The organism is Streptomyces sp. NPDC047525, from assembly GCF_040643025.1.
Classification (GTDB): domain Bacteria; phylum Actinomycetota; class Actinomycetes; order Streptomycetales; family Streptomycetaceae; genus Streptomyces; species Streptomyces durmitorensis.
Window position 1 is genome coordinate 1 of sequence record NZ_JBEYTL010000029.1, and the last position, 57,671, is coordinate 57,671.

Annotated in this window: 47 protein-coding genes; 19 read left to right on the forward strand and 28 right to left on the reverse strand. The window is 69.1% G+C overall.

Going from position 1 to position 57,671, the window contains the following annotated elements; all coding sequences use genetic code 11:
* Nucleotides 1-518 (forward strand): alpha-isopropylmalate synthase regulatory domain-containing protein (locus ABZ833_RS43145; RefSeq protein WP_361058959.1); only part of this gene is annotated, 518 nt, incomplete at its 5' end.
* Here the strand turns inward: ABZ833_RS43145 and ABZ833_RS43150 are convergent.
* From ABZ833_RS43150 to ABZ833_RS43170, 5 genes are all read right to left on the reverse strand, one after another.
* Nucleotides 500-1,726, reverse strand: a complete 1,227-nt coding sequence (locus ABZ833_RS43150; RefSeq protein WP_361058961.1) for an FAD-dependent monooxygenase — start codon at nt 1,724-1,726, stop codon at nt 500-502. The two genes, ABZ833_RS43145 and ABZ833_RS43150, sit on opposite strands and share 19 nt — an antisense overlap.
* Nucleotides 1,727-1,803: 77 nt before the next feature.
* The gene (locus ABZ833_RS43155; RefSeq protein WP_361058963.1) at nt 1,804-2,694 is read right to left on the reverse strand and encodes a hypothetical protein; all 891 of its coding nucleotides are present in this window, start codon (nt 2,692-2,694) and stop codon (nt 1,804-1,806) included.
* A 2-nt stretch (nt 2,695-2,696) separates the two neighbouring features.
* Nucleotides 2,697-2,966, reverse strand: a complete 270-nt coding sequence (locus tag ABZ833_RS43160; RefSeq protein WP_249592428.1) for a MoaD/ThiS family protein — start codon at nt 2,964-2,966, stop codon at nt 2,697-2,699.
* Nucleotides 2,963-4,171, reverse strand: a complete 1,209-nt coding sequence (locus ABZ833_RS43165; protein ID WP_361058965.1) for an acyl-CoA dehydrogenase family protein — start codon at nt 4,169-4,171, stop codon at nt 2,963-2,965. Before ABZ833_RS43165 ends, ABZ833_RS43160 begins: the two co-directional genes overlap by 4 nt.
* Before the next feature lie 258 nt (nt 4,172-4,429).
* Nucleotides 4,430-5,131, reverse strand: coding sequence for an HAD-IB family phosphatase (locus ABZ833_RS43170; RefSeq protein ID WP_361059069.1), 702 nt, complete (start codon nt 5,129-5,131; stop codon nt 4,430-4,432).
* A gap of 255 nt (nt 5,132-5,386) precedes the next feature.
* Here ABZ833_RS43170 and ABZ833_RS43175 point away from each other — a divergent pair, with 255 nt between their 5' ends.
* The gene (locus ABZ833_RS43175) at nt 5,387-6,733 is read left to right on the forward strand and encodes a hypothetical protein (protein WP_361058967.1); all 1,347 of its coding nucleotides are present in this window, start codon (nt 5,387-5,389) and stop codon (nt 6,731-6,733) included.
* Nucleotides 6,734-6,779: 46 nt separating this feature from the next.
* On the opposite strand, the gene ABZ833_RS43180 is transcribed toward ABZ833_RS43175, so the two are convergent.
* The 12 genes from ABZ833_RS43180 to ABZ833_RS43235 all read right to left on the reverse strand — a co-directional run bounded on the left by ABZ833_RS43180 (nt 6,780) and on the right by ABZ833_RS43235 (nt 21,462).
* Entirely contained in the window at nt 6,780-6,983 is a 204-nt protein-coding gene (locus tag ABZ833_RS43180; protein ID WP_249592432.1) for a cold shock domain-containing protein, read from the reverse strand.
* Between the two features lie 72 nt (nt 6,984-7,055).
* Complete coding sequence (locus tag ABZ833_RS43185) at nt 7,056-7,808, reverse strand: DUF4239 domain-containing protein (RefSeq protein ID WP_249592433.1); 753 nt, start codon at nt 7,806-7,808, stop codon at nt 7,056-7,058.
* 39 nt (nt 7,809-7,847) lie between these two features.
* Nucleotides 7,848-8,477: a hypothetical protein gene (locus ABZ833_RS43190; protein ID WP_361058970.1), complete on the reverse strand. Its 630-nt coding sequence runs from the start codon at nt 8,475-8,477 to the stop codon at nt 7,848-7,850.
* 152 nt (nt 8,478-8,629) lie between these two features.
* Nucleotides 8,630-10,333 carry a glutaminase A gene (glsA, locus tag ABZ833_RS43195; RefSeq protein ID WP_361058972.1) on the reverse strand — a complete coding sequence of 568 codons (1,704 nt, stop codon included), beginning with the start codon at nt 10,331-10,333 and terminating at the stop codon, nt 8,630-8,632.
* 238 nt (nt 10,334-10,571) lie between these two features.
* Nucleotides 10,572-11,465, reverse strand: coding sequence for an ion transporter (locus ABZ833_RS43200; protein WP_361058974.1), 894 nt, complete (start codon nt 11,463-11,465; stop codon nt 10,572-10,574).
* Nucleotides 11,466-11,794: 329 nt separating this feature from the next.
* On the reverse strand, nt 11,795-12,532 hold the full coding sequence (locus ABZ833_RS43205; RefSeq protein ID WP_361058976.1) for a GDSL-type esterase/lipase family protein: 738 nt from the start codon (nt 12,530-12,532) through the stop codon (nt 11,795-11,797).
* Nucleotides 12,529-13,203, reverse strand: a complete 675-nt coding sequence (locus ABZ833_RS43210; RefSeq protein WP_361058978.1) for a DapH/DapD/GlmU-related protein — start codon at nt 13,201-13,203, stop codon at nt 12,529-12,531. The genes ABZ833_RS43205 and ABZ833_RS43210 overlap by 4 nt, the downstream gene beginning before the upstream one ends.
* A gap of 135 nt (nt 13,204-13,338) precedes the next feature.
* Complete coding sequence (locus tag ABZ833_RS43215) at nt 13,339-14,712, reverse strand: hypothetical protein (protein WP_361058979.1); 1,374 nt, start codon at nt 14,710-14,712, stop codon at nt 13,339-13,341.
* A 439-nt stretch (nt 14,713-15,151) separates the two neighbouring features.
* Nucleotides 15,152-15,883, reverse strand: coding sequence for an alpha/beta fold hydrolase (locus tag ABZ833_RS43220; protein WP_361058981.1), 732 nt, complete (start codon nt 15,881-15,883; stop codon nt 15,152-15,154).
* Nucleotides 15,880-19,050, reverse strand: a complete 3,171-nt coding sequence (locus tag ABZ833_RS43225; protein ID WP_361058983.1) for an amino acid adenylation domain-containing protein — start codon at nt 19,048-19,050, stop codon at nt 15,880-15,882. The genes ABZ833_RS43220 and ABZ833_RS43225 overlap by 4 nt, the downstream gene beginning before the upstream one ends.
* Nucleotides 19,047-20,282: an aspartate aminotransferase family protein gene (locus ABZ833_RS43230; RefSeq protein ID WP_361058985.1), complete on the reverse strand. Its 1,236-nt coding sequence runs from the start codon at nt 20,280-20,282 to the stop codon at nt 19,047-19,049. Before ABZ833_RS43230 ends, ABZ833_RS43225 begins: the two co-directional genes overlap by 4 nt.
* A gap of 34 nt (nt 20,283-20,316) precedes the next feature.
* A complete protein-coding gene (locus tag ABZ833_RS43235) occupies nt 20,317-21,462 on the reverse strand; it encodes a SagB/ThcOx family dehydrogenase (protein WP_361058987.1) in 1,146 nt (381 codons plus the stop codon).
* 318 nt (nt 21,463-21,780) lie between these two features.
* Here ABZ833_RS43235 and ABZ833_RS43240 point away from each other — a divergent pair, with 318 nt between their 5' ends.
* The 7 genes from ABZ833_RS43240 to ABZ833_RS43270 all read left to right on the forward strand — a co-directional run bounded on the left by ABZ833_RS43240 (nt 21,781) and on the right by ABZ833_RS43270 (nt 30,159).
* Nucleotides 21,781-22,932, forward strand: coding sequence for a Glu/Leu/Phe/Val dehydrogenase dimerization domain-containing protein (locus ABZ833_RS43240; RefSeq protein WP_361058989.1), 1,152 nt, complete (start codon nt 21,781-21,783; stop codon nt 22,930-22,932).
* Nucleotides 22,933-22,971: 39 nt separating this feature from the next.
* Complete coding sequence (gene mdlC, locus ABZ833_RS43245; RefSeq protein WP_361058991.1) at nt 22,972-24,573, forward strand: benzoylformate decarboxylase; 1,602 nt, start codon at nt 22,972-22,974, stop codon at nt 24,571-24,573.
* A 99-nt stretch (nt 24,574-24,672) separates the two neighbouring features.
* On the forward strand, nt 24,673-25,917 hold the full coding sequence (locus ABZ833_RS43250) for an SDR family oxidoreductase (RefSeq protein WP_361058993.1): 1,245 nt from the start codon (nt 24,673-24,675) through the stop codon (nt 25,915-25,917).
* A gap of 248 nt (nt 25,918-26,165) precedes the next feature.
* Nucleotides 26,166-26,972 carry a GDSL-type esterase/lipase family protein gene (locus tag ABZ833_RS43255; RefSeq protein WP_361058995.1) on the forward strand — a complete coding sequence of 269 codons (807 nt, stop codon included), beginning with the start codon at nt 26,166-26,168 and terminating at the stop codon, nt 26,970-26,972.
* Nucleotides 26,959-28,251: a beta-ketoacyl-ACP synthase II gene (locus tag ABZ833_RS43260; RefSeq protein WP_361058997.1), complete on the forward strand. Its 1,293-nt coding sequence runs from the start codon at nt 26,959-26,961 to the stop codon at nt 28,249-28,251. Before ABZ833_RS43255 ends, ABZ833_RS43260 begins: the two co-directional genes overlap by 14 nt.
* Before the next feature lie 91 nt (nt 28,252-28,342).
* On the forward strand, nt 28,343-29,254 hold the full coding sequence (locus ABZ833_RS43265; RefSeq protein WP_361058999.1) for an acyl-ACP desaturase: 912 nt from the start codon (nt 28,343-28,345) through the stop codon (nt 29,252-29,254).
* Between the two features lie 29 nt (nt 29,255-29,283).
* Nucleotides 29,284-30,159 (forward strand): SGNH/GDSL hydrolase family protein, encoded by an 876-nt coding sequence (locus ABZ833_RS43270; RefSeq protein ID WP_361059001.1) that lies wholly within the window; start codon nt 29,284-29,286, stop codon nt 30,157-30,159.
* A gap of 726 nt (nt 30,160-30,885) precedes the next feature.
* Here ABZ833_RS43270 and ABZ833_RS43275 read toward each other — a convergent pair.
* A complete protein-coding gene (locus ABZ833_RS43275; protein ID WP_361059003.1) occupies nt 30,886-33,264 on the reverse strand; it encodes an MFS transporter in 2,379 nt (792 codons plus the stop codon).
* A 207-nt stretch (nt 33,265-33,471) separates the two neighbouring features.
* Nucleotides 33,472-33,981 (reverse strand): MarR family transcriptional regulator, encoded by a 510-nt coding sequence (locus ABZ833_RS43280; RefSeq protein ID WP_361059005.1) that lies wholly within the window; start codon nt 33,979-33,981, stop codon nt 33,472-33,474.
* Nucleotides 33,982-34,212: 231 nt separating this feature from the next.
* On the opposite strand from ABZ833_RS43280, the gene ABZ833_RS43285 reads away from it, so the two are divergent.
* The 3 genes from ABZ833_RS43285 to ABZ833_RS43295 all read left to right on the forward strand — a co-directional run bounded on the left by ABZ833_RS43285 (nt 34,213) and on the right by ABZ833_RS43295 (nt 37,582).
* The gene (locus ABZ833_RS43285) at nt 34,213-35,688 is read left to right on the forward strand and encodes an FG-GAP and VCBS repeat-containing protein (RefSeq protein ID WP_361059007.1); all 1,476 of its coding nucleotides are present in this window, start codon (nt 34,213-34,215) and stop codon (nt 35,686-35,688) included.
* A gap of 150 nt (nt 35,689-35,838) precedes the next feature.
* Nucleotides 35,839-37,077 (forward strand): MFS transporter, encoded by a 1,239-nt coding sequence (locus ABZ833_RS43290; protein ID WP_361059009.1) that lies wholly within the window; start codon nt 35,839-35,841, stop codon nt 37,075-37,077.
* A 13-nt stretch (nt 37,078-37,090) separates the two neighbouring features.
* Nucleotides 37,091-37,582, forward strand: a complete 492-nt coding sequence (locus ABZ833_RS43295) for an amino acid transporter (protein WP_361059011.1) — start codon at nt 37,091-37,093, stop codon at nt 37,580-37,582.
* Between the two features lie 21 nt (nt 37,583-37,603).
* Here the strand turns inward: ABZ833_RS43295 and ABZ833_RS43300 are convergent, their stop codons facing one another.
* The gene (locus tag ABZ833_RS43300; RefSeq protein WP_361059013.1) at nt 37,604-38,419 is read right to left on the reverse strand and encodes an SAM-dependent methyltransferase; all 816 of its coding nucleotides are present in this window, start codon (nt 38,417-38,419) and stop codon (nt 37,604-37,606) included.
* 142 nt (nt 38,420-38,561) lie between these two features.
* Nucleotides 38,562-39,155, reverse strand: coding sequence for a hypothetical protein (locus ABZ833_RS43305; RefSeq protein ID WP_361059015.1), 594 nt, complete (start codon nt 39,153-39,155; stop codon nt 38,562-38,564).
* A 175-nt stretch (nt 39,156-39,330) separates the two neighbouring features.
* Between ABZ833_RS43305 and ABZ833_RS43310 the strand changes: the two genes are divergently transcribed.
* From ABZ833_RS43310 to ABZ833_RS43320, 3 genes are all read left to right on the forward strand, one after another.
* Nucleotides 39,331-40,155, forward strand: a complete 825-nt coding sequence (locus ABZ833_RS43310; RefSeq protein WP_361059016.1) for a PP2C family protein-serine/threonine phosphatase — start codon at nt 39,331-39,333, stop codon at nt 40,153-40,155.
* Between the two features lie 119 nt (nt 40,156-40,274).
* Nucleotides 40,275-41,312, forward strand: coding sequence for an MASE1 domain-containing protein (locus ABZ833_RS43315; RefSeq protein ID WP_361059018.1), 1,038 nt, complete (start codon nt 40,275-40,277; stop codon nt 41,310-41,312).
* A gap of 74 nt (nt 41,313-41,386) precedes the next feature.
* The gene (locus tag ABZ833_RS43320; protein ID WP_361059020.1) at nt 41,387-42,280 is read left to right on the forward strand and encodes an NAD-dependent protein deacetylase; all 894 of its coding nucleotides are present in this window, start codon (nt 41,387-41,389) and stop codon (nt 42,278-42,280) included.
* Between the two features lie 12 nt (nt 42,281-42,292).
* Here the strand turns inward: ABZ833_RS43320 and pepE are convergent, their stop codons facing one another.
* The gene (gene pepE, locus ABZ833_RS43325; protein WP_361059022.1) at nt 42,293-43,036 is read right to left on the reverse strand and encodes a dipeptidase PepE; all 744 of its coding nucleotides are present in this window, start codon (nt 43,034-43,036) and stop codon (nt 42,293-42,295) included.
* Nucleotides 43,037-43,133: 97 nt separating this feature from the next.
* A complete protein-coding gene (locus ABZ833_RS43330) occupies nt 43,134-43,958 on the reverse strand; it encodes an IclR family transcriptional regulator (RefSeq protein WP_361059024.1) in 825 nt (274 codons plus the stop codon).
* A gap of 251 nt (nt 43,959-44,209) precedes the next feature.
* Here ABZ833_RS43330 and ABZ833_RS43335 point away from each other — a divergent pair, with 251 nt between their 5' ends.
* The 4 genes from ABZ833_RS43335 (at nt 44,210) to ABZ833_RS43350 (ending at nt 49,380) form a co-directional block, all read left to right on the forward strand.
* Nucleotides 44,210-45,163: a DUF1177 domain-containing protein gene (locus ABZ833_RS43335; RefSeq protein WP_361059026.1), complete on the forward strand. Its 954-nt coding sequence runs from the start codon at nt 44,210-44,212 to the stop codon at nt 45,161-45,163.
* Nucleotides 45,163-46,542, forward strand: coding sequence for a cytosine permease (locus tag ABZ833_RS43340; RefSeq protein WP_361059027.1), 1,380 nt, complete (start codon nt 45,163-45,165; stop codon nt 46,540-46,542). The genes ABZ833_RS43335 and ABZ833_RS43340 overlap by 1 nt, the downstream gene beginning before the upstream one ends.
* A complete protein-coding gene (locus ABZ833_RS43345; RefSeq protein ID WP_361059029.1) occupies nt 46,539-47,906 on the forward strand; it encodes a M20/M25/M40 family metallo-hydrolase in 1,368 nt (455 codons plus the stop codon). The genes ABZ833_RS43340 and ABZ833_RS43345 overlap by 4 nt, the downstream gene beginning before the upstream one ends.
* A 181-nt stretch (nt 47,907-48,087) precedes the next feature.
* Nucleotides 48,088-49,380, forward strand: coding sequence for a bifunctional GNAT family N-acetyltransferase/ATP-binding protein (locus ABZ833_RS43350; protein WP_361059031.1), 1,293 nt, complete (start codon nt 48,088-48,090; stop codon nt 49,378-49,380).
* A gap of 107 nt (nt 49,381-49,487) precedes the next feature.
* On the opposite strand, the gene ABZ833_RS43355 is transcribed toward ABZ833_RS43350, so the two are convergent.
* From ABZ833_RS43355 to ABZ833_RS43375, 5 genes are all read right to left on the reverse strand, one after another.
* Entirely contained in the window at nt 49,488-51,251 is a 1,764-nt protein-coding gene (locus ABZ833_RS43355) for a ThuA domain-containing protein (RefSeq protein WP_361059033.1), read from the reverse strand.
* 5 nt (nt 51,252-51,256) lie between these two features.
* Nucleotides 51,257-53,662, reverse strand: a complete 2,406-nt coding sequence (locus ABZ833_RS43360; protein ID WP_361059071.1) for a carbohydrate-binding protein — start codon at nt 53,660-53,662, stop codon at nt 51,257-51,259.
* A gap of 293 nt (nt 53,663-53,955) precedes the next feature.
* The gene (locus ABZ833_RS43365; RefSeq protein WP_361059035.1) at nt 53,956-54,144 is read right to left on the reverse strand and encodes a hypothetical protein; all 189 of its coding nucleotides are present in this window, start codon (nt 54,142-54,144) and stop codon (nt 53,956-53,958) included.
* A 209-nt stretch (nt 54,145-54,353) separates the two neighbouring features.
* Entirely contained in the window at nt 54,354-55,772 is a 1,419-nt protein-coding gene (locus ABZ833_RS43370; protein WP_361059037.1) for a beta-propeller fold lactonase family protein, read from the reverse strand.
* A gap of 346 nt (nt 55,773-56,118) precedes the next feature.
* Nucleotides 56,119-57,654 (reverse strand): alpha/beta fold hydrolase, encoded by a 1,536-nt coding sequence (locus tag ABZ833_RS43375; RefSeq protein ID WP_361059039.1) that lies wholly within the window; start codon nt 57,652-57,654, stop codon nt 56,119-56,121.
* Between the last annotated feature and the right edge of the window lie 17 nt (nt 57,655-57,671).

Here is a 57,671-nt window from a genome sequence, read left to right on the forward strand (position 1 = left end):
ACGACCACAAGCTGGACCTGCCGCGCCGCATGCAGGTCGAGTTCTCGAAGATCATCCAGACGAAGACCGACAGCGAGGGCGGCGAGGTCACGCCGAAGGCGATCTGGTCGGCCTTCCAGGACGAGTACCTGCCGAATCCGGACGGCCAGGAGGATGCCCGGTGGGGCCGTGTCCAGCTGCGGTCCGGGCAGACCACGACCGACAAGGACGGCCTGGACACGCTGACGGTCGACGCGGTCGTGGACGGCATCGAGACTGTCCTGACCGGCACCGGCAACGGCCCGATCTCGGCGTTCTTCGAAGCGCTGGCCGTGACCGGTGTCGATGCGAGGCTGCTGGACTACCAGGAGCACACGATGAGCGAAGGCGCGCGGGCGCAGGCGGCGTCGTACATCGAGTGCTCCATCGACGGCCAGGTGCTGTGGGGCGTGGGTATCGACGCGAATACGACACGCGCCTCGCTGAAAGCGGCCGTCTCAGCGGTCAACCGGGGCGCACGTCAGGGCGTTTCCGGCTGAGCTCTTCGCTCACTCACCGTCCGGGGCAGCTTGAGCCCGCCGAGTGCGCCGCCGCCGTCCGCCTGTTGACACCATGTGTCGAGGGCGGACTGATCCATCGCTCCCCAGTCCGGGGCTTCCTGTACCAGTGCCTGTCCCAGACTGCGGCCCAGGTCGACCATGGTGCGACCGGCGGTGCTGCGGTCGGCGTCGTACGTTCTCAGGGCGTCAGCCAGAGATCCTGGGTGCGTGGTGAGGGCGGACTCCAAGGCTGTGGCGTCTTGGAGCGCCTTGACGGTGCCGGCGCCGGTGTGAGGGCGGGCGACGGTGGCCGCGTCGCCCATCAGGAGGAGCCGGTCGGTGGTGTACTGCGGTGCGGTGAAGTCGTACAGCGGCTGGATGAAGAGTTCGTCGGGTGCCGTCAGGCCCACCAACTCACGCCAGTAGGGCGGCAGATGGGTGTCGGCGATCTCGGTCAGGTGCGTGTGCAGGGCCTCGGTGACGGTGCCGGGCGGGAGGCTGGTGGGGTCGTTCAGGGCCAGGTCGAGACGCGTGGGCGGGGTGGTGAAGAGAACCCAGTTCACCCGGTGGCCGCCGCCCGCGCCGTCCGGGATGCGGAAGACGGTGAGCTGGCCGCCTGGGAAGACGGCGAAGACGCAGTCCTCGTCGGCCCACGCGGCGGGATCGGTGAGTCGGTCGGCCGGAAAGGCGCCTCTCCAGGCGAGGTAACCGGCGTACTCCGGACGGAGGTCGGGGCAGACGGCTCTACGAACCACCGAACGATAGCCGTCCGCGCCGATGACGAGATCGAAGTGCTCGGCCCGGCCTTCGGATCCGGTGGTCAACTCCGCGCCCTCTGGGGTGATGTCGATGCCGGTGACCATGGTTCCGGGGCGAAACTGCGCCGATTCAGGAACGCGACGGCGCAGTTCGTGCCAGAGCGGCCCCCAGGTGTACGTACGGAAGGGGAAGGGGGTGACAGCAACCTCGCGGCCCAGCGACGAGAGCCCGTCGCGTACGTACCAGCGGCGCCGGGTCAGCTGGACCCAGGGCGTATCCGTACCCAGGTATCCCTGCGAACTGAGCTCCCCGTGGCGGGAATTGTGCATGACCAGGCCGACGCCGCGGTCCGTCGGGCGGTCGACGGCGCGTTCGTACACGACGATCTCGCCGACGCCCCCGCGATGGGCGGCGAGTGCCGCGGCGCACCCCGCGATGCTGCCGCCCACGACGGCGATTCTGATTCCACGTACTCCACGCATCCGGTCTTGCACTCTCTCCGGTCTCGCCTCCTCGCTGAGGGACGCTAGGTCGTGGCCCCCACGGTCTCCCACGCGGTGACACACGCACCGGGCCGGGCTGGATCGTCGACCGAGTGCTGGAAGATCACCGGCTCGCCCTCGCCTGCGCCTCCGTTTGTGCCGGTCAGGACGCGGGTGGTGATGCGGCACGTTTCGAAGGCGTACATCGCGCGACGGAAGACCGCGGTGACGCTGCGCACGGGACGGCCGACAGCGATTCGCGCCACCTCCGGCGGAGTGGTGTCCCGGAGGAAAAGCCGTTCCCTGGACTGGGTCAGGAGTTCCACGAGCTCGCTGTACAGCCACTGATCGGCGACCTCGCAGTGGCTGCGGCACAAGGGAGTCTGCCAACTGACGGGCTCTAGGAGCTCCTTGCCCTCGGGCGGCTTGGCGGCCAGGACCTGGGCTTTGCGATCCGGCCGGTAGATCTCCTCCGGCCGGAAGAGGGCGAACAGGCTCGCGGGCAGAGTGCCGGGGACTCCAGTGAGCGACTGGCTGTCCACGACGGTCAGCAGGCGCAGGTCGGTCCGGATGGTGGCGACCTGCAGCGCGGGGCCGGTGCCCGCCTGGAGACGTGCGTGGATGTCGACGCTCAAACGCAGGTACGTCGCCGAGTCGCTGGCCTCGACACGGGCGGTGACCATCAGCCAGTCGGCATCGCAGAAGCGCAGGTCCGGCAGGTGGGAGTCGAGGCGGACCATGCCGATGACGCACCCGGTGAGATGATCGTGCAGCATCCGGGAGTGGGGCACCAGGTACGCGGCGAACCACTGGGAGAGTGCGCTCATCGACAGGCCGAGCAGAAACCGGGGCCGGAGCTGATCAGGTCCGAACTGGGTCGGGTTGGTGGGGACTTCGAAGGTGATCTCACGGGGCGTGGCCGTCGGCATCGGCACGGTCAGCCTCCCGCGATGGCGGTGAGGAATTCGATGTCGTCGTCCTCGTGCAGGGGAGTGGTCAGGCCGGCGCCGCGGGACAGCTCGCCGTTGATGAAGACCCTGTGGGTGGCCCTCATCCGGCCCTCGCCGTCGCGCAGGATGGGGCGCAGGCGGGGAAACCGGTCTTCGACCTCGGCGATGGCGTCACCCAGGACGGGGGCGTGGCTGATGATGGTGCGCTCGTAGTCGACGAAGCGGAGAAGCAGGCCGGAGAAGCGGAGTGTCGTCATGCGGGGGTGTTGTCCTTTCGGGGTGCTCCGACGTGGCCGGGGCCGTCGGGGTCGGGCCGGGAGGTGGCGGCGAGAGCACCCAGGTTGACCTCGAGGAGGTTCTGGGTGCCCGCGGCTGCCACCAGTCCGGTGAAGTCGCGCAGGCAGATTCCGAAGTAGGGGTCGCCGTAGTAGAAGTGGCCGCCCAGGACCTGGAGCGACTCCTCCACCACGGAGCGGACACAGTCGGTGATGCGGTGTTTGGCCGCGGACACCAGCGGGTCGAAGAAGAGGTCGGCTTCGTCGTCGGTGGCTCGGCGCGCGGCCCGGTAGAGCATCGCCCGGGCGGTCTCCACTGCGATGTACATGCGGCCGAGGGCGGCTTGGACGTTGGGGAGATCGCTGAGCGGCTGGCCGTGCCGGACGGTCGTGCCGAGCCGGGCCGCGCTGAGTTCGACCAGAGCACGTGCCTGGCCGAGGGAAGCGCAGCAGACCGTCAGCCTGCGGGCGTTGAGCAGGTGCTGGGCGTGGCTGATGCCATCGCCGTCCGTCACGATCCGGTCTTGGCTCAGGGGCACGTCCCTCAGGTCGAGCGACGCGGGCCCTGAGGTGCGGTTGCCGACGGGGTCCAGGGTGTTGACGGTGACGCCGGGGTCTTCGCGGTGGACCAGGCAGGCGGCGATGTCCCCGGCCCCGTCGTTCGCGTAGACGAGGAAGACATCGGCAAGGAGGCCGCCGGTCGTGAACGCCTTGTGCCCGGAGAGCAGGTATCCGCTCTGTGAGCGGCGCAGGGTCGTGCGCATGGAGAACGCGTCAGCGTCCTCGCTGTAGGCCAGGGCGATGCCCAGCTCGCCGCGTGCGACGGGGATGACATAGCGGTCGGTCAGGTCCCTTCGGCCCGAGGCGAGCAGCGACTCGGCGATGATCGTGCGGGTGCCCAGGATCAGTGGGAATCCGTTCTCACGGCACAGGTATCCGATCCGTTCCATGGTGAGCGCCGAGGCCAGCGGGTCCATGGCTTCACCGCCGACCGCGCGGGGGAGGGAGAGGGCCTGCAGTCCCAGGGCGGCCGCCTCGGTGAAGTAGTGCTGCGGCACGGGCTCCCCCGCGGCATCACGGGCGTCGGCACCGCGGCTCATGTCTGCCAAGAGGGGGCCCCAGCGGGCGTCGACCTCCCGGGCGGCCTTCTGTTCGGCGGGGGTGGTCGACCACAGGCCCTCAGTCATCGCTCACACCGTTCCAGGTGTCGACGGGCCTGAGTTGTGCCTGAGCCGCTCTGACGGAGGCAGCTTCCGAAGCTCGCCCACATCGTGCTGTGTCTCTGCCGGAACCTCTCCGAGCACGTCCATTACCACCTTCCGCCGTACGCGGGTTTCTGTCTCCAGGCGAATCCCCGAACCACGCGATGCAGAACGGACAATCCGATGCGGAGGTGGTGAACGTGTTGAACACGTCCGCACTGCGTCGGTTCCGCCCGCCGCGTGCTACACCCGGGACTGCCACTGAAGTCGGCAACGATGGAGCACGTCGTGCCGGTCGGCCACGGCCCAGCTCCGCTTCTCGGCGGTCTGTCGCAGCTCGCCGTCGGGTTCGAAGGCGACCGCCCGGCCCACCTTGTCCAGTACGTCGATGTCCGAGGACGAATCTCCCATGGCGAATGAGCTCGCCCAGTCGACGGAGGTCGTCCGGGTGATGTGTTCCAGGATCTTGGACTTGGCGCCGCGCAGAGCGGGAGCACGTTCCACGCGTCCCGTCAGATGACCGCCGGCCTGCGCCAAGGTCATGCCCCAGTAGCGCTTGATGCCCAACTGCCGTGCGGCCGGTCGCAGTACGTTGTCGGGACTGCCCGACAGGAGGCATACGGTCATCTGTTGGGCCTGCAGCCAGGTGACCAAGGGCTTCGCATGGCCGAAGAGGTGGAGGCGCGACTTCTTCCACACCCGGTGAGCCAGCTCGTCCAGCGTCACGGCGCGCAGGCCGGTGACGGCTTGCCCATACGCTTCGTAGAAATCGCTCGCGCACTCGTCGTGGCTGATCACACCTGCCTGGTATCGATGGATCGCGTCGAGCGCGACTTCGGCAGAGGCGGTGTCGCACTCCGCCGTTCTGGCCAGAGCCTTGGCCATGTCCCCGGCGAGAAATCCGTTGAAGAGCGTGCCATCCATGTCCAGAACTGCCAGTTTCACCGTCAAGGAAATGCTCCCGAATCGTGGTGTCGATGTCAGGAGTTCGGTTTCCCGGGCGAATACACGGCATGGGCCGGTGGGGAGTTGAGGGTGTTGAACCTGTTGCGTATCCGATCGGCATCGGACGTGGACGCTCCCGTGCGCCCCGCACGCGTCCGTATGCCTGGATGGGACAGGGGAATATTCTTCCTGAAAACGCCAGGGGCGGCGTTCCAGGCCGGTCCTGCCGTCCGGCGGCAGGGCTTGAGGAGACCATTGGCGAGCAAACGCATTCCCAACGATCGGTTGCGGGCCTTGTTGGCCGAGGCGGAATGGACTTCTGCGAGTTTTGCGCGCGCCGTCAACAGAGCCGGTCGGGAGATCGGCCTGGCACTGTCGTACGACCGGACGTCGGTCGCCCACTGGCTTGCGGGGACGCGTCCACGTCGCCCGGTGCCCCAACTGGTGGCCGAGGTCTTCTCCCGAAGGCTCGGACGGACCATCACCGCTGTCGTGGCGGGCTTTCCCCATGACGGTGGGGAACGGGCCGGGCAGGCCGCTCCTCACAGCCGGGCAGGTGCCATCGCCAATCTGGCCGAGCTCACCAGCACGGACGCCGACGCCGTGCACTCGCGCCCCCTGCAGCAGTCCCCCTACCTGGCGGCTCCGAAAGCCGTGCCCCGCTGGCGCGAGGTGTCGCGGATGGCGGGGGCCGGTACGCGCCCGGCCGGGCCCCGGGCGGGGCAGACGGAAGTCGCCACGCTGAAAGCGGCGGTGCAGACATTCGCGAAGGGGCTGGACCGTCACGGCGGCGGTCATGCCCGCTCCGCTCTCTCGGCTTTCCTCGCCGATGACGTAGTTCCCTGGCTGAACAGACCGGCCAATGCCCAGGTTCATCAGCAACTGCTCACAGAGGCTGCCCATCTGGCCTTCGTACGGGCCCGCCTCTACAGCGACAGCGCATTCCACGGCGCGGCACAGCTCTTCTACGCCGCGGCCCTCCGGCTTGCCAACGAGGCCGGGGACCGCAGCACATGGGCAGTGATCCTGAGAGGGATGAGCAGTCAGTCCCTGGCCCTCAGACATCCCCGGGCCGCACTGGCCCACGCCGAGAACGCCTACGCCGCGCTGCCGGCGAAGACGTCACCCGCGTCCCGGTCGTTCGTTGCGGCTCAGCTCGCCGTCGCGCGCGCAGTCGCGGGCAGGCGCCGCGACGCGCTGTCCGCGCTGGACGAAGCGGGCAGGAGCTGGGAGGAGAACGGTTCGGCCGCCGGGCCGTTCGATGCGTATCCGCGGGCCGCGCTGGAGTTCCAGCGTGCGCAGACGCTGCGCGGGCTCGGCGACGTCAGAGGCGCGATCGAGGCGCTTTCCGTCTCCTCCGAGCACCGTAGGCCCGACGACCGTCGCGGTCACGCGCTCACCCATGCGGCCCGAACCAACCTGTTGCTGCGGTCCGGCCACGTGGAGGAAGCCTGCGGAAGCTGGCGGGCGTTCCTGGAAACCGGGTCGGGACTGCAGTCGACGAGCGCGGACCGTGCAGGGGCCGCACTGCGGCGGGAGTTCCTTCCCTATCGCTCGTACGCCACCGTCGGTGCGCTGCTGGCCAAGCAGCGCAAGAACTAGTGGGGGGGAGGTCGGGAGCCCGGATGAGTGCCGCCCTCGTCGGGCATCACGGCTGGACATGCCGGGCCTCGAACCGACCGCAGCCCAGTTCCAGCTCGAAGGTGACCTGCTGTCCCTCCGAGAGGACCCTCAGGTCGCCGTCGAAGTCTTCACGTTTGACGAAGACGGGCTCTCGCTGGCCGACCGGGACGATGAAGCCGTAGCCACCCTCACGGTTGAAGTACTGCACCAGTCCTTTGCACCTGTTCATCACGCATCCATTTCTGTGGTGAGGAATTGAACTGAAGGGTTGTCGTGCCCACTGATGACCGCTCGCCCGGGATCAACCCCGCAAGGTGAGGAAGTCATCGGCGGTGATCGCCATGCCGCGGCTGAAGGGCGCGTCCATGTCCCAGATGAGAAAGAGCAGGAAGGCGAAGAGCGCGCAGTACAGCACGGCCACGGTCAACTCGCGTGGCGTGCGCCTGATCTGGAGGGCGAAGATCATGCCGATCGACACCAAGGCACCCACGATCAGGCCGAACCAGACCACTGACGGCATGGTGGGCTCCGCGGCTCCGCCCCGGTTGGTGCGGGCCTCATCGGCGAGCGCGATCTGATCAGCCATGGGCGCATACGCCTGGCCCTGCAGCTCGTCGCGTGGTTCGCTCCTGAGGACCGCGGTGCGCACCTGGCCGAAGAGTTGGTCTCCCCGGTCGCTGAGCTGCCCCTTGGCCGACATCTGCGGCCACTCCTTGTGCACGACATACGTGGCGTAGGAGTCGAGGCTCCGCTGAATTGCCTCCTGCCTGGCGGCGGGGAACACTTGGGCTCGCTCGGTGACCTCGTGCAGGGCCTGAACCTCGTTCTGTACGACGGTCTGGGCTTCCCCGCGCGCCTCCCAGGCCCCCGCGATGGCCAGGCCGAGAACGATGGCGTACACCACCCCGATCATCATCGTCATGTACTCGATGACATCCGGCGTCTGTGAGGGGTCGTCATCGGCTCTCACCCGCCGCTGGACGAGCCCGGTGATGACGTAGATGACTGCGCCGGCGGCGGCCATGGCGATGACCAGCCTGAGCCAGTACGGCATGTCTGTCTCCAACTCTGTGCGGTAACGGGGAACGTCGGGTCAGCTGCGGCCGCGGCCGGAGCCTCGTGCGAGTGCGGCAGCGGCGAGGACCGCGGGCACCACGAGCAGCAGTGCCGTCGCGGTGAGAGGCGGACCGCCGGTCTTCTTCTCCGGCCGTACGCCGTCGTAGGCGCGCGGGACGGAGGGCTTGGGGGAGGGCTTGGGGGAGGGGGAGGCAGGGGGCGGCGGCTTGGCCGCCGGGGTGTCGCGTTGTGGCGGTGGCGCCGGGGCCGGGGCCGGCGCGGGAGGTTCGGGTGAAGGCCTGACCGGCGGCTTCGGCGGTGCGGGTTTTGGCGGAGGGGGTGGTGCGGGGGTGGCCGGCGGGGGAGTCGGGGCGGTCGACCGGCAGGCTCGGCGTACCGCTTCACCCACGTCGTGGTCGCGGGCGGCTTGGCCCAGCCCTTCAAGGTCCAGGTCGGTCCCGGCGCGGGCACAGGCGTCGGTGCTCGGCCGAGCCTGTGCCACGGGTGCCTGCACGGCGATCCAGCACACAGCGGTACAGACCAGAGCCGCGAGCGCGGATCGTGTGCGTACGAGGTGCTTGGGTCGCGCATCGATGGAGAGCGGGGGCTCGCGACCGGCTTCCCCTCGGTGCGTTCCGGTTCCGGGCAGCGCGAATGGCCCATTCATGCGTTCTCCTTGATCGTCAGCCGGTCACGAACTCCGTGAGCCTGTGCCGACTGTCTCGGACGCCTCGCGCGGGGAGGGGACGGCACGAACTGCGGCCGGTACGGCGAGGCCGTCCCCTCGGCGCGGGTGATTGCGTTCCGGATCCGGGTCCCTCAGGCGCGCGGCTGTGCTTGCGCTGTGCCGGCCGGCCGGCGGGCCTTGGCCGCCCCGGATGTCCTGCCGGTCTTGTCGGACCCGTTGCCCGAGCGGGTCGACTTCTGCCGCGGAACCGTCTCGGTCACCTGCTGAAGGAGTTCCGCGATCTCGCTGTGGCCCTCGCGCTCCGCGTCCCGCTGCGGAGTGCCGCCCCATCGGTCGACGGGTGCGGGGTCGACCTCATGCGTCAGAAGCAGCCGAGCCGCTTCGGTCCGCCCTTCGGAGGCCGCCAGGTGCAGTGCCGTTCGGCCGTCGTAGTCGGCTGCTCCGAGGTCGGTGCCGGAAGCGGCGAGTCGGCGTACCTCGTCCAGATCACCCTGGCCCGCCGCCCAGCACAGTGCGACGACGCTCTCCACCGAACTCTGGTTGCGGCGCTTGCGCGGGTCCTTGCGCGTGGCCTGGGTCTCCACCGCGGCGTGCGGGTGCACCTGGTACGTCTCGACGAGTTTGCGGCAGAACTCGATGCCGCGGACCGTGTTGCCCAGTTCATCGAGCCGGGGCGACCAGACACAGATCCCCATGAGCTGCGGGACCACGACCATCAGTGCGCCGGACACGCCGCTCTTGGCGGGCAGGCCGATGGTGAAGGCGAACTCGCCGGAGAAGTCGTACATGCCGCAGGACGTCATCAGGGAGAGACAGTGCTGGACCGTCTGCTCGCTGAACACACGGTCGCCGGTGAGCGGGCAGACTCCGCCGTTCGCGAGCGTGCCCGCGACGATGCCCAGCATCTGGGCGTCGAGCTCGATGGAGCAGCACTGGAAGTAGAACTCCAGTGTCTCCTTGAGGTCGGTGCTTTCGGGAAACGCCTTGCTCTCGCGCATCGAGTAGCCCAGTGCGAAGTTGCGGTCCGCGGTGGCGCGTTCGGAGAGGTAGACCGCGTTGTTGAAGCCGGGGCGACGACCGCCGGAGAGCCGCTGCCAGGTCTGTGCGACATGGTCGAACCGATCGGCCAGCGACTCTTCGGGACGGATCAGCGCGCAGCTCATGATGGCGCCCGCGTTGATCATCGGGTTGTGCGGACGCCCGGTCCGGTTCAGGGTCAGTTCGTTGAAGCTCTGGCCGCTCGGTTCGCGCCCCACATGCTGGTGCGTGGGCTCGACTCCGTGCTCTTCGAGGGCCAGGCAGTAGCTGATGGTCTTGGAGACCGACTGCACGCAGAACGGGACTGCGCTGTCACCGATCGAATGGCGCTGACCGTCCACCGTGCACACGGAGATGGCGAACTGTTCGGGATCCACCCGCGCCAGCTGCGGGATGTAGCCCGCGACCTCGCCGGAGCGGGTCGGCAGGATCTCCCGGTGCATCCGGTCGAGGTCGGCGGTGAGGCCTTCGAAATCCGGGACCGCGAGGGATCCGCGCATCGCGCGCTGGATGAGCCCGCTGTGCTCCTTGACGAGGGAGACGAATTCGTCGAATCCCATCTCCCGTTCGTTCTCGCCGTCTTCGGTCGCCGCCAGGATTCCTTCGAGCCGGGGGTCGTCCTCCCGGATTCCCATCACCGCGAGATGGGTGAGCAGTTCGTTCCGCGAGAGAGTCCCGCTCTTGTCGTCGTCGAACGCGTCAAAAATGGCCCGGTAGGCCGAGGTGTACGCATCCTCATCGGTGGATTTTCCCTTGCTGTTCTCGGAGGCCTGTTCTTCGTGGGTGCTCGCCTGCATGCTGTTTTCCCTTTCCTTGGATCAGTCGGGTGGTCGACCCTTCACTGTTCGGCTGACCTCAATTACCCGAAGCATGCGCATTGCTGCCGCCATGTGGGTGACGCGCACTGAGGAGAGAATCCTCTTGGGGGCGTACGGCGGCGCTTTCTACGGCTCGAAATAACCCGATTCAACAGTCTCAACAAACCTGTGCCCGAGGGCGGAGGTCGGCTGCATTCTTTGGGGAACCGTGAATGGGTCAGTTCCTGCGGCGAGGGTCAGTCGATTGGTGCGGCAGTGTGCTCAGGGCGAGACGTTCGGCGTCGTCCAGCGCGCGCCGGGCCTTCGTGAACCGTTCCCGGACACTGACCGGATCCACCTCGGTCGCGGGATGCTTCGTGTACCGATGAGCTTCCTGTGGGCGGCTTGCGCCGGCGCCACCGTCTCTCGCGTCGTCCGACCGGGAGGATGTCGCGTCGGCCTCCGCGCCGCGCGCCTGCTCCAGCGAGTTGATGACCACGCCGATCAGCAAGTTCACCAGCATGAAGGAGCTGAGCAGGACGTAGGAGGCGTAGTACGCGAAGGACCAGGGAGAGATTTCCAGCCCCGCGCGGACCGCCTCTCCGAGGCCGTCGAGCGTCATGAGGATGAACAGGGTGAGTGCCGCCCGCCCGATCGATCCGTAGTGCGTCGGGTCGTCGTCGGCGAACCACATCCAGCCCACCATCGCGTACACGTAGAGCACCAGAAGCCCGACGGCGAGGAAGCTGGCGGCCCCGCCCGCGCTCTTCACCAACGCGGTCATGATGATGCGCATTTGAGGCAGGAAGCGCGCCGCCCGCAGGATCCTGAGCAACCGGAGCATGCGCAACAAAGTGGTGTTGTCGCCCAGACCCGGCAGGAATGCGCACAGGATGACCGCGGCGTCGAAGATGTTCCACGGCTCCCGGAAGAACTGCTTGGGGCAGTCGAGGTGGGAGAGCGCCCGCAGAGTGATCTCGGCCGTGAAGACGGCGAGGAAGACGAGTTCCGCCAGGCGGAGTTGAGTATGCCATCGCTCGGTGAGTCCGGCATATGTCTCCATGCCGAGGAGTCCGGCATTCGCGAGAATGGCTGACATCGCCGCGGTGGAGAAGAGGCTTGACTCGGTCATGCTGCGGGAGCGTCGGGCGATCGCCTGTCGCCGTGTCGCGCTCATTCCAAAGTTGGGATTCATCGGTCCACCCGTCTAACACCCAGTCGAAAGCGGAGATCCTATGTACATGTGTCCGAGTTGCATCGATCCACACCCGCATGTCCATTCATCTCGCCGTGCGGGCGGGTGTCATGGATGCTTTTTTGTGCGCCGAAGCGCGCCGGGTGAATTCATGCCGCTCGCACACAGGCGCATGGTCGTACAAGCCCGTTGGCGATGAGCGGATTGGCGAGCGGGACGGCGAAGGAGCCGATAGCCCTCAGGGGTCGCCTATCGGCCTGGCCGGGTCAGTCAGTGGCCCGTTTGGCCCGGCTGTCGACGACGTCGAGGACGGGGTAGGGCCGGGGATAGCGGGCTCCAAGTCCGTAGGACTGGGCGATCCGGTCCGCGAACGCCGCGGCGATGCGCACCTCTCCGTTGGGGTTGGGGTGAGTGCCGTCCCAGGTGTGCTCGGCGGCGCGGAACTCGGCCGCGGTGTCGGCGACGTGGACGCCCTCTTCGGAAGCCACCGTTCGGATCTGTTCGTTGGTGGCGTCGACCAGCGCGGCGAACTCCGGCTCGTCCACGGCCTTCTGGGTCTCGAGGACAGTGCCGACGACGATGCGGATCTGAGGTGCCGCACGTCGGGCGTTCACGATGAACTCCCTTAGGTTGTCGGCGAACTGGGCCGGCTGGACGCCGTACCAGAAGAGGTCGTTGATGCCGAGCAGCGTGAGCAGGTACGCGGGCTCGTACTCGGCGACCTTGGCGTGGATCTCCTCCTTCTCGGTGACGTAGGGCCGCCCCCACTGGGCGTCGTGATCCCGGTCGAACTCGGGGTCGGCATAGGTGTCGTCGTCATCCCCGACCTCAGTCGTGCGGATGTTGTCGAGAGTGGCCTTGGGGCCGACGAGGTCCACGCTGACGTCGTGGTTCTTCAGGTGCTTCCAGAAGAAGTAGCGCCAGGTCCAGTCGCCGCTGCTGCCGTGGCTGATGGAATCGCCGACGATCATGATGGGGAGGTCACCCTCCGGCGGCTTCTTCATGTTGTTTCCTTTCGGGTCGCGGGCACTGGCTGCCAGCCGTGCCCGGGGATGTATTGGCGGATGACGCGAGCCGGCACGCCGGCGACGACGCAGTGGTCGGGGAAGGTGCCACGGACGACCGCGCCACCCGCGACCACGACGTTGCGCCCCAGCCGGGTGCCGGGCAGGACGATCGAGCCGGTGCCCAGCCAGCAGCCGTCACCGATGGCCACGGGGTTGTTGGCCGGTTGCTGAATGCCGATCGGTCTGCCGGGGTCGTCGAAGGTGTGGTTCTGATCGGTGATGTACGCGTACGGGGCGATGTACACGTCGTCTCCGATCCACACGGAGCGATGGCCCACGATGTGGGAGCCGCGGCCGATGGAGCACCGTCGGCCGATCTCGACGACGGGGTCGGGCCCCAGATCCTGGCCGGGCACGAACCCGGCCGAGATGCTGACCGCGACCCCCACCAAGGTGTGATCGCCGATCACGATGCACTGCTCACCGAAGATCGCCCCTGGCGGGAAGGCGAGGCACGCCCCGTCCCCCAGGTGTGCGAACCGGAACCGCGCGGGCCGGGAGGGGGTGACGCGGCCCAACTCCCCGGCCGTCGCCCACAGGTACTGAACGGCACCACAGGCAGACCGGTGCAGCCACTCCGTGATTCTTTTACGGAAATACTGTGACATATACTGCTACTGCCCGTTCCCTGGGGAACATGCAGTCGTGCCCTGCAAACGCCCCGGACGAGGGATGAACAGCCCGGTCAATTCGAATGAAGGGCCATGGTGGGAACGGATGTTCCGCTCAGGGGTCCGCAGCTGTCAGGAGAGCGAACCCGGGGTGTTGAGCAGAGCCTTCACCGTCGGCTGTGAGCGGTAGGGGAGGAACGCCCGCTGAAGCGATCGCCCCGCGCGGTTGACCCTGGCGGACTGCAGCCCGGTACCGGCCCGGTTGAAGGCCAGCCAGTTCGCACCGGCTTCCTCGACATGACCGGCGCGCAGCAGCAGGTGCACGCGAACGGCACAGGTCAGGGCATGGCCTCGACGGTCGTCGGGGCTGCGGTGTGCCAGGGAGGCCGTCAAAGCCTTCGAGGCGCCCCCGATGTCACCGAGGCTTCGCAGCGTCTGTGCTCGCTGGAATTCCAGGGCCGCCCGGGGATACGCAGTGAAGGGAGAAGGCTCCGAGTCCGCCTGGTCGGTGGCCCGTTCGGCATCGGCGAGCGCCGCCAACGCCCCGCTCTGGTCGTTGGTCATCGCCCGGACCACCGCCAGTTGGGCGGTGACGAAGGAGCGTACGGCCGGGGGCGCCTCCGGAGGAAGCGACGCCAGTGCCCCCTCGCCATGGTTCAGGGCGATACGGCGGTGGTTCAGTGTCGCGGCCTGACTGCTCAGCGCGCGAAGGGCCATGGCCCAAGTGACGCGGTCCTCGGCTTCGTTCGCCAGGCGCATCGCGCCGGCGAAGTAGCGCTGGGCAAGTCCCTGCATGCCGCAGTCCTCGTACTGCCGTGCCAGGACGAACACCAGGTGCGCCGATTCCTTGCGCAGTTGCCGGCCCGCCTGGGTGTTCGCCGAGTGATGGAGCCAAGGCACCACATCGTCGGCGAGATACGCGCACAGGGCGGAGCGTGCGTGCCCTCCTCCGTGGCGGTCGAGGCCGGATGCGAAAGACTCCACGGCGCCACGCACAGTGGCCACTTCGGTCTTGCCGACTCTCGACGTGCGGGTCCCGCGTATGCCGGGCGTCCTGTCGGTGGGGCCTGCTGCCGAGGGCTTCACCGGATGCCACGGTGCCAGGGGCAGCTCCACCTCGTACGGAGAGCGCTGCAAAGACACGCGGTGCAGGGGATCGGTGTCGGAGCAGACCAGAGCCGTGAGTTGGTGGACGGCGTCGGCGTCCCTCGGTGCTCCGGGTTCCGCTCCGGCCGTTTCCGTGTCGGGCGCCGTGAATCCCGCGGCGGAAGGCGTGATGGCACGCCCGAGGCGGCGGGAGAACGCCTCGGCCACCAGCTGGGGAATCCGGCGTCGAGGCTGTGTGCCGGAGAGCCAGTGGGAGACCGAGGTCCGGTCGTAGGAGAGCCCCAGCCCGACCTCGGCGCCGGCGATGTTGACCGCGCGGGCGAGGGCGGCCGACGTCCACTCCGCCTCGGCGAGGAGGGCACGCAGTCGTTCATTGTGGCCTTTCCTGTCCGTCATCATGCTCCTGAACTCTTGCCGTTGCCGACGCAGGCCGCTGTCACCGGTCTTCTGGGTGCATTTCCTTCGCGGCACTGCCACGGCTCTGCTTTTCTCCTCCCCCTGCGAAGGGCGGAATAACTCGGAAATGTGTCGTTTCTGTTCATTCAACACGCTCGACAATGTGGGCGTGGTGTATGTCAATAAGGCGGATTTCCAAGGGAATTAGAGGGCCTTCTTCAGGTGCGGTCGGGACCGTCGTCGTCGGATTGTGTGCCGTGCCCTGTCGCGTGTGGGACGGGGGGGGCAGGGGTGCGCGCACAGGGGCGGGTGCCGCACAACGGGGAGTGAGCGAATGGATCATTCATGCGGCATATGCCTGCCCTGTGGGTGGTCACATCAGCGATGTCCCACCACCGAATCACTCCGTTGGGCGGTGGTACGCAAGAACGACAGGGAGTCGTCACAGGTCCTCGACCGCCCGCACCACGTGCCGCACGGTCGCCCCGGGGTGGGTGAAGCAGGTGAAGTGGCCGCCCTCGAGAAGGACGCTCTCGGCCTTCCCGGTGGTGAGCGCCTGCCAGCCGTCCGCGGCATCCGGCGGGACGCTGGGGTCGTCGGTGCCCCGCAGCGTCACGAGGGGCACGTCCAACGCGGGTGCCTCGGTGGGGCGATGGCGGCTCAGGAGGTCGATGTCCGCATCCAGCGCCTGGGTGGCAAGTGTCGTGGTCTCGGCGCCGGGCGCCTCACGTTCGTCGAGCCACTCGGGAGGCGTGCCCGCCTCGGCGCGGCAGGCCGCACCCGCCGAGGCAGGCGGTGCACTGCCCGAGACCACAAGGCGGCGAGGGGCGGGCAGTCCGAGCAGGGCGACGTGCCGGCAGGTCTCATGGGCGAGGACGGCTCCCATGCTGTGGCCGAAGAGCACATAGGGCTTGTCGGCCGTCCATTGGAGTGCGAAAGCCACGTGCCGGGCCAGGCTCGACAGATCGGGCGGCGAGGGTTCGGCCACCCGGTCCTCGCGCCCGGGATACTGCACGGCCCACAGTTCATGGTCGCGAGGTACATGGGGCAGCCACCGGCGGTAGACGCTGGCACCCGCCCCCGCATGCGGGAAGCAGATCAGCCGGACTTCCGCATGGGCAGGAGAGTTCAAGGGGCGCAGCCAGCGGCGTGCGGGGGACACAGGCCCTGTCACGATGTCTCCTTGAGTCCGGTGTCCGGTGCGTCGTCGATCGCGCGGGCCATGCCGACCAGGGTGGCCGCGGACTGGAGACGGCGCAGCGGCACCTTCGTGCCGAACCGTTCGGTCACCGCGAGGGACAGCCGCATGGCCAGCAGGCTGTCCGCGCCGAGGTCGAAGAAGTTGTCGTGGCGGGACGCGGGGGCGCGACCGAGCAGTGCGGCCCACTCGTGGGCCAGGGCCCTCTCTGTACCGGGCAGCGGAGGTTCCTGTGGTGTGGGCTCACGCAGCGGCGCCGCCCAGCCGATGAGCTGCTTGCGGTCGATCTTTCCGTTGCCGCTCAGGGGCAGTTCGGGTACCAGAAGGCACGTGTCGGGCTGGGCGTACGCAGGCAGCCGGCGCCCGGCGTGATCGCGTACGGCAGCGAGGTCCAGACTGTCTCCGCTGGGCATCAGATAGGAGACGATCCGGCGCCCGGACCCCTCCCCGACCAGCACCGCCACCGCCCTGGCGACATCTGGGTGGCTGCCCAGGACGCCCTCGATCTCACCCAGCTCGATGCGATATCCATTGAGCTTGATCTGGTGGTCCGAGCGGCCCAGGAACTCCAGGACTCCATCGGGACGGTACCGGCCAAGATCCCCCGTTCGGTACCAGCGCATCCCGTCGTACTCGACGAAACGCTCGGCCGTGCGGTCCGGGTCGCCGCGGTATCCCAGCGCGACACCGGTGCCGCCGATCCACAGTTCACCGGACACCCAGTCGGGGCAGTCGCGGCCGTGCGCGTCCACTGCGCGATAGCACTGGTTGCGCAGGGGAGTGCCGTAGGGAACCGACGGCCAGTCGGGGTCCACCTCCGTCACCTCGTGGAAGTTCGAGTACACGGCTCCTTCGGTGGCTCCGCCGCAGGCGACGAACCGGCATTCCGGCACCAGGCGATGCAGGCGGCCGGGCAGATCGGTGCCGATCCAGTCACCACCGGTGAACGCGACACGCAGGGTGCTGGGGGCGCCGCCGAGCTCCCCGGCGGTCACCAGCATGTCGAGGAGGACCGGCACCGAGTCCCAGACGGTCACGTGGTGCTCGCGCATCAGACGGAGCCACGCTTCGGGGTCGCGGCGCTGGTCGCCGCGCGGCATGACGACGCGGCCGCCTGCCATCAACGGGCCGAAGATCTCGTAGACGGAGAGATCGAAGTCGAGGGCCGAGACCGACAGACAACAGTCGTCGGGGCCCACGCCCCAGCGGCGGTTGAGGTCCTCCAGGGAGTTGACGGCGGACCGGTGGCTGACCTCCACGCCCTTGGGCGTACCGGTGGAGCCGGACGTGAAGATCACGTACGCGGGCGCCCCGGGCGCAGTCCGTACGGGCCGGGCCAAGGGAGCGAGGCCAAGGTCCAGGGCCACGTCGAAGGGGACTTGAGCGGGAGCGCCGGCCGGTCGGGCGCCGGCTTGCCGCTCCTCACCGATCACGAATCGCGCGTCGGCCACCCGCAGGACCTGCTTCCGGCGTTCCTCGGGCTGGTCAGGGCCCACCGGCACATAGGCTCCGCCCGCCGCGAGAACGCCGAGCACCGACACGACCTGGGCCTCGCCGGACGTCAGGCTGATCCCGACCGGCTCGCCGTCGCGCAGCCCGAGCCGACGCAGGTGCGAAGCCAACCGGAGTGCCCGCTCGGCCAGTTCACCGCGGGTGAGCGTGCTCTCTCCGTGGTGCAGGGCTGCCCGCTCGGGTCGCTCCGCGGCCAGCTGGAAGAAGCGCTCGTGCAGGAGCAGCCCGCTCTCCGGCCCCCGGGTGTCGTTGACGCGGCGGCGGGTGGCCACCTGACGGGCGGGCAGCTGTTCCGGGACCGAGACGTCCCAGTCCGCGTCCGCGAAGACGTCGAGCACGGTGCCGCAGTACTCGGTCATGCCGTCGAGCGTCCCGGGCAGGAATACCTCCTCGACGGCGTCCCAGGCCATCACGATGCCGCCGTCGGCGGCGTCCGAGGCCGGGTACGTGAGGCAGTCGAGCCACACCTGCGGAGTGTGGGACAGCATCCAGGCGGGGGCGCCGAACCTGTCCGTGAAACGTGAGGAGACCCAACTGCGCGCGAGCGCGGTGTACACGACGCCGAGCGCAGGGGCTGTCTCCCCCCGGCTTCGCGCCGCCTCCCGCAACCGGGTCACGGTGGGCGCGTCCGTGCGACGCGCTCCGTCGGCCCAGCGAGCCAGATCGGCCAGACGTCCCGACCGTGCGGCGGGCGCCGTCACGGCCAGCAGCTCGCTGAAGTCGCCGACGGTGCACGTGTGTTGAGGGGAAGCGCCCGGCCGGTCGAACACCGGCAGATTCAGTACGAAATCGGAGTCCTGCTCCTCGCTCCACCGCTGCAAGGTGGCGACGAATGCGGCGAAGGGCACCGAATCGGCCCGCACGCCGGCCGCACGTGCCCTGTCCTTGATCCGCTGCCATGCCGGACCCCGTACGACCACTTCGCGCCGGGCGAAGCGAGGGACCACCGGCAGCTCGTCCGGCTCCACGGCGTAGGGCAGCCGGGGAGCCGTGGACGACTCATGACGATCGGCATGACCGCCCTGTTCCTGAGCCGATCGTTCGGCCGTGCGCTCAGCACGTGCCGTGCGCTCACTGAGTGGGGCGCGGGCCTCCCGCTCGCGCCGGTACTGCGCGAAGTCGCCTGCCGGGGAAGGGAGTTCACCGTCGTACAAGGCCACCAGGTCATCCAGCACGACCCTGATGGCGGGCGGGTCGGCGGCCAGCAGGTCGATGTCCACGTGCAGGCGCGCCCCTCCGCCGGGGAGCAGGGTGAGCCGCAGATCCATCAACCGGCCGGCCGCCACGTCGAGGAGCTGTCCTGCCATCTCCTCGCGGATGCGGCCGAGTTCGGCGTCCACGGCGCCGGAGCGCACCTGCCTCAGGTCATGGACGGTGAGGCGCCCCGACGGCTGGTCGAGCGGCACCCCGTGGTCGAGTCCGGCGAAGGAGGTCCGCAGTGAGACATGGCGCATCTGGAGCCGCCGAAAGGCCTCGTCGAGACGTTCCGGGTCGGGCGCGCGGCCGTGGTCGAACTCGAACGTCATATGGCATCCGGTTCCCCCGAGGGGCTGTCCGGCCTGGCGCCCCATCAGGTAGGCGCGCTGAACATCGGTGAGGGGAAAGGGAGTTGATGTGTTCATCTCGGTCATGAGTCGCTCCAGCATCGGTCCACGTCGCGGGCCGCGTCCACGAGCAGGGCGGCGCCCCGGCGTACTTCCTCATCGGTCAAGGTCAGTGGCGGCATGACGCGCACGCAATGCCCGGCGCTTCCGCCGAGCCCCACCAGGAGTCCCCGGGCCCGGCACTCCTCGTGGACGGCGGTGGCCACCTCGGCGCAGGGCGCACCGGAAACCGGGTCCTGGAACGCCACTCCGAGCAGCAGGCCGCGCCCCTGCACCCGTCGCACGCTCGCGAGCCCGGCGAGCCCTTCTTCCAGGAGCGCGCCCAACGCGCGCCCCGCCTGGCCGGCCCGTCGCGGAAGGTCACGCTCGACGATGAAGTCGAGCGTCGCGACGGCGGCGGCCGTGGACAGGGGATTGCCACCGAACGTGGAGATCGACGGCATGGGCAGGCACGACATCACCGCGCGCCGCCCGACGACACCACCCAGGGCCAGTCCGCCCGCGACGCCCTTGGCGAAGACCAGCAGATCCGGACGGACGTCCTCGTCCCACTGGTGGCCCCAGAATCGACCGGTGCGCCCCCAGCCGGTCTGCACCTCGTCGCAGATCAGGAGCGAGTCCCGGTCGTGCACCACTCGCGCGTATGCGGCCAGTTGCCCGTCGGCGAGCGGTACGGCACCGGCCACTCCCTGGACGGGCTCCGCGATCAGAGCAGCGATCCGGCGCCCGGGCGCCGCGTCGATCAGATCCTCCAGCTCCAGCGCGTACCCGTCGACCTGGCCGTGACCGGCGTCTCCTTGTTCCGGCCCGGCAGGTACGTGGTCCACGCACACGGGGGAGAGCCCTGTCCCCTGCCACCGCTTGTCGCCGCTCACCGCCACCGCACCGAACGAACGGCCGTGGTAGCTGTGCCGCAGGGCGATGACGTGCCGGCTGCGCTGGTACTCCGTGGCCAGCAGGAGCGCGGTCTCCACGGCTTCGGTGCCCGAGCAGGTGAAGAACACCACGGGGTCGTCGATCCCGGAGACATCAGCGATGCGCTCGGCCAGCTCCACCTGGGAACGGATGAGGTAGAAGGTCGATGTGTGCAGGACACCCGTGCTCAACTGCCGTTCCACGGCCTCGCGCACCTGTGGAACGTCGTACCCGAGCAGGTTCGCGGCCACCCCGGAGTAGAAGTCCAGATAGTCGCGCCCGTCTCCGCCGCGTACCGTGCGCCCGTGCCCGGAGACGATCTCCAGGGGGTCGCGGTAGGACAACGGGGACCACGGCGGCAGGGATGTCCGGTGCCGGTCAATGAGGCTGCGTGTGCTGATGGCTTCCTCCTCGGGCGGGTGTCAGGAGATCGGCGGGCGGTGGGCCCCCGGCCGGCAGTCCCAGCGCGAACCCGCCCACATGCATCAGCTCCTCGTCGGTGTCCCGCAGGAAGGGAGCGGTCACGGGCGCGTCGATGGCCCCGATGGGGCAGGCGGCAAGGCCGAGATCCGTCGCGGTCAGGCACAGCGTCTGCATCAGGCATCCCGCGTCCCGGTAAATGAGACTGAGCGCCATGCGGCCGTACTTCCACGATGTACGAGCGGTGTACGAGGTGAGGTAGAAGCTGACGGGCGCAGTCCGGTCCATCCGCCCGGGGCGGGTGATCAGCCGGTCCGTCAGTTCATCGAGACGCGCGTCCCAGGGGGCGAGATGTTCCAAGGCGTGGTCAAAGGGGTCGTAGTGGTGTGCCCCGGCGGGCAGCCCGTCGACGGCTCTCGCCAGCACGTAGATCTCCAGGCTGTGCCGTCCGCCGCCGGAAGGGGACGGGCGCTGGGTCTGCTGATGCTCGAGCGGGGGCAGAAAACCGCGCACTCGGGCAGCCCGGCCGAGCAGCGCCGCGAGCAGCAGCAAGGGAACCGGGCGCTTGTGGAAGGACCGCACACTGCGGCGCTTCTCCACTACCGCTGACAGCGGCTCACTTGCAGGTCCCAAGGCGTCGGGCAGGGCCGTGACTGCGGTGGCCTCGGCATGGCACAGCCTCGCAGGGGGCGACGGGCCGGGCAGGGCGCCGACGTCCGGTGGGACCATGCACGCCTCATGATGGGCCGCCAGCTGGTGCGGGGAGCAGGAGCCGAGGCCGCTTCGCGGTAGATCCTGCGGGGGACACGGATCGACACACGGTTCGATGGTCCCCGCATCCGCCAACTCGGCCAGCACGTCCCGTAGATACGAGAGCGGGGGCGCCTCCGGCCAGTGTGCGCGGAGCGTCTCGGCGGTGCCGGGGCGGCCGAGCCGGGCCAGCACCTGCAACCGGAGGCTCACGCCGTCCGGGGGACACGGCCAGGAGTGTGTGACGCCACGGCGGGCATCGAAGAGGGCCGGGGCCCATTCGTCGCTCCGGGCGTCACCTCCCCATTCCAGAAGCAGGTTTGGATTGCGGCGGTACGCGTGCTGATCGTTCATTCCCAGCGAATTCCCAGAGTGCGCCGAGCGGAACTAATTCACGCGGAATTCAACACTAAACGGATAGTCGGACCAAGGTCGCAGCCGCGGTGCCGCCGCGTGGGGCCGGCCACGCCGAGGGGCAACTGGTGCGTTGTCCGGTTCAACGTGCTCAACAACCCATCGGTGATGGACGGCAGTTGGGGCGCCGGTTGCGGGAACTGTTGAAGGACGGCGCACGCGACACGCCATGCGAATTGTCAGTGCGCGTTCCATCCGGGCTGCACTTCAAGAGGCGGCCTGCCAATTCCAAGATCCCAGAAGAAGGGGAAATCCGACATGCGTCGTTCCATCGCCGAATCACCCGCGAGTGAGTCAGGAGTACCCCCGCAGTCCCAGGTGCTCGACCTCGCAGGAGGGGTCTTCGCCAAGGGAGCAGGCGGAGCGGGTGAAGGCACTCATGAACGGGTCCTGCTGTGCCAGGACCGTGCCACCGGACTCAAGGCCATCGTCTCCATTCACTCCACGGCGCTCGGCCCTGCACTCGGCGGCACACGCTTCAAGGCCTACGGCAGCGCCGCCGACGCTGTCATGGACTCCTTGAACCTCTCCCGGGCCATGTCCTACAAGAACGCTCTCGCCGGATTGCCCTACGGGGGCGGCAAAGCGGTCATCATCGGTGACCCGTCGCGGCGCAAGTCCCGAGGGCTCCTGCTCGCCTACGGGCGTTTCGTCGAATCATTGCGAGGCAGCTACGTCACCGCCTGCGACGTCGGCACGGAATCAGCGGACATGGACGTGGTCGGCGAGAAGACGCGACACGTCGTCGGGCGCTCTCCTGACTGCGGAGGCAGGGGCGACCCGTCTGCGCTCACGGCCTACGGCGTGCTGCAGGGCATGCGGGCCAGCGCTGCTGTCCGCTGGGGCGATCCCGAGTTGCGCGGACGGCGCGTAGGGGTGTGCGGCGTGGGGAAGGTGGGGCAACACCTGGTGGACCTGCTGATCCAGGAAGGAGCGTCCGTCCTGGCCGCCGACACACGGCCCAGCGCGCTCATCCACATCCGTGCCAGGCACCCCCAGGTTCACACCGTCCCCCCACAGGCGCTTCTCGATGCCGAACTGGACGTCTTCGCTCCCTGCGCGCTGGGCGGAGTACTTGACCAGGTCACCGTGAACAGGCTCAGGGCCGCCGTCGTCTGCGGAGCCGCCAACAACCAACTCGGTTACGAGGGGGCCGAGGAGCGGCTGCGCCAGCGGGGCATTCTCTACGCGCCGGACTACGTGGTGAATGCGGGCGGAGTCATCCACGTGGCACAGGAGGGCCAAAGGTCCTGCGCCGCGTTCTCCGCCGGATCTGCGCGCGAACGGGCGAAGGGGATCTACGACACCACGATATCGATCCTCGCCACCGCCGAGTCAACTGGCACCGCCCCCAGCGCCGTGGCCGACGAGATGGCCGAACAGCGCATGGCGTCCGCGCTGCACGGCTGACCCCCGTTCCCGCACAACTCACCAGTGAAGAAGGTAATCATGAGCACGGTCAGGCAGCGCACTCAGGAACTTCTGAGGCATCACGACATGCGCGTCATCTTCGGCAATCCCGGAAGCACCGAATTGCCTTTCCTCGCAGAGCTGCCGGAGGACTTCACCTACGTACTGGCGCTGAACGAGGCGACGGCCACGGCCATGGCCGACGGATACGCCCAGGCGACGGGAAAGCCCACTGTGGTGAACCTGCACACGTCCACTGGTCTCGGCAATGCGATGGGATCCCTGGTCAATGCTGCCGGTGCCCGTAGTCCTGTGGTGGCCCTCGCCGGTCAGCAGGTCAGGGCTGCTCTGCCCACACCGTCCCTGCTCGTCAACCGTCACCCGATGGCTCTGGCACAGGGGGCGGCCAAGCACACGGCGGAGCCGGCCCGCGCAGAGGACACTCCGGCGGTGCTCGGCCAGGCCATCCTGCGGGCCGGCCAGGCGCCGGCCGGTCCCGTGTGCGTCTCGGTGCCCATGGACGACTGGGAGCAGCACGTCGATGCACCGGCGGGGGGCACCTCCCACAGGTCGCGCACAAGCGACTCCGTACCTGACCCCGAAGCGCTCGACGCGCTGGCCGCGCAGCTCACGCAGGCCCGTGCGCCCGCTCTGATCGCCGGTCCGGAACTGGACACCGAGGCGGGCTATGCCGCGACAGTGGCTCTGGCCGAGCGGCTGGACGCTCCGGTGTGGCTGCCCGCCTTCGGACCACGGGCGGGTTTCCCCAGCGCGCACATCGCGGCCCGCGGACCGCTGCCGTCATCGGCGGACGGGGTCGCGGAGGCTCTGGAGGGCCATGACTTGGTGCTGGCGCTGGGAGCTCCCGTCTTCACGTACTACCAGTGGACGGGAGGGCCCGCCGCTGCGCCGGGGACAAGGCTGGTGCACGTCACATCAGATCCCGAGGAAGCCGCCCGTGCAGTCACCGGAACCTCTTGGCTCGGCTCACCGGTAGCCGCCGCCGAGGCGCTCTGCCGGTCGCTGGCAGGAAGCAAGGTCCGCCGACCGGACCGTCTCGCACCTCGGATGCCGTCGGCTCGGACGGACGAAGAGGCTGCCCCCGCGACTGACGGGACGCTGCGGGACGTCGAGATCTTCACCGAACTCGCCAAGGCGCTGCCCGATGAGGGGATCGTGGTCAATGAGGCGGCCCAACAGCTGCCCGCCTACTGGCAGTCGGCAGCGTTCTCGCGGCCGGGCAGCTACTACTTCACGGGAGCGGGAGGTCTCGGCTTCGGCCTGGCCGGCGGTGTCGGCATTCAACTGGCCGAGCCGGAGCGCCCGGTGGTCGCCGTGATCGGCGACGGGTCCATTCAGTACACGCTGCAGGCTCTCTGGACGGCGGCACAGTACCGAGTCCCCTTGACGGTCCTCGTACTGGACAACAGCGAGTACGGCATTCTCAAGAACTGGGGACGCACCCTCGGAACAGGGCCTCTGCCGGGTCTGGATCTCCCCGGTGTCGACATCATGGGACTGGCCAGTGCCTACGGCGTGAAAGCCCGGCAGGCGCGGTCCGCTGACCAGTTGAAGACACTCCTGACCGATTCCATCGCCGCCCCCGAGCCGAACCTCATTCACGTCCCTCTTGCGTCATAGGGGGAATCCGGCACATATCCCGGTCGGCCGCGACAGAGCGTGAGAACTCCGGATGGAGTTCGTGCATTCAACAATTTCAACAGGCCAAAGGCTGATTCGGTGTCGTCCTCGTGCCTGAAGCAATCGATAGAAAGGAAGACAGAGCAGTCGAGACCGACGGTCGGACTGAAGAGCCTTTGTGCGAGGGAGAGAGGGATGACGCACATGGAGATCGCACTCGCCGGCGGGGCCAGCTTTCTTGGACCCCGGCTTGCCTCGGAGCTCCTGAGCAGGGGACACCGGCTCACGCTGCTCGCCACCCGCGACCCCGCTGTGGTGCGCAGGCGCCTTCTCGGCAGGCTGGCGCTTCTCGGCTATCCGCCGCAGTCCGTTCTGGACATGAGTGAGCAGCTGGATGCGGTGTACGTCGATCCGCAAGCGCCTCACCTCGGGATGGGGCGCGGAGCCTACGAAGCGCTCGCGGATCGGTTCGACGTGGTGTGGCACTGTCCGGCCAGCCCGGATTTCCATCAGGGGTGCGACTTCGCGGGTGGTGTTCCTGCGAAGGGGGCTCACGCGCTGCTTCCGCTCGCGGCGTCGGGGGAGCGGCCCACCGTGTTCCATCAGGTGAGCACCGTGTTCGCACACGGAGCGCAGCCCCCGGGCACGGTCCGGGAATCTGGAGCCGCACGCACGTCGGAGAACTGCCGCAATCGGCACGAGAGGGCCCACGCCGACGCCGATCGGTATGTACACAGTTACGCGGCCGACACCGGCGCTCGTGCCGTGGTGCATCGAACGGGCCTGCTCGTCACCGACATGGCCGACCAGCCCGAACTCCCTCGCCACGGGCTCGCTCAGATCGCTGCGGTGGCCGGTCGGCTGCTCTCGACGGCGGAAGGGGGCAAGCGCCTCTCCCTCTCGCTCGGCGTGCCGGGCGACCCCGAGGCGCGGTTGAACCTTCTGCCGGTCGTGGCCGCCGCGCGAACCATGGCGCAGGTGACGGAGCGGGCGCACGAACCGGGGCCGCAGCTGATGCACGTCGTGCATCCCCGGGATACGCCGGTCAGCCGCATCACCGCGGCGTTCGAGCACCTCTTCCCTCTGCGGTTGTTGCTCCGGCCGACCGGGAGTGCTCATCTCCCTGTGGACGTGCGGGGCATTCCGCAAGGATTGGACGCGGTCCTGCCCTACCTGAGGCAACGCCTGTCCTTCGACACCGGTGCCCTCGACTCACTCGGAGTGCGTGTACGGGCCCCTCGGGTCACCACTGAGTACTTGGTGCGTGGCATGAAGGGGGCCGCCATGCAATCCGCGGTGCCTGAGGGCGGGCCGCATGTGGGTGTGCTTTCCGCCTCTGTATGACACAGGACCTGCAGTCGCCGTCGCTTCGGCCCGCGTCCTGCTCTCGCGCTCCGGACGTGAGGGGGCCCTGTGCCCCGACCATTCCCCAGCTCTGTCATCGGCATTCTGGACAGCTGTCTCGCCGGCCTGAGGAGGAACACATGCACAAGCCGTCCACCCCAGCAGCCCAGTTGGCCCCGATCGCGAGAACTCGCAGGCTCATGGCTCGTTGCTACTCGGCCTGTCTGGGGCGAGCCCAGTACCGGAGCGTGAACCTCCCCGAGTTCACGGTCTGCGGCCGGTATGGCGAGGGGCGGGGAACACCCGTCAGCCTCATACTGATCGGCGACTCGACCAGCTTGGGTTGTGGCGCCGACCGACCTGACCAGGTCCCCGCCGCGCTGTTGGCCGCCGCCCTCGCCGGCGAACTCGGCAGACCGGTCGACGTACGGGTCGAGGCGGAGCGCGGAGCCACCGCCACGTCCATGCAGAGCCAAGCGGAAACGGCCGTCTGGGCTGAACCGGACGTCGTGGTGGTCATGGCGGGTGCCAACGACGTGCTGCTCCCGGTTCGACTCCACCGCCGTGCCCGGCGCCTCGCTTGTCAGATCCGCTTGATGCGGACCGAGCATTGCTCCGTTGTGGTGGCGGCCTGCCCCGACCTGGGGTGGGGGAACGGTCTGTACCGCCCGGTTCGCTCCCTGGTGCGCCGAAGGGCCCGACGCCTTGCCCGACTGCAGACAACGGTCGCGCTCGCCGAAGGCGCCCGGGTCGCTTCGCTCTCGGAACCGCTGTGTCACGAGGATCCGTCCGCGGCGCATGCGGCAGACGGATTCCACCCGTCGCCGGATGCCTACGCAAGGGCCGCGGCCCGCTTGCTGCCCGCCGTCCTGGCCGCGGCGGGGGGCACAGCACCGGAACGGGAGAGCCCGGGGCCGGGGGAACTGAACTTTCCGGCCTCCGACACAGCCGAGCACGCGAACACGCTCAATGCCCACTTCGCCCCTTTGGGAGACGGCCGGGTCGCTCTGAGGCTCCGACGATCGATGAGGATGCTGCCTGATGCTCAGATCTGATTCTGTACGGCAATGTTCGGCCCGCGCGGCATCAGACGTCGCGGTCACTGGCTTGGGCGCGCTCACCCCGATCGGAAGCGGTGTCGCCAAGACGTGGGCCGCTGCGCTTGGTGGCACCAGCGGGGTCGGCGAGATCGACGAGAGCTGGGCCGATGAACTGCCGGTACGCATCGCCGCACGCGTACGTGCCGACACCGGCCAGATGCTCTCCCGCCCCGAATGCCGCCATCTTGATCGCAGCGGGCAGTTGGCGCTGATCGCTGGGCGTGAGGCCTGGGAGGACGCCGGGTACAAGGGCGCGGCCGGCGGCGGCTGCGGCCTCGATCCACGGCGTGTTGCCACGGTGTTCGGCTGTGGCATGGGCGGCCTCGGCACCACACTCGACCAGTACGAAGCCATGAGCGCGAAGGGCGCGCGCTCCATCAGCCCTTTCTCCGTGACCATGCTGATGCCCAATGGCCCGGCTGCCGTCCTGGGCCTGGAGACAGGAGCAAGGGCCGGAGTGCACGCGGTTGTCAGTGCCTGCGCGTCCGGTGCCGAGTCGGTGGCCCGCGCCACCGAGCTGATCCGCCTCGGCCATGCCGATGTCGTACTCGCAGGAGGAAGCGAGGCAATCGTCAGGCCCCTGGCCATCGCCGGCTTCGCAGCGATGCGCGCCCTGTCGACCAGGAACGACGACCCGAAGCGGGCCTCACGTCCCTTCGACAAGAACAGGGACGGCTTCGTGATGGGGGAGGGGGCAGCAGCTCTCGTCCTCGAATCCACCGAGCACGCCCGAGCCCGTGGCGCCCGCGTCTACTGCGAGATCGCCGGCTCCGCGACCACGGCCGACAGCCATCACATCGCCCAACCGCACCCGGAAGGCGGTGAGTTGGCCCAGGCCATCGACCTTTCGGTGGAGAGGTCCGGCCTGTCCCCTGCGGATGTGGTGCACATCAACGCTCACGCCACCTCGACCCCGACGGGTGACCTCGCTGAGTCCCGGGCGCTCAGAAGGGGCCTGGGTGCAGCCCTGGACCATGCCGCGGTTTCCGCGACGAAGTCGATGACTGGACACCTGATCGCGGCAGCCGGTGCCGTCGAGGCTGTGTTCACGGCTCTCGCACTGCACCACAGGACAGCTCCGCCGAGCATCAACCTGGACGACCAGGACTCGGACATCGAACTGGATGTCGTACGCGATAAGCCCCGCCGCCTGCCCGACAGGCCCATTGCGGCGCTGAGTACGTCGCTGGGTTTCGGCGGGCACAACGTCGCACTGGCCTTCCGGTCGGTATGACGCGTCTGCTCGGCGAGACGTGTCGTCGCCCCGCAAGGCACCTGCGCGCGCCCCTCCCTCCCTCTCTCACTCCCTCAAGGAAGAAGTCTGCATGCCGATCGACCTGCTGGTGGAGCTCGAACCCGTCGTCGAGGAGAATCTCAACCGGCATCTGAGCATGGCCAAGGAATGGATGCCGCACCGCTATGTGCCCTGGGGGTGTGGCCAGGATTTCGCGGACACCGAGGAGGCGGAGCTCGAAGCGTGGAATCCGGACACGGCGCCGCTCTCTCCCGAGGTGCGGGCCGCGCTGGAAGTGAACCTGCTCACCGAGGACAACCTGCCGAGCTACCACCACGAAATCGCCGCGCGCTTCGGCCGGGAAGGCGCCTGGGGCACCTGGGTGCATCGCTGGACGGCGGAGGAAGGCCGTCACGCCATGGCGATCCGGGACTACCTCGTGGTGACCCGCAGCGTGGACGCCGACGAGCTGGAACGGCAGCGCATGGCTGTCATGGAGTCAGGCTATGACGGTGGTGACCGCACCCTTCACGAAGCGATTGCCTACGTAGCCCTGCAGGAACTCGCGACGCGGGTCGCCCACCGCAACACCGGCCGTCGCACCGGCGATCCTGTGGCCGACCGCCTCTTGGCCAGGGTCGCAGCTGATGAGAATCTGCACATGGTCTTCTACCGTTCCCTGGTGGACGCGGCACTCGCCATCGATCCGTCGGCCATGGTGCGGGCGATCTGCCGGGAAGCCATGGCCTTTCAGATGCCCGGAGCCCAGATCCCCGGCTTCCGCCGCAAGGCCATCGCCATCGCCCGCGCCGACATCTACAACCTCGGCGTGCACTGGAACGAGATTCTTGGTCCGTTGCTCCGGCACTGGCGCATCTTCGAACTGACCGGACTCGACGCGTCAGCCGAAGCGCTCCGGGACGAACTTGCCCTCTTCGTCTCGCAGTTGCAGGCCGACGCGGAACGCCAGGCCGATCGCTTCGCGAAGGCGGCCCAGCGATGAGGAGGTTGCGCAACAGCATCGTCCGGCGCGTGAAGAAGCCCTTGCTCCGGTTGTACTCCGAGGCAGTCCTCGCCGCTCCGGTCCGCCCCGACCGCGCTGACATCCCTCAGTGCTCAGGGCGCTACGGTCCGCCCTCAGGCGAGCCTCTGAGACTGGCGCTCCTGGGTGACTCGCTCGCGCTCTCCGTCGGCGCGGGGCATCCCTCTCGCGCGGTGGGCGGTGTGATGGCTGCCGAACTCGCCGCCACGGCCGACCGACCCGTCGACCTGGCCGTGCTGGCCCGATTCGGCACCACCGCAACCCACTTGAGCCAACAGGTCGAGCGGCTCGGCCGCCTTGACGGGGCTCCCGGCACTGCCGTGGTGATCGTGGGGGGCAACGACGTGCTGGTCCCCACACGGATGACCACGTCGGCCGGGCAGCTGGCTCAGCAGTTGGTCAGGCTGCGGGACATGGGCTGGTCCGTCGTGCTGGCCAGCTGCCCGCAGATCCGTCATCAGCCGTCCCTGCGCCCATGGACCCGTCGCTTCGCCGGGCACCGCAGCCGCAGGCTCGCCATGCTCCAGACCCGCGAGGCGCTGCGGGCCGGGGCACGGGTTGTGTCCCTGTACGACAGTCAGCTGCTCGTGGAGAACGAAGACACGCTGCTGTGCACGGATTCCTTCCACCCTTCCGCACAGGGATATGCCGTTCATCTGGAGCGGCTACTGCCCGCGCTGTTGGCCGCATCCGACATCCGGCCTAGTTCCGGGGCCCGGGAAGTGCTCCTCGACGAGGCGATCCGGGCTGCGGTCATGGTGCCGGGACTGCACTGCGCGCCGGGCAGCAGGCGCGGTCTGGCCGTGGTGGATCTCGACCGTCATCCCCTGCCCGCAGGGACGAATCTGAATGACTGCACGAGCTGAGGACGCGTCCCCTCCGGCTCGAGGTGGTGATGTCGGAACGCGGTGAACCAGGCACGGCGCAGGAGCGAGTGGACGATCCGGCGAGCCTGTCGATGAGCGGCCGGTGGTCCCCGCGTACGCCGCCGGAGGGCCGACGCAGCCGGGTGCCGCCGACGATCAGCCGGGAGCCGTCGAATCCGAGCGCGGAGACCCCGTCCCTTACCCGTGAGATTCCTGCCGGGCCAGGACCTCGCAGTGCGCGCGCCGTTAGATGCTCTGTCCCAACAGGCGGCAGGTGCTGAGCGTGACCCGTCCCGCGGCGATCAGTCCGGCGGCCCACGGCCCACGGCGCGCGGTCGGCGTGGTCGTCGCGTCGGGTGCGGCGGGGTGGCAAGCAGCCCGTCAGCCGCTGCGCGTGGATGTCGCAGGCCGTCTTGAACGCGGGCTGTGCGGCGAGAGCCTTCTCCGGCACCGGTATCCCGGCGGCCCGCGCGTCGCGAATGAAGTGCCACGCCTCCAGAGTGAGCGCTCCCGGCACGGTGATTCCACAGGGCGAGGGCCGATACCCGCGTTCAGCAGCACCGGGAGCCCGCTCGTGCTCAGCACGAGCCACTTCACGCCGTCGTCCATAGGACAAGGATCGGAGCATCCCCCCCCCCGTCCTGAACAGAGGTCGTCCCGTCAGGTGACGGGAGAGCCCGCGGGGATGGTCCCGATCTTGGTTGCGGACAGCGGAGCGAGAACGGCTCAGCGCGCCGGGTGCGACAGCTCGATGTCGAGGGCGTCGGTGCCGGGGCCCGTCACGCGGAGCGGGGTGGCGACGGGCGGGTAGCCGCTGGCGATGACGGAGTACTCACCGGCGTCCAGGTCCGTGAAGGCGTAGGCGCCGTCCGTGCCGGTGGTGGCCGTCGCGGCGACGTTGCCCGCCGCGTCGACCAGCGTGACGCGGGCGTCCGGCACCAGGCGCAGATCGGCGGAGCGCACCGCGCCCTGGAGCCGGGCGCCCGGGATGAGAGCGATCTCCACTCGGCCGGTTCCGCCGTCGCTGACCGTGGCGGGAACGGCGGTCGGCCGGTGCCCCTCCGCCGTCACGGCGACGGTGAACTCGCCGGCGGGCAGCTCCTCGAAGGCGAACCCCCCGTCCTGGCCGGTCTGTCCGGTGCCGCGCACCTCGCCGCGCACATCGGTCACGATCACCGTGGCGCCGACGACCGGCAGCCCGTCGGCGCCGCTGACGCCCCCGCTCAGACCCTGCGGGCCGGAGAGCAGGATGTCGTACGCGAGCGGCTCGTCGCCGATGGTGACGGTGGCCGCCTGCGGCTGGTGCCCGTCGGCGGCGGCGATCAATACGTAGGTACCGGCGCCGGGTGCGGCGAGCTCGTAGCCTCCGTCGGAGCGGGCCACGGTCCGGCCCAGTTGACGTCCCGTCAGGGAGATCAGGGTGACTGTGGAGCGGGAGGCGTCGGTGGAGGTGCGGATGTGTCCGTGGAGGGTGGGGCCAACCTGTGCGGGCGCTTCCTGGGCCTCTGCCGGAGCGCTGGCCTGGGGCGTCTCCTGGGCGGAGGCCGCAGTCGCCGCCGGTGCCTGCTGGGGGCGGCGGAAGCCGATCAGGGTGGCCGTGGCGATCAGGGCCACCAGCATTCCGACCGCGCCGATGGTCATGCAGACATGGACGGCGTCGGTGAAACTCGCGCCGATCGCGCCCAGTGCGGGACCGGTCGCCTCGGGGGACAGCCCGAGGTGCCCCGCGGCACCCACACCGCCCTGCGCGAGGGCCTCGCCCACCCGCTGCTGGTCGGCGGCGGTCAGTCCGGAGTCCGCGAGGTGCCCGGGCAGGGCGGAGGTGAGCCGGCTGGTGAGAACGGCGCCGAGGACGGCGGGGCCGAGGGCGCCGCCGAGCTGGCGCAGGGTGTTGTTGCCCGCGCCCGCCATGCCCGCCAGGTGGTGCGGGACGCTGCCGACGGCGACCGCGCTGATCGGCGTCATCACGAAGCCCATGCCGAGGCCGAACAGGGCGAGCGGGCCGGCCATCGCGCCGAACCCGGAGTCGGTCTGCAGGCCGGTCAGCCACAGCATGGCGCCGCCGGTGCCGAGCAGGCCGACGCTCAGGAGTACGCCGGGTGCGACCTTGCCCATCAGACGGCCGACGAGCGGGCCGGTCACGATGGAGACGCCGTTGAAGACCAGCATCCGCCAGGCGATGTCGAGGACGGAGAGCTGCTGGACGCTGCCGAAGAAGAGGCTGAGGGTGAAGACGGAGCCGATCATCCCGAACATGACGATGGCGTTGACGACACCGGCTCCGGTGAAGGGACGCACTGCGAACAGCTTCAGGGAGAGCATCGGCGAGGGGGAGCGCAGTTCGGCGACGATGAAGGCGATCAGGCCGAGCGCGGCGACCGCGAACGCGACGACCACCTTGGTCTGGCCCCAGCCGTGAACCCCGCCGCCCTCGATCACGCCGTAGATCAGGCCGATGATGAAGACGATCGCGGCGATCTGGCCGGGTACGTCGATGGCGCGGCCGTGCGCGGAGCGGGAGTCCTCCAGCATCCGCACGGCCACCAGGCCGGTGACGACGGTGATGACGGCGGCCGGCAGGAAGATCCAGCGCCAGGTGGCGTGCTCCAGGATGACGCCGCTGATCAGCGGGCCCAGGGCCATGCCGATGCTCAGGGACGCGGCCCAGGCGGCGATGGCCTTGGCGCGGGCCCGGAAGTCCGGGTAGGCGTGGCTGATCAGGGCAAGGGTGGAGGAGGCGAGAGCCGCGGCACCCGCGCCGGCGATGGCCTGGCCGGCCCAGACCTGCTCGACGCTGTGCGCGGTCAGGGACGTCACGGAACCGGCGGCGAACAGGAGCATGCCCGCGAGGTAGGCCTTCTTGCGGCCGTACAGGTCGCCGATCAGGCCGAAGGTGAGGATCAGCGCGGCCATCGGCAGGATGAACGCGTCGGAGACCCACTGCAGGTCGGACGTGGAGGCGCCGAGCCCTTGCTGGATACGCGACAGGGACACCGAGACGCTGCCGATGGGCACGTAGGCGGCGAACATCCCGAGACACGCCAGCACGGTGGTCAGCGCCGGGCGCGCGACGGCGCGGTGGTGGGGGGTGGATATCGCGGACATGGTGAGACGGCCCTCCTGATCGAACGCGCCGGTCAAGTTATCAGTTGCCTGTCAAAGTCCCAAATGACTGAGACCGGAGGGCGGAGAGTTCTCTCTCGGTACGGAGGGTGTGGCCGCACGGATCATGCGCCGGGTTCGGCGGGCGTCGACGCCCGCCGGTGATCGCAAAAGCGGCCTTGGCCGGTCCGGTTGCGAAGGGCTTGGCTCTCAGCCGGCCTTGGGCGGGTCCGGCCACATGCGGGCCACGGGAGAGTCGGGGCCGTCGAGGGCCACGGCGATGCGGCGCATGCCGAGCGTGAGACGTTCCAGCTCCTCGGGCCCGCCGACCACTTCGCAGAGCCGTTCCACGACCGCTTCGACGAGCTGTCGCCCCTTGGCCATACCCAGCAGCCCCGCCTCGGTCGGCTCGACCAGCACCACACGTTTGTGCACGGGGTGCGGGTGCCGCTCGATCCACCCGATCTGCTGCAAGTGCGCCAGCGCCGTCGTCACGCTCTGCGGCGTGATGTTCTGCCCCCGGGCCAGATCCGCCCCGGACAGCGGCCCGTGCTGGTCGAGGGTCATCACGATGCCGAGCTGCGTCATCGTGACGTCGAGGGAGCGCAGCCGCTCGTTGAGGGCGCGATGCACGGAGTTGTTCGCCCGCCACATCGAGTGGCTGAACGTCTGGTTCCACGGCGTGTCGGAGGCGGTCCCCTCCGAGCGGCGGCTCGGCATTTTCAACTCCCTGCGGGCAAACGGCCCTCATCCTAGCGGCGGGGCGACCGGCCCCCGCCCGGCCACGTGCAAGTGACGGGGCATCGGCGGCGTATGCGCCAGGTCAACAGCCGGCCTGCATCCGTTCAAGTGTCGTTCAGCGCACAACCATCAACCGTTTCCGCGTGTCTCGCAGATGAATCACATCTGCGCGCACGCGTCTCGACATCGCTCGCGCTCTAAGGAGGAACCGTGGGCATCCGCAGACCCGCCATATCGACCGCCGTGGCCGCCGCCCTCATCGGGTCGTTCAGCGTGCCGATCGTCGCGGGCACCGCGTCCGCGGAGGACGGCGCCGCCACCGTGCGCGAGGACTTCGACGGCGACGGTTACCAGGACGTCGCCGTCTCCGCCCCCGGCGCGAAGGTCGGCGGCCACGCCTGGGCCGGCTACATCACGATCAGCTACGGATCGGCCAACGGCATCGACTCCGCGCGCACGACAGTCATCACCCAGGACACCCCCGATGTACCCGGCGTCTCCGGCGACAACCAGGTCTTCGGCTACGCGATGATCTCCCGTGACCTGGACGGCGACGGCCTGACCGACCTGGCGGTGGTCGCCCGCGATCACCGAGCGGAGAACAACGTCAACGGATCGGTGATCGTCCTGTGGGGCCGGAAGACCGGCATCTCCGGCGAGGGCGCGGTCCGCATCGACGCACCGGCCAATGCCCAGGTCGGCGACGACATCACCGCGGGCGACTTCGACAGCGACGGGCACACGGACCTGTTCATGCGCAACGGCGAGGACTACGACTACCACGACGTGCTCTACGGCCCCTTCAGCCGTGACGGCGTCCCCGCCCGCGCGCAGCAGGTGCAGGTGTACAGCACCGACAACACCATCAACTCGACCGCCGCGGGCGACTTCAACGGCGACGGCATCGAGGATCTCGCGACCTTCTACGTCTACGAGAACCACGCCGAGGGCGGCAAGCTGTGGCTCGGCACCAAGGACGGCCTGTCCACCGTCCCGCAGCGCCTGAACTCCTCGTCCAGCACGGCCGTGGCCGACTTCGACCAGGACGGCTACGCCGATCTCGCCACCCGCATCTTCCCGAACGGCGACACCGAGGGCACCGAGGACGACCCCGGCACCGTCAAGATCTACTACGGTTCGCCCTCCGGCCCCAGCCAGACCCGTACGCAGACGATCACGCAGAGCACGGCGGGCGTGCCCGGGGCGAGCGAGAAGGGTGACCAGTTCGGTGGGCGGCTGAGCGCGGGCGACGCGAACGGCGACGGATACCCCGACCTGGCCGTCGGCGTCCCCGGCGAGGCGATCGGCTCGAAGGCGAAAGCCGGCGCCGTGGTGCTGCTCAAGGGCGCCAAGGGCGGGCTCACCGGCAAGGGCGCGCAGGCGTTCCACCAGGACACGGCGGACGTGCCGGGTGTCGCGGAGTCCGGAGACGTGTTCGGCGGGTCGGCACGTCTGCTCGACGTGACGGGCGACGGCAAGGCGGACCTCGCCGCCGGTGCGCCCGGCGAGAACCTGGACACCGTCGTGAACGGCGGCGCGGTGTGGCTGCTGCGCGGCGCGGCCTCCGGCCTGACGGCCTCGAAGTCGGTCGCGCAGAACCCGAAGGACATCGGGGCACCGGCAACGAAGGCGCTGTACGGCGCGAACCTGAGCGGCGACAACGGCCCCGGCACGCTGATCCCCTAGCGCACGCAGCACGATCACGGTCACGATCGGGTCCTCAGTGTTGCGGTGGTCGGCGCCCGGGGCAGCCGGCCTCGCACCACTGACGGCCTGTGGCACCGCTGTTAACCTGCGCCCATGATCAAGGGGAGATCGCGCGGTCGAATAGCTCACATGGCGGGGGCCAACAGGTCAGAGCGTGTGCTGATCCTGGCCAGCTTCGTGAACCGAGTCGGCAACGGGCTCTTCAACACGGCGGCGGCGCTCTACTTCACGCTGGTCGTGGATCTACCGGCGGTGCAGGTGGGTGCTGCCCTCACTGTTGCCGGACTGATCGGCCTGCTCGCGGGGATACCGGGAGGTCACCTGGCCGATCGACGTGGGCCGCGCACGATCATGATGCTCGCCCTGGCGGTTCAGGCAGCGGCGATGTCCGCTCTCGTGTGGGTCGAGAGCTGGGCTGCGCTCACCATCATCGCCACCGTCGACCAGCTTGCCGCAGCCGCGGCCGGCGCGGCCTGGGGAGCCCTCGTGGTCCGGGTCGGCACCGACCGGCCGGCGCTGTTCAGGGCGAAGCTCCGTACTTACGTCAACTTGGGCGTCGTCCTGGGAACGGTGGGCGCCGGCTTTGCGGTGACAGCGAATACGCGTACCGCGTACGGCGTGCTGATCCTCGGCAACGCGGCCAGCTTCGCCCTGTGCGCCCTGCTCCTGTTCCTGCTCCCCAACTACAGAGCCTTGGCGTCACCGCCGCAGCAGCGCCGCTGGATCGCTCTCACCGACCGGCCGTTCGTGGCCTTCACCGCCCTCTACGGCGCGATGGGGCTGCAGTACCCGGTCGTGTCCCTGCTCCTGCCGATCTGGATCTCGTCGCACACGGACGCACCGCGCTGGACCGTGGCCGCGGTATCCGCGATCAATGCGGGAGTCTGCGTCCTCTTGCAGACCAGAATCGGATCCCGCATCGAAACCCCTCGCGACGGCGGCAGAGCGTTCCGCACGGCAGGGCTCCTCTTCCTCCTCAGCTGTCCGATGATGGCCCTGAGCGCGCACACTCCCGTGTGGGCGGCCGCCGGCCTCGTGGTCGCGGCGATCTTCGTCCACAGCCTCGGAGAGATATGGGAGTCCTCGGCCGGCTTCGCCCTTGGCTTCGGCCTGGCACCAGACCATGCCCAAGGCCAGTACCAAGGGCTTCTCGGGCTCGGCTTCAGCGCAGGCCAGGCACTCGCCCCTGCCATCCTCACCACCGTCGTCCTTGGCCTCGGCACGGCCGGCTGGCTGCTCCTCGGCGCGTTCTTCGCCGCCCTGGGCGCCGTTGGCCCATCGATTGAACGCTGGGGCACGCGAACCCGTTCTCGACAGGAAGCTGAAGTCGCGGGATCGAGCACAGCGGCCGGAGGCAGTCGCCTCTAACCTGCATCGGGTGATGACAGCCGATGATGTGTTGCTCGTCCTGGCCCTGTTGCGGCGAGCGAAAGCCGATGTCTGGATCGGTGGGGGATGGGGGATCGACGCTCTGCTCGGCGAGCAGACCCGGGATCACCGGGACCTGGACCTGATACACCGGCAGGACCAGGAAGCCGCTGTGTTGGCGGCGCTCTCGGGGGAAGGCTTCGTCGAGAGCCTGGACTTCAGGCCCATCCGATTCGTCATGACGGCTCCGGACGGGCGAGAGATCGACCTTCACCCGCTGGTCTTCTCCGACGACGGCTCAGCAGTGCAGGCGTCACCCGATCCGCAGAGCCCTTTCGTCTATCCCTCCGCATGCTTCGTGACGGGCGACGTCCAGGGGACGTCCGTCCCCTGCTTGTCCGCCGAGCAGCAGGTCTACTTCCACCAGGGATACGAACCATCAGAGCGCGACCGGCACGACATGGCGCAGCTGCGCCGCGTATTCGGGATCGCCACGCACTTTTGACGCGGCCTCGACGAGGTCTGGTCAGGGTTTCAACGCAACCGCGCCGAACTGCGGCAGTACGGAAGCGGAGTTGGGCTCAGCGCGCCATTGCGAGCACGACACAAGGCCGGGGGTGACGAGGTTCAGGCCGTCGAAGAAGGAGCTGATCTCTGCGCGGCTGCGTGCGGTGATCGGCGGGGTGGCGTTCTCGTTCCAGAACTTCATGGCCTCGACGTTGCCCTCGCCACCGAGATCGGTGTCGGTGGTGGGGTGTGTCAGGGCGAGATAGCTGCCTGAGGGGACGGAATCCATGATGCGGCGCACGATGTGCCGTGCCTCGTCCGTGTCGAGAACGAAGTTGAGGATGCCCAGCATCATGACCGCGACGGGCCGGTCGAGGTCGAGGGCAGCCGACGCGCCCTCCACGACGCCGTCCGGGTGGTGGACATCGGCGTCGATGTAGGCGGTTGCTCCCTGCGGAGTACCGGTCAGCAGACTGCGGGCGTGGACCAGCACGATGGGGTCGTTGTCGACGTAGACGATCCGGGACTCGGGGGCGATCCGTTGGGCGATCTCGTGGGTGTTGTCCAGGGTCGGCAGTCCGGTGCCGATGTCCAGGAACTGTCGCACTCCGCAGTCGGCGGTCAGGAAGCGGACCGAGCGGCTGAGGAACTGGCGGTCGGCGCGGGCCACGTCCCGGATCACCGGGAACATCGTGGCGACCTGGTCACCGACTTGCTGGTCGACCTCGTAGTTGTCCTTGCCGCCGATCCAATAGTTCCACACGCGTGCGTTGTGCGCGACTCCGGTGTTCAGCCTGCCCGACACGTCCGACGGATGGTGCTGTCTCTCACTCACGTCTTCCCCTTCTCCCGCTCACCCGCGAGGTGTTCAGGGTGAGCAGCGCCGCGGCGGCAACGGAACGTGGTGCCATTGTGATGCACGTAGATCACGGCGTCCGGGTATTCGGCGTTCCCGAGGCTGAGGTCGAGTGGCGGACTCAGGTGCGGGGCGGCAGGACCTCGACGATCACGGCCGTGCCGACAGCAGGTCGAGCTTCGTGCATCGTGATCACGTCTCCGCACCTCAGATGTCTCCACTGTTCCGGGGCCAGGGGTGCAAGCCGGACATCGGCAGTCCCTCCCGGACCGAGCTCTGCCGCGAACTCCACCCAGAGCCTTGCGATCCTCAGGCCTGGGTCTCCGTCAGCGGTGCCGCCCCTGATGTCCCACAACGGCCTGAGCCGGCCGTCCCCGGAAAAGGCGCTCCGGCGTCCACCCTCCTCAGATCCCAGCAGGCTCAGCGTTGCCCGCACCGTGCCGTGCCGGACCTCCCACGCTCGCCACTGGCACCACCGGTGGCTGCGGTCGAGCATCATCTGCCGAGCGGCCTCGGCCAGAAACTCCCAGAACTCAACGGGCACGGGGCAGAGATCACCGATCTCGACGAGAAGGCCGAGCGCCATCTCCCACTCCTGGCGTGCGATGTCCTCACGGACATCCCCGACCGTCACGCCGTTCGGTGCCGCGGCACCTTCGGGCAAGAGGTCGACGGCCTGCCGAATGAGTGTGAACGCGTCATCCATGTGCTGCATTTTCCCTGGTTCCAGGCACCTCCTCCGCGCGTTCGGGACCAGCCGCCACGGAGGGTGACAGGGTGCGATGCCCGTCATCTCCGGGCAGAGTTGAGCGCGACGGTTATGCCAATGGTGCACGTGGTGGAAGACAGCTGAACTGACGCGAGGTGCTCTCGCGGAACCGGGGCGAACAATGTTCCGTACGCAGGCGGCCGACGACGGCGACGAGCTGCTTGCCAGGCTCGGGGCGCTGACTGCCCGGGCCCGGGAGCTCGCGGAGATGCAGCGCTCCCGGGTCGAGCTGGCAGTGGCCCTGCAGCGCGGCATGCTGCCCCACGACCTTCCGCAGCCCCCGGGCATTCGGCTGGCCGTGGGCTACATGCCCGCCAACCACGGACTCAACGTCGGGGGAGACTGGTACGACGCCTTCACCATGGCCGACGGCCGTATCGGCCTGTCCATCGGAGACGTGCAGGGGCACAACATCAAGGCCGCCGCGTTCATGGGGCAGGTCCGTGTGGGGCTGCGTGCGCTGGCCTCGGTCACGAGCGACCCGGGGGAACTGCTCGCGCGTACCAACGATCTCCTGGTTTCCCTGGGCGCTGACCTCTTCGCCACGTGTACTTTCCTCCGGCTCGATCCGGCCACCGGCGTCCTGGAGTGCGCTCGGGCCGGCCACATCCCCCACATCTGGGCCACGGCGGACGGCCGCTCCGGTGTCGACGAAGGAGAGTGCGGCCCCCCGCTCGGCGTACTCGAAGGCGCCGAGTACCCCGTGGTGTGCCACCGGCTCACCACGGGTGGTGTCGTCGTACTGCTGACCGACGGTGTGGTGGAGGGGCCGACACTGAGCCTCGATGAAGGCCTGCGCCGGGTGACGCGGCTCGCCGAGGTCACGGCCGCTGCCGGACTGGGCATCAACACTCTCGCAGGCGGTGTCATGCGGCTGGCGGACACGGTGGGGCATGAGGATGACGCCGCCGTCCTCATCGTCGGCCACGACGGCGGCGCCCCGTAGACGTGCCCACCGCACCCCGGAGGAGACAGGTGAGGGGGATGAGCGACCCCTGATGAATGCGGACGCCCCGGACACTGACGCGGGCGTTCGCATGGCCGAAATGGTCCGCCCGGTGTCTGATGGCTGCTGTGTTGGTGACCCGGCGGTTCCGGCTGTCCATGGAGGTAGTCCTCAAGACACTGACTGTTGCCGCCTGCTACTACGTGGCCGGGCGGCTGGGCCTGCTCGGTCGGCTCACCGTCGAAGGAGTGATCGTCACCCCCATTTGGCCGCCCACGGGCCTCGCCGTTGCCGCACTCCTTGTCTTCGGCGTGTCGGTCTGGCCCGGGATCGCCATCGGGTCGTTCCTCGTCATCGCGTCGCTCGCCACTCCGCAGCCCGCCACATTCATCACCGTCGCGGGCAACACCATCGCCCCGCTCTGCGCCTATCTGATGCTGCGAGCGGTCGGTTTCCGGCTCGGGATCTCGCGTGTGCGGGACGGCCTCGCCCTGGTCTTCCTCGGAGGGCTCGGCGCCATGCTGATCAGCGCCACGGCGGGGGTCGGGCCGCAGGTGGTGACCGGCGGACTGGCGACAGGGGAGTTCTGGTCCGTGTGGCTGGCCTGGTGGGTGGGCGATGCGATGGGCGTCCTGCTCATCACACCGCTCCTGCTCGTCCTTGCGGGAGCCGCCGGACCACTGAAACTGAGGCGCTGGAAGGAAATGCTGTGCCTCGGCCTCGTGTCCGTGATCGTCGTGCCCGTGGCCGTGCTCGGCGAATTGAGCCTGCTTTTCCTCGTCTTTCCGCTGCTCATCTGGGCGGCGCTGCGCTTCCAGCTGGCCGGGAGCATGCTGTGCGCGCTGTTCGCTTCCGTGCTCACCACGTTCGAGGCGAATACGCAGCACGGCGCCTTCCTCCACCTGTCGGCCATCGAGGTCATGACCAAACTCCAGGCGTTCAACGGTGCCACCGCGCTGACGGCGCTCCTGCTGTCCGCCATGGTCGCCGAACAACGCGCCACCCGACGATCGGTGCAGAGCGCCTGCCGGGAACTCGCCGAGGTGCTGGAGCACCTCGCCGCGGGGGAATCCCCGCCCGAACTGTCCGCCGGGGACGCCACCGGCCTCCGCACGGCCGACACGGCGTCGGGGGCCCACCGCGACCAAGGAAAGTAGCCGGGTCCGCTCCTGAGACATCGGCTGACGGCATGGCCGGGGTACGCGGGCGCCCGCCACGTACGCTGGCAGGTATGCGGATGCGTCCCACCCTGACCTGGGAGCCCACTGGCGGCCTGCTCCCGGCCGTGACCGACCTCGCGCGTGTCGTCGAGGCGGTGCGCGGGGGAGGGGTCGCGGTGCTGAGCGGGGCCGGGCTGTCCACCGAGTCAGGAATCCCGGACTACCGCGGGGAGAACGGCTCCCTGCGTCGGCACACCCCCATGACGTACCAGGAGTTCGTCGGCGCGGAGCAGGCCCGGCAGCGGTACTGGGCCCGCAGCCAGCTGGGGTGGAGGGCCATGACGCGGGCCCGCCCGAATGCCGGTCATCGTGCTGTGACCGCCTTGCTCGAAGCAGGCCTGCTCACCGGGGTGATCACACAGAACGTCGACGGGCTGCAGCAGTCCGCCGGGGCCCGGGACGTCATCGAACTCCATGGGAGCCTGAGCCGGGTCGTGTGCCTGGCCTGTGGGCAGAGCAGCTCCCGTTCAGACCTCGACCGCCGACTGCGTGAGGCCAATCCGCGGTTCGAGGCTGACGCCGAGCGGCACCGAGCGGCGCGGGTCAATCCGGACGGTGACGTGGAACTGCCCGACGAGGCGGTCCGTCAGTTCCGGGTGGTGGCGTGTTCGGCCTGTGGCGACGGGGTTCTCAAGCCCGATGTCGTGTTCTTCGGAGAGAACGTGCCCCCCGAGCGCGTTGCGGCATGCCGGGACCTCGTCGAGGAAGCTGCCGTTCTGCTCGTGCTCGGCTCCTCCCTCACCGTCATGTCCGGGCTGCGCTTCGTGCGCCAGGCGGCACAGTCCGGCACGCCGGTCCTGATCGTCAATCAGGGCCCGACCCGAGGTGACCGTTGGGCCACCCAGCGCGTCGCCCTGCCCCTCGGAGAGGCGCTGCCCGCCCTGGTGGCCCGGGTGTGTCCCTGAGGTCGAGAGGGTTCAGGCGTGGGTGGCCGCGGTGTCGAAGTGGGCCTGGGCTGTGAGGAGTTCGGACACGTCGGCGCCGGTGGGGAGTTCACGTGGGCGTGTGCTGCGGGTGAAGAGGCGGGCCGGGTTCTCGCCGCCGAGCGTGGCGCGGTCTTCCCGCACGCGCAGCCAGGACCCCTCCCGCAGGCCGAGCACGGGGACGTCGTTCTCCTCGAGGAATTCGGTGAGGCGCTCCTCGCGGGTCTCCCCCTTGTGAGTGGAGGCCGGGTCCGGGTCGAGGTAGTGCGGGTTGATCTGGAAGGGGACGAGGCCAAGGCACGCGAAGGAAGGGGGCTGCACGATGGGCATGTCGTTGGTGGTGCGCAGGGTGGGAGCGGCCATGTTCGTGCCGGCGCTGGCGCCCATGTAGGGCAGCCCGGCACGTACGGCGGTGCTCAGGGCGTCGCGCAGTCCGGTCCGGTAGAGCGCGCTCAGCAGGCGGAAGGAGTTGCCGCCGCCGACGAAGACCGCGTCGGCCTGTGCGAGTGCGGACAGCGGGTCGCCGTCCTCGTGCACGCCGCGGACGTCGATGCCGCACGGGGCGAGCGCGTCGCGGACCTTGGCCGTGTAGGCGTCGTGGTCGGCGAGGGCGTAAGGGACGAAGGCGAGGCGGGCGCGCTCGGGGAGGAATCCGGTGACGGTGTCGAGGACGTGGGCGAGGTAGCCGCGGCCGTGCTGGGTGGAGTTGGAGAGCAGCAGCAGGTTCGTCCGGGTCAACTCAGGCTCCTTGCAGGATATTTGGGCATTGGGGTGGTGGGCTGCTCGCGTGACGTGGGTGGCGACGGTGGCGGGCGGCCGTCGTGCGGCCTCTCGCTCAGGCGGTGTCGCCGCGCGGGCGCCGGGTGCGTTGCGGTGGGTGGGTGAGGCGCTTCTCCAGGAGCTGGGCGGCTCTGCGGAGGGCATCGAGGCGGCTGTCGGGGCCTTCGGGGAAGCGCTCCTTGGCTGCGCCGAGGCTGAGGCTTCCGTACGGTTCGCGGCCGAGGAAGACCGGTACGGCGACGGTGCCGATCCCGGCGTCGTACTCGCCGACGGTCCACGCATACCCCTGCGCGCGGATCTGCAGGAACTCGCGCTCCAGGTCGTCCGGGTCGGTGACCGTGCGGTCGGTGAAGCGGGCCATGGGGCGCCCGCGGAAGAGCCGGTTGCGCTGCTCGTCGGGCAGGAAGGCGTAGTACGACTTGCTGGTGGCACCGGCGTGCGCCGGATACAGCTCGCCGACCAGCGGGTAGTAGCGCAGCGGCCCCTCCTCGCCCTCGACGGCGGCGACGCAGCGCATGTGGAAGCTGTCGGGCAGGCAGAACAGGACGGTGTCGCCGGTGGTGGCGCGCAGCTCGTCCAGGACGGGTCCGGCGAGGAGTTCCAGGGACCCGGAGCGTTCCCAGAGGCGGCCGAGGCGCAGTACGGCGGGGCCGATCCGGTAGCGGCGGGTGACCGGGTCGGAGACCAGGAAGCCGCGCCCGGCGAGGGTGGAGAGCAGCCGCTGGGCGACGGAGGTGTCCCAGCCGAACTCGGCGGCGACCTCGGTCACGCCCCAGTCCGGCCGGGTCCGCTCGAAGGCGAGCAGCACGAGCAGGGCGCGGTCGACGGTCTGCAGGGCGCCGGCCGGGGTCTTCCGGTCGAGCGGGATGTCCTGGGGCATCGGCAGTCGCTCCTGGGTCGGTGGTTGCGGTGGTTGCGGTGGGGGAGGGGCGTGCGGGCCCCGGCGGGCGTACGAGCCGCTGTGCGGGTGCGGGTGTGTGCGGGGTCGGCCTCGGCCCCGGCATCTCACCATGCAGACCCTTATTGCAGATAACGGGAAACCATTGCCCACAACGCTAACGCATCCCGACTCTGGTCTCCGTACCGGTGCGGGGCCACCCGCCCGGCGTGCACGATCAGGAGAGGTCGCCCATGTTGAAGTACGTCCTGGACATCATGGATCTGCTGGATGATCCGGACGCCGACGGCAAGCGTGCCGTCGCGTACCTCGACTCGGCCGCGGGTCCAGGGGGATCGGGCGCCGAGGTCGCCACCGTCACCGGCGAGCGCGGCTCCACGGACTTCGTGCGCGTCCGGATCCCGGGGCGCTCGGGCCGCGCGGCAGGCGGCCCGGCCCGCACGCTCGGCGTCGTCGGCAGGCTCGGCGGCGTGGGCGCACGACCGGAGATCGCGGGCCTGGTCTCCGACGCGGACGGTGCCGTGGCCGCCCTGTCGGCCGCGGCCAAGCTGCTCGACATGCGTCGCCGCGGCGATGTGCTGGAGGGCGACGTCGTGATCGCCACCCACATCTGCCCCGACGCCCCCACCGCGCCGCACGACCCGGTCCCGTTCATGGACTCGCCGGTCGACATCGCCACCATGAACCGGCACGAGGTGATGGACGAGATGGAGGCCGTGCTCTCCATCGACACCACCAAGGGCAACCGGATCATCAACCACAAGGGCCTGGCCCTCTCGCCCACCGTCAAGGAGGGCTGGGTGCTGCGGGTCAGCGAGCAGCTCGGCGAGCTGCTCGCCGTGGTGACCGGTGAGCCGTTGGTCACATATCCCGTGACGAACCAGGACATCACGCCCTACGGTAACGGTGTACACCACATCAATTCGATCCTGCAGCCGGCCACCGCGACCTCCGCCCCGGTGGTGGGCCTCGCGGTCACCTCGGCCGCGGCGGTTCCCGGCTGCCAGACGGGCGCGAGTCACGAGACCGATATCGCGGCCGCCGCCCGGTTCGCCGTCGAGACCGCGAAGGCCTTCGGCGGCGGCCGACTCGACTTCCACGATGTGGCGGAGTTCGACAACCTCGTCAACCGTTACGGCTCGCTGGCGCACCTGCAGACCTTCGGCCACGCATCCAGGGAGTCGTGATGGCAGCCCCCTCCGCCGCCGAAACGGGCGGCAAGCAGATCGGCAGCGACGACTACGCGCTGTCCCGCGTCCCGCGCGACAAGCGCCTCGGCTTCTGGACGATGCTGCTCCAGTGGCTCGCCCAGTCCGGCTCGATCTCCCAGTTCACGCTGGGCGCCACCATCGGCGTCGGCATGACCTTCGGGGACGCGTTCCTCGCCTTCACGCTCGGTGCGGTCGTGCTCGAGGTCGTGATCTTCGCGATCGGCCTCGCGGGGATGCGCGAGGGCCTTGCCACTCCGCTCCTGACCCGCTGGGTGGGCTTCGGGCGCAACGGTTCCGCACTGGTCAGCTTCGTGATCGCGGTCAGCCTCGTCGGCTGGTTCGGCGTGCAGAACTCGATCTTCGGGAACAGCGTGTCGGCCTTGGTGGGCGGACCCTCGTGGCTGTGGTGCGTGGTCGCCGGTGTGGCCATCACCGCCCTGGTCATCTTCGGCTTCAAGTACATGGCGATCTTCGCCAAGATCGTGACACCGCTGTTCTTCGCCATGGTCGCCTGGTCGGTGACCAACGCCCTCATGGACCACTCCGTCGCCGACCTCGTCAGCTCGCCCCCGCCCGGTGAGACCATCCCGCTCGCCGTCGCCGCCACGGCCATCGCGGGCGGCTTCATGACCGGTGCGATCGTCGCCCCCGAGATGACCCGCTACAACAAGAAGGGCTCGCACGTCTTTCTGCAGAGCGCCTCGTCGATGATCCTCTCCGAGTACATCGTCGGCATGACAGGCGTGCTGCTCGGCCACATGGTCAAGAGCAGCGAAGTCTCGCACATCGTGCTCTCCACCTCCGGTGCCTTCGGTGTCCTGGTCGTCCTCATGTCGACGGCGAAGATCAACGACTGGAATCTGTACGGCTCTTCCCTCGGCGTCGTCAACTTCTTCCAGGTCGTCTTCGGCAAGCGCCTGCACCGCGGCGTCGTCACCATCATGCTCGGCCTGGCCGGCACGCTGCTGTCGGCGGTCGGCATCATGACCCACTTCACCGAGTTCCTGTCGGTGCTCGGCGTGGCCATCCCGCCCATCGGTGGCATCATCGTCGCGGAGTACTGGGTGGTGCGGCGGATGTGCAAGCCCCTCGACGACACCCGTGAGGCCCAGACCCTGCCCACCACCTCGCCGACCTGGGTGCCGATGTCACTGGTGATCTGGGCACTGGCCTTCTGCGTCGGCAAGTTCTACGACGGCGGCATCCCCGCCCTGAACTCGCTGGCCACCGCGTTCATCCTCTACTCCGTGCTCGGGCTGCTCGGCTGGATCAGGACGTACGGCACCACGACCCTGGACGACGAGGCCACACCCGCCCCCGCCGCCCGCACGTCCGAGACCGTAGGAGCGGCATGAGCACCCCCGGCACCCCTGTTCCCGACGCGGCCATGAGCACCATCCCAGCCTCCGAGGAGGCGCAGACAGAGGTCATCGATCTCTGCGCGGAGCTGATCCGCTTCGACACCTCCAACCCCACCAGCGACGAACGGGCCTGCGCCGACTGGGTCGTGGCGCGCCTTTCCGATGCGGGCATCGAATCGACGCTCGTCGAGAGCGCACCGGGACGGGCCAACGTCATCGCCCGTATCCCCGGCACGGATCCCACCAGGGGCGCCCTCCTCGTCCACGGCCACCTCGACGTCGTACCGGCCGATGCGACCGAATGGCAGGTGCCGCCCTTCTCCGGCGAAATCCACGACGGGTACCTGTGGGGCCGCGGCGCGATCGACATGAAGGACACGGTGGCCGTGATGCTGGCCACCGCGCGGCACTTCGCGCGCACCGGAACCCCGCCGGCCCGCGAGATCGTGCTCGCCTTCCTCGCCGACGAGGAGGCGGGCGGCAAGTTCGGCGCGCACTGGCTGGTCGAGCACCGGCCCGAGCTGTTCGCGGGCGTCACCGAGGCGATCGGCGAGGGCGGCGGCTTCAGCTACGCCCTCGACGACACACGGCGCCTCTACCCGATCGAGAACGCCCAGCGCGGCATGGCCTGGATGGAGCTCACGGCGAACGGCCGTGCCGGGCACGGATCCTCGCCCAACGACGAGAACGCGGTCACCGACCTCGCCGAGTCACTGACCCGCATCGGCCGGCACACCCACCCGGTGCGGCTGATCGAGCCGGTACACGCCCTGCTCGCCAAGGCAGCCGAACTCCTGGGTGTGGAGATCGACTTCGAGGCTCTCGACACCCTGGACCAGGAGGCCGTCGACAAGGAACTGGCCAAGCTCGGTCATGTCGCCGACTTCATGCAGGTGGTGCTCCGCAACTCGGCGAACCCCACCATGTTCTCTGGCGGCTACCAGACGAACGTCATCCCCGGGAAGGCGACGGCCCGCGTGGACGGCCGCTTCCTTCCCGGTCACGAGCAGGAACTCATCGACACCATCGACGCGTTGCTGCTGCCCTCCGTCTCCCGCCGGTGGGTCAATCACGACATCGCCATGGAAACCTCCTTCGACGGCCCGCTCGTCGACGCCATGTGCGCGGCGGTGCGCGCCGAGGACCCGGACGGACACCCGGTGCCGTACTGCAACCCGGGTGGAACCGACGCGAAGGCCTTCACCAAGCTGGACATCCGGTGCTTCGGCTTCAAGGGCCTGAAGCTCCCGCACGACTTGGACTACGGCCGTCTTTTCCACGGGGTCGACGAGCGGGTGCCGCTCGAAGGGCTGCGGTTCGGGGTGCGGGTGATGACCCGCCTCTGGCAGAGCTGCTGACCCTCCCGCGCCCGGCCCCGCCGCCACGCCGGCGCCGGGCACGCTCGGCGCCGTATGCCCAGTGACGGTTCGTAGCAGTTCCCCTCGCTCCTTGTGCAATGCGGCGCACGACCCGTGATCTCCCGCGCCTCTAGCCTCGCCGCAGCGGCGCGACAACGAGAACGAGCGAGGGGCGAGGCCTGTGAACTGGCTGATCCATGACTACCGCGAGAGCGATCTCGCCGCGGTGGTCCACCTGATGGACACCACGGCCGAGCTCGGCCAGGAATCCGTCTTCTCCGTGGCGGAGTGCATCAGTGCCCTGACGTCCCGGCAGCCGGGCGTCGTAGCCGTCCACCAGGGCGTACCCATCGGAACGGCGCTCGCCTGTGTGGCGGGAGAGCGGGCCTGGGTGATGCGGATCGCGATTGCCCCGGCCTGGCGCGGGCGTGGCCTGGCCAGCGCGCTCCTGGTCGAGCTCGAGCGCCGCCTGGTCGCCGCGCGGGTCGGCCGGATCGCTTATGTCCTGCCGGAGGAGGAGTTGTTCGGCGACGGACTCCTCAACGCGGGCTACACCCGCCGGCCTGCTGTGGCCTACTTCGAGAAGGTCGAGCCGGTGCACGGGCCCGCCGCCAGCCTTCTCGACGACCTCGGCGGCCGACTGCTGCCCGGCGACCTGTGGGACAAGGTCGTCGGCATGGAGCGCGAGAAGGACCTGATCGAACGGCGGATCGTGCTTCCGCTCGCCGAGCCGGAGCGTGCGGCACGACACGGTGTGCGCCCGCCACGGGCGGTGGGCCTGTTCGGCCCGCCGGGTACCGGCAAGACGACCTTCGCGCGCGCGATCGCCTCGCGGCTCGGCTGGCCGTTCGTGGAGATCCTGCCCTCCCGGCTGGCCGACGGAGGCAATCTGGCGGCGGCGCTGCGCTCCGCGTTCGCAGCGATCGCCGAACTGGAACGGGTGCTGGTCTTCATCGACGAGGTCGAGGAGATCGCCCCGGTCCGCCGGGAACCGGCACAGCCCGGCGGGATGCACGGGGTGACCAACGAGCTGCTCAAGATCATCCCCGGTTTCCGGGAGCGCGACGAGCGGCTCCTGGTCTGTGCGACGAACTCGATCCGCTCCCTGGACCCGGCCTTCCTGCGCCCCGGTCGCTTCGACTACCTGATCCCGATCGGTACGCCGGACAAGGCGGCCCGGGCGGCGATCTGGACCCGTTACACCGATGGCCGGCCGGAGGTGAACGTCGACGAACTGGTCGCGGCGAGCGACCTGTTCACGCCCGCCGACATCGAGCACGCCGCCCGGATCGCCGCCCAGAACTCCTTCGAGCGCGATCTGGTCTCGGCCGGCGGGCAGACGGCCGCCCAGGAGCCGATGCCGGGCGCGAGCACGGCGGACTACCTGGAGGCCATCGGCCAGTGCCGTCCTACGGTGACGCCTCAGATGATCAACCAGTTCGAGTCGGACATCACCACACACGCCCGCTTCTGACGGGGCCGCACGCCGCATCCGGTCAGTAACCAACTGAGTTCGTCGCGAATGCGGCGGGAGGCCTATGTGGGGCAGTGGCTGCCCGAGCCGGTCGTCGTGTCCACCGACTACCGGCGTGCGAAGCGGTCCACCCAGTACGCCGTCCGCTCCAGGTAGGCGCTCTCCGCCGCCTCACCCGTCTTTCCGTACGCTCCTTCGAAGGTCAGGTAGCCGTGACCGGCCGGCGGTGAACTGTCGGCGGGCTCGATGGAACTCCCCTCGTGCCACTCGTTGAAGGACGTCACCGACACCCAGGCGGGCGAGCCGCCGATGGCCGGGTCCAGGGCGTTGTCCCACTGCTTGTCGTACGCCGCTCCGTCCGCGCGGTCGAGCGTGGGAGTCGTGTTGCCCGGGACCGCCCGGTCGTCGATGTAGCCGGGAGCGACCGAAGGGGCCCAGATCAAGTCGTGGGCACGGGCGTAGTCGCCGGCCTGTTTCCAGCCGGGGGCGGTGGCGCCCGCGATCCCGTCGTACGTGTACATCCCCGAGAAGCGGGCGATCTTCGTGGTGTCGGTCGTCTGGGCGAGCACGATGCTGCTGTCCGTCACCTCGTCGAGCGCGGCCCAGTCGGTGATGCGCAGGCTCTCGAAGACATAGAACGCCGGTCTGTCGCCGTGCTCGGCGGAACGGTAGAAGGCGGGATGGCCGCCGTAGGTGTCGTTGATGTACTGGATGTCGGACACCGTGGAGGCCGCGGTACGCCCCGCGTACGGCTCCAGGTGCCAGGCCACCTTGATGCCTTCCCTGGCCGCCGCGTCCAGGACGCCCTTGGCGAGCCGGTCCTCGTAACCGTCACGGCCCCACCAGCTGTAGACGATGACCCCGGCGCCGGATTCCTTCACCCACTTCATGTGCTGGGCGACGGCACCCTCCATGTCCCCGGAGTCGTACGGGCCGAGTGCCGGGTAGTAGTCGGCGCCGACGCCGTCGGGCGGGGTGTGGCCGCCCTGGGGCCAGTGGCGCCAACTCCCGTTCACGGCAGGGTTTCCGTACCACGGGTAGTAGAAGAGGTGGACGTTCTGCGATCCCTCCGCCGTGCCGCCTCCCGCATCCGGCGCGCAGCCGCCGGGCGCCTGCCCAGCCGCGTAGCGGACCGCGCCGAGCAGCAGGGTGCGGAAGTCGGGGTCGGCGTACGACTCGGCGGTGTGACCGAGGCCCGTGTAGAAGGAACGGCCCTGTCCCTGCGCGTGGCACCAGGTGATGGGGTGGTCGCCCGCCATCTCCCCGCCGCTGTAGGACGATTCGTCCAGGCTCTGCAGGACGTGCACGTCGGAGCGGGGGTTGGTGCGGTAGTTGTACCACTCGTCGGTGCGGGACCAGGTGGCCCCGAGGTGCGAGGTCGCCGGGTGGGTGCGGTCCTCGTTGACCACGGTGGCCTGCTGAATGGCGGGATGGCTCTTGAACCAGGCCCCGACGAGCTGCCCGTAGTACGGCCAGTCGTACTCGGTGTCGGCCGCCGCGTGCACCCCGACATAGCCTCCGCCGGAGTCGACGTACGACTGCAGGGCATCCTGCTGGGCGCTGTCGAGGACATCGCCCGTGGTGCTGAGGAAGACCACGGCCTCGTACCCGGAGAGCTTGTCCGGGCTGAAGACCGTGGCGTCCTCGGTGGCCGTGACGGTGAAGCCCTGTTCCTGGCCGAGGCCGCGCAGGGCCTCGATGCCGGCCGGGATCGAGTCGTGGCGGAAGCCCGCCGTCTTGGAGAAGACCAGGACGTCATAGGACGCGGCCTTCGCGGACCCGGTTGCCGTGATCGGCACCGTGAGGACGGCGGCCAGTGCGAGGGCGAGAACGGCGGGTGCGCGGCGCAGCCGCCTCAGCGCTCTGCTCATGCTGCTCATGGTTGACGCCCCTTCTGCGCGGCGGTGGCGAGGGTGAACGCGTCGACGTCGAAGAGGTTGCCCTGACCGCTCGGCCCCTTGAAGACCAGCACGAGGTCCGTGGTCCCCGACGGTGCTCCGGACAGGTTCGCCGTGACGTCCTGGTAGTTCTCCCAGCCACCCGTCACGGGCACGGCCACCGAGCCGAGCTGGGTGCCGGTCGGTGAACCGGCGCGGATCTCGATCGTGCCCCCGGCGCCGCCCGAGGCGATGCGGGCCGTGAACGACTTCGCGTCGGCGAGTGCGTAGGGCTTGAAGGAGATCCAGTCGCCGTCGTCGGTGAAGCCGACGGTGTTGGCGCCTTCCGCGGCGCCGTGCCCGGCGATCTGGATGCCCGACTGGGCGGTGAAGTGCTCGGCCTGCCGGTGGCGCGGCTGCAAGGCTCGCAGGCTGTGCGTGGTCAGGCCGGCCTTGTCGGTGTACTCGGCGTCGAGGACCCCGTACAGATTGGCCGCGCTGTCGTGCTCGCCGTCGGCCGGCACCGTGATGCTGCCGCTGCAGCCGTTCTTGGACGTGATGGCGTGCGAGTGGCTGTCGTGCCCGAGGAGATAGGTGACCTTGACCTTCGCGCAGTCGATCGCGCCGTCCTCCGGATCGCTCACCGAGACCTCGAAGGGAACGGTGTCGCCGAAGGAGAACAGCTTGCCGTCAGGGGGTTGTCGGAGGGAGATGGTGGGTGCGGTGTTGCCCGCGGTCACCACAAGGCTTGCGCTGCCGGTCAGGCCCTCGGGATCCTTGACGGTGAGCGTCGGCCGGTAGGTCCCCTTCGTGGTGTACGTGTGTGAAGGGCTGGCCTGGGTCGAGGTGGTTCCGTCGCCGAAGTCCCAGGAATAGCCGAGGGATTGACCCTCGGGATCGGAGCTGCCCGCGGAGGAGAACTGCACGGTCAACGGCACGGCGCCGGAGGTCTTGTCGGCGGCGGCCTTGGCGATCGGGCTGCGGTTGGTCCCGCCGAGGTACTCGATGCGGTACAGGGCCTGGTTGTTGCTCCCGGTGCCGTAGTCGAGGACGTACAGGGCGCCGTCCGGGCCGAAGTCGCTGTCCATGACCTGGGTGCCGGTCCACGGGAAGTCCTCGATGGTGCCCCGGGATCCGTCGGACCTCACCTCGATCGACTTGATCCATTTGCGGCCGTACTCGGTGGCGAAGAAGCGGCCGTCGAGGGACTGCGGGAACTTCACCGACGATTCCAGATCGGGGTCATAGCGGTAGACCTCGCCGCCCATGGGGGACTCGGAACCGGTGCCCAGCTCCGGCGGCGACCCGTCCCAGCCGTACTTGATCCAACTGGCCTGCGCCGGAGGGAGCTTGGACAGTCCGGTGTTGCGGAACGAATCGTTGGCAGGACCGCCCGCGCAGTCGTACTTGGCGCCGGATGGACCGCTGGGGAAGGTGTACGCGTTGTACGTCTCGGCTCCGGTGTTCGTGCCGGTGCAGTACGGCCAGCCGAAGTTGCCCGGGGCGGTGATGCGGTCGAACTCCACCTGACCGCCGGGTCCCCGGTTCGCGTCGCCGCCGCCGGCATCGGGGCCGTAGTCGCCGAGGTAGACGACGCCGGTCTTCTTGTCGACGCTCATCCGGAACGGGTTGCGGAAGCCCATCGCGTAGATCTCGGGCCGGGTGTTCGCGGTGCCGGGGGCGAAGAGATTGCCGGAGGGGACGGTGTAGCCGCCGGCCGCGGTCGGCTTGATGCGCAGCACTTTGCCGCGCAGGTCGTCGGTGTTTCCGGAGGAGCGCTGGGCGTCGAACTGCGGGTTGCGGTCCGTCCGTTCGTCGATGGGCGCGTAGCCGGAGGAGTCGAACGGGTTGGTGTCGTCGCCCGTGCTGAGATACAGGTTCCCGGCGGAGTCGAAGTCGATGTCGCCGCCCACATGGCAGCACTGGCCGCGGTCGTTGGCCACTTCGAGCACGACCTTCTCGCTGGCCATGTCGAGGGTGTGGTCGGCCTTGAGCGTGAACCGGGAGAGGTTCAGATGGCCCTTCCACCGCTCGAAGTCGGCGGCGGTCCCGGTGGTGGGCGCGTCACCGGACGGGGTGTCGAGCTTGGGGGAGTAGTAGACGTACACCTGGCGGCTGGAGGCGAAGTCCGGGGCGGCGGATATGCCTTGCAGCCCCTCCTCGTCGTGGGTGTAGACGTCCAGCTTTCCGGCCTGGGTGGTGTTCCCTGCGGGGTCGGTGTATCTGACCGTGCCGTCGCGGGCGGTGTGCAGCACCGAACGGTCGGGCAGCACGGTGAGGGACATCGCCTCACCCAACTCGGCTGCGCCTGTGGCCAGTTGGACCTGTTGGTAGTCCGCGGGCGGGATGTCCCGGACGTCCGCGCCCGCGGGGGCGGCAGCGGTGGCGGTGAGCCCGGAGAGCATGAGTGCGAGCGCGGCGAGCAACGTGAGCCCTGGACGAGGGCGTGGGGACATGGGGCATCCTCCTGACGCTTGGGGGTGTGTCAGGCAGGGCGCGCGCCGGCCGCGCTTGCTGCGGTGATCGAAAGCTGGTGAGCGCGTAATGAAGTACGGACTTCAGTACGGACTGACGGGCCGATGCATGCATGAATTGCGCGTTCGGCACAGGAAATTACGCAGAAGTGCGAGCGCTTTGCATCCTGGCGACCGCCCCCCAATATGTCAAGGCCCTGTCAAAATGCGCTCCCCAGTGACGCTCAGCGCCGGCGCCCGTGTCCCCGTCCGCGTGCGGACCACCCCGACCCCATGCCGCCCGAGTGCAGAGCGAGCAGGGCGAGGCCGACCAGCATAAGACTCGTCGGGCTGAAGACGGCTTCGGTCGACGTCTCGGTCGCGTGAATGATGAAGGCGATGACGAACAGCACGGCCGCCGCGAATGCCAGCATCTGTCTTCTCCTGCCGATGAACGGCGCGCTACCGGCGGTTCCGGTGGCTGCGCCGATCGTCGACGAGTGCCCCGCTCACCACTGATCACGCCTGCACGGGTTGCGTCTTGCGGTCCCACGAGGTGGTCGTCGTGCCGCTGCCCTCCGTGGGTTTGTGGCTGGTGGAGGGCAGCGGTGGTGGGCGGCGCGGGATCACCGCGTGTGCGGCATCAGGGGCAGGTGACGAGGATGACGGAGACAGCGGTGCAGGTGACGGCCGCGCTGTCGTTGGCGGGGTTGGTGTCGGTGGGTGCGGAGGCGGTGCGCAGGCCGGTGACCTTGACCTTGCCGAGGGTCAGCAGGTGCAGCGGGACGCGGAAGGTCTTGTTCACGCTCGCGTTGTCGGCGATGGCTCCGTAGGTGCAGGTCACCGTGGAGGCGGCGACGGTGCATCCGGCGGAGAGGTTCGTGGCGGAGGCACCCGGCGGGAGCGCGGCGGTCAGGGTCGCGGAAGTGACGGCGTCGGGACCGGTGTTGTGCGCGGTGAGGGTGTAACTCAGGTAAGGCACCAGGAGGCCAAGGTTCGGCTTGGCGGTGAGGTCCACGTCGATGTCCGCCTCCTGCGCCGTTGGCGGCGCGGGAACGAAGGCGATGCCGTAAGGGCTGTTGAACCCGCTGATGGTGGCGGTGACGGCGTTGGTCGCGGTGTCGATCACCGAGACGGTGTCGTCAGCTCGGTTGGTGGCGTAGACGGCCGTGCCGGACGGGTTCACCTCGATCTTGGCCGGGCTGTCGCCGACCGGGACGGTCGCCGTCACGGTACTGGTCGCCGTGTTGATCACCTTCACGTCGTCGCTGCCGGTGCTGGTGACGTAGGCCCGAGTGCCGGAGGGGCTGAACGCGACGCCGTTCGGTCCGGCTCCGACCGGGACGGTGGCGCTGACGGTGTTGGTCGCGGTGTCGATGACCGAGACCGTGGTCCCGTCGTTGTTGGTGACGTACGCGTTGGTCCCGGACGGGCTGACCGCCACTCCGGAGGGCCCGTCCCCGACCGGGACGGTGGCGCTGACGGTATTGGCCGCTGTGTTGATGACCGAGACCGTGTCGTCTCCGTTGTTCGTCACGTAGGCGGTGGTGCCCGACGGGTTCACCGCCGTCCCGTTCGGTCCGGCTCCGACCGGGACGGTGGCGCTGACCGTGTTGGTCGCGGTGTCGATGACCGAGACGGTGGAGTCGGAGAGGTTCGTGACGTACGCGCGGGTCCCGGACGGGGTGAACGCCACGGTGAGGGGGTTGCTGCCGACGGGGATGGTCGCGGTGACCGCGTCGGTCCCGGTGTCGAACGCCGAGACGGTGCCGTCGTCGAAGTTGGTGACGTACGCCTGCGTGTCAGCCGGGTTGACCGCCACACCGGTGGGATTGCTGCCGACGCTGATGCTGCCGGTGATGGTGTTGGTGCTCGTGTCGATCACCGAGACGGCGTCGCCACCGAAATTGGAGACGTACGCCTTCGGGCCGGCATCGGCATGAGCGGGCTCGGTGAGCGCCGCCACGCCCGTCAGCGCCAGCGCGCCGGCGGCAGCAAGCGAGGTCAGGCGGCGCCGCCGGCGGGACTGGGTGCGGCGGGGTCTGGAGAGTGCAGAAATCAAGGGACTTCCCCCTTCATCGGTTCCGCACCCTGACGGCAGATCCGAAGGACCCCGGGAACCGGCAGCGGTGCGGTGGCGCAGGCCCCACCCACCAGCGGTCCACTCAACCACCGAGCGCCGGGGCCCCGTACATCGCGCACCACCGCGGCAAGAACAGGGCCGCAACAGCCTTACCCCGCGCGAACACCGGCAGAGTCGGAGGCCGGCGAAGTCATGAGAATCATCCCGCTCCCTCACCGGCCTCGGAGCGGAACCTCACAGTCGTCCGCATTCAGTCAAAAGCTGACCGCCCGGCGTCTTGACGCCACGTCGTCGGCGTGGCCGAACCTGCCCCGGGAAACAGCGCCTAGGCCGGGCAGGACACGTCGCGCACGGGCAGTCGGCCGTCTGCCAGATAGGCGTTGACCTGTGCGTCCGCGCACGTGCTGCCGTAATCGCCGTAGATCCCGTGCTGGTTGGCCCCGGGCAGGGTCACCAGGCGAGAACGGGACCACCGTTCGCGCACCTGGCGCGCGCCGGAGTAGGTGGTACGGGTGTCGCCCGTGGCATTGACCAACAGGGCCGGCACGTCGTTGTCGACCACGGTCGGAGCCTCCGCCGGACCGTCCCAGAATTCGCATGCCGTGATGTTGTACGAGAGCGGGGCGGCGAAGGGATGCTTCTTGCGGCCGGCCTGGATGTCACGCCAGTAGGTCTCGGTCCCGCGCTGCGTCGCGACATCTCCGCACAGGATGGCGGCCTGCACGCTGCCCTGCTGAGAACCGGCCTTGGTGGTCATGGCTGCCAGAAGCTCGGACAACCCCGCTCCGGGCTCGACGTGCTGACCGTCGGCGGCACGCGCGAGGGTTCGGGTCGCGGTGGCCAGCTCGGCCCGAGGCTTGTCGAGATCGCTGCCCAGGCCGCTGAAATAGACGAGGGGAACGAAGTGTTCGTCGACCCGGAAGTCGCCGACCCGTAGAGGCTTCTCGGCCGCGGCCCGCTGGATGCCGCGCACGGTGGTCAGCACGGCGTCGGCGGTGCGGCCCAGGGCGTAGGTGTCGTGCCGGGCTGCGGTCCAGGCCGCCCAGGCGTGCAGCGCCCGCTCGTTGGCTTCAGTGGAGTCGGCGAGCAGCGTCTGGGTGTACCGGGCGGGGTCGATGACACCGTCCAGCACCATGCGGTCGGTGCGGCCGGGGAACAGCTCGGTGTAGACCTGACCGAGGTAGGTGCCGTACGAGTAGCCGAGGTAGGAGATCCGCTGTGCGCCCAGCGCGGCTCGGACGACGTCCATGTCCCGGGCGGTGTTGCGCGTGCTGACATGGGGCAGCACATCTCCGTTCGTCTCCCGGCATCGCTCGGCCAGGTCGCGCTGACGGGCGACCGAGTGCTTGAACCCCGCCCGACCTTCACCGGCCGAGAAGACGGTGGAACCGACGTCCCAGCCGCAGTCCAGCGGCGTGGAGCGGCCGACGAAGCGCGGGTCCACGCCGATGAGGTCGTACTTCTTCGCCACCTTCCCCATGGCCGCGCCGACCGTGAGTGGCATGTCGAGACTTGGCCCGCCAGGGCCTCCGTTGTTGAGCAGTAGTGGGCCGACCCGGTGTGCCGGATCGGCGGCGCGTACCCGGGAGATGGCGACGGTGAGGGTTCGGCCGCCAGGGTCGGTGTAGTCGAGCGGCACGGTGAGGTCGGCGCACTGGGCGCCCGCGGCGTCGAGCTTGCGGCCGGTGGTGTCGTCGGGCCCCAGGGTGCAGTCGTGCCAGTCGACGTCCTGGGTGAGATATTGCCCGAGCCCCGACGGCTCCTTGGCTGCAACTGAGGCCGTGGCGGCGGACGTTCCCGCTGCCACAGCCAGCATCACGACACCGGCAACGGCTGCTTGCCCACTTCTGGTCATCTGCATGTACCGCACGCTAGGCG

Coding starts and splice junctions, on each gene's coding strand:
- ABZ833_RS43160 (WP_249592428.1), bottom strand. CDS start 2,966: ATGACGACACTCCGCTTCTCCGGCCTGCTTCTCCGCTTCGTCGACTAC.
- ABZ833_RS43165 (WP_361058965.1), bottom strand. CDS start 4,171: ATGACTGAGGGCCTGTGGTCGACCACCCCCGCCGAACAGAAGGCCGCC.
- ABZ833_RS43180 (WP_249592432.1), bottom strand. CDS start 6,983: ATGAACAGGTGCAAAGGACTGGTGCAGTACTTCAACCGTGAGGGTGGC.
- ABZ833_RS43185 (WP_249592433.1), bottom strand. CDS start 7,808: ATGCCGTACTGGCTCAGGCTGGTCATCGCCATGGCCGCCGCCGGCGCA.
- ABZ833_RS43190 (WP_361058970.1), bottom strand. CDS start 8,477: ATGAATGGGCCATTCGCGCTGCCCGGAACCGGAACGCACCGAGGGGAA.
- glsA (WP_361058972.1), bottom strand. CDS start 10,333: ATGCAGGCGAGCACCCACGAAGAACAGGCCTCCGAGAACAGCAAGGGA.
- ABZ833_RS43200 (WP_361058974.1), bottom strand. CDS start 11,465: ATGACCGAGTCAAGCCTCTTCTCCACCGCGGCGATGTCAGCCATTCTC.
- ABZ833_RS43205 (WP_361058976.1), bottom strand. CDS start 12,532: ATGAAGAAGCCGCCGGAGGGTGACCTCCCCATCATGATCGTCGGCGAT.
- ABZ833_RS43210 (WP_361058978.1), bottom strand. CDS start 13,203: ATGTCACAGTATTTCCGTAAAAGAATCACGGAGTGGCTGCACCGGTCT.
- ABZ833_RS43215 (WP_361058979.1), bottom strand. CDS start 14,712: ATGATGACGGACAGGAAAGGCCACAATGAACGACTGCGTGCCCTCCTC.
- ABZ833_RS43225 (WP_361058983.1), bottom strand. CDS start 19,050: ATGACCGAGATGAACACATCAACTCCCTTTCCCCTCACCGATGTTCAG.
- ABZ833_RS43235 (WP_361058987.1), bottom strand. CDS start 21,462: ATGAACGATCAGCACGCGTACCGCCGCAATCCAAACCTGCTTCTGGAA.
- ABZ833_RS43240 (WP_361058989.1), top strand. CDS start 21,781: ATGCGTCGTTCCATCGCCGAATCACCCGCGAGTGAGTCAGGAGTACCC.
- mdlC (WP_361058991.1), top strand. CDS start 22,972: ATGAGCACGGTCAGGCAGCGCACTCAGGAACTTCTGAGGCATCACGAC.
- ABZ833_RS43260 (WP_361058997.1), top strand. CDS start 26,959: ATGCTCAGATCTGATTCTGTACGGCAATGTTCGGCCCGCGCGGCATCA.
- ABZ833_RS43265 (WP_361058999.1), top strand. CDS start 28,343: ATGCCGATCGACCTGCTGGTGGAGCTCGAACCCGTCGTCGAGGAGAAT.
- ABZ833_RS43275 (WP_361059003.1), bottom strand. CDS start 33,264: ATGTCCGCGATATCCACCCCCCACCACCGCGCCGTCGCGCGCCCGGCG.
- ABZ833_RS43280 (WP_361059005.1), bottom strand. CDS start 33,981: ATGCCGAGCCGCCGCTCGGAGGGGACCGCCTCCGACACGCCGTGGAAC.
- ABZ833_RS43290 (WP_361059009.1), top strand. CDS start 35,839: ATGGCGGGGGCCAACAGGTCAGAGCGTGTGCTGATCCTGGCCAGCTTC.
- ABZ833_RS43295 (WP_361059011.1), top strand. CDS start 37,091: ATGACAGCCGATGATGTGTTGCTCGTCCTGGCCCTGTTGCGGCGAGCG.
- ABZ833_RS43305 (WP_361059015.1), bottom strand. CDS start 39,155: ATGCAGCACATGGATGACGCGTTCACACTCATTCGGCAGGCCGTCGAC.
- ABZ833_RS43310 (WP_361059016.1), top strand. CDS start 39,331: ATGTTCCGTACGCAGGCGGCCGACGACGGCGACGAGCTGCTTGCCAGG.
- ABZ833_RS43315 (WP_361059018.1), top strand. CDS start 40,275: ATGGCTGCTGTGTTGGTGACCCGGCGGTTCCGGCTGTCCATGGAGGTA.
- ABZ833_RS43320 (WP_361059020.1), top strand. CDS start 41,387: ATGCGGATGCGTCCCACCCTGACCTGGGAGCCCACTGGCGGCCTGCTC.
- ABZ833_RS43330 (WP_361059024.1), bottom strand. CDS start 43,958: ATGCCCCAGGACATCCCGCTCGACCGGAAGACCCCGGCCGGCGCCCTG.
- ABZ833_RS43335 (WP_361059026.1), top strand. CDS start 44,210: ATGTTGAAGTACGTCCTGGACATCATGGATCTGCTGGATGATCCGGAC.
- ABZ833_RS43340 (WP_361059027.1), top strand. CDS start 45,163: ATGGCAGCCCCCTCCGCCGCCGAAACGGGCGGCAAGCAGATCGGCAGC.
- ABZ833_RS43345 (WP_361059029.1), top strand. CDS start 46,539: ATGAGCACCCCCGGCACCCCTGTTCCCGACGCGGCCATGAGCACCATC.
- ABZ833_RS43355 (WP_361059033.1), bottom strand. CDS start 51,251: ATGAGCAGAGCGCTGAGGCGGCTGCGCCGCGCACCCGCCGTTCTCGCC.
- ABZ833_RS43360 (WP_361059071.1), bottom strand. CDS start 53,662: ATGCTCTCCGGGCTCACCGCCACCGCTGCCGCCCCCGCGGGCGCGGAC.
- ABZ833_RS43365 (WP_361059035.1), bottom strand. CDS start 54,144: ATGCTGGCATTCGCGGCGGCCGTGCTGTTCGTCATCGCCTTCATCATT.
- ABZ833_RS43375 (WP_361059039.1), bottom strand. CDS start 57,654: ATGCAGATGACCAGAAGTGGGCAAGCAGCCGTTGCCGGTGTCGTGATG.